This window comes from Streptomyces spirodelae (assembly GCF_017676385.1).
Taxonomy (GTDB): Bacteria; Actinomycetota; Actinomycetes; order Streptomycetales; family Streptomycetaceae; genus Streptomyces; species Streptomyces spirodelae.
In genome coordinates this window covers 113781-169675 of record NZ_JAFFZN010000015.1, presented here as the reverse complement: position 1 = coordinate 169675, position 55895 = coordinate 113781, and the positions used below count along the sequence as shown (strand labels likewise).

The 55895-nt window shown below is 70.2% G+C and carries 52 protein-coding genes and 1 pseudogene (2 of these 53 cut by a window edge); 26 read left to right on the top strand and 27 right to left on the bottom strand.

Annotated elements, in window-relative coordinates; all coding sequences use genetic code 11:
* Nucleotides 1-486, bottom strand: partial view of an ABC transporter ATP-binding protein gene (locus JW592_RS17900; protein ID WP_209266151.1) — the 5' portion only. Its footprint begins 507 nt before the window's first position; 486 of the gene's 993 nt are visible here — the first part of the coding sequence; its start codon is at nt 484-486; the stop codon falls past the left edge of the window.
* Nucleotides 487-776: 290 nt separating this feature from the next.
* Here JW592_RS17900 and JW592_RS17895 point away from each other — a divergent pair, with 290 nt between their 5' ends.
* The 3 genes from JW592_RS17895 to JW592_RS17885 are packed head-to-tail and all read left to right on the top strand — an operon-like array spanning nt 777 to nt 4681.
* Nucleotides 777-1664, top strand: a complete 888-nt coding sequence (locus JW592_RS17895) for a M24 family metallopeptidase (RefSeq protein WP_229376269.1) — start codon at nt 777-779, stop codon at nt 1662-1664.
* Nucleotides 1661-3481, top strand: coding sequence for an SDR family oxidoreductase (locus JW592_RS17890; RefSeq protein WP_209266129.1), 1821 nt, complete (start codon nt 1661-1663; stop codon nt 3479-3481). The genes JW592_RS17895 and JW592_RS17890 overlap by 4 nt, the downstream gene beginning before the upstream one ends.
* Before the next feature lie 39 nt (nt 3482-3520).
* The gene (locus JW592_RS17885) at nt 3521-4681 is read left to right on the top strand and encodes a MerR family transcriptional regulator (RefSeq protein WP_209266128.1); all 1161 of its coding nucleotides are present in this window, start codon (nt 3521-3523) and stop codon (nt 4679-4681) included.
* A 32-nt stretch (nt 4682-4713) separates the two neighbouring features.
* Here JW592_RS17885 and JW592_RS17880 read toward each other — a convergent pair whose 3' ends face one another.
* Together JW592_RS17880 and JW592_RS17875 are read right to left on the bottom strand one after the other, a co-directional pair.
* A complete protein-coding gene (locus JW592_RS17880; RefSeq protein ID WP_209266127.1) occupies nt 4714-5607 on the bottom strand; it encodes an LLM class flavin-dependent oxidoreductase in 894 nt (297 codons plus the stop codon).
* A gap of 75 nt (nt 5608-5682) precedes the next feature.
* Nucleotides 5683-7584 (bottom strand): FtsX-like permease family protein, encoded by a 1902-nt coding sequence (locus tag JW592_RS17875; protein WP_209266126.1) that lies wholly within the window; start codon nt 7582-7584, stop codon nt 5683-5685.
* A gap of 242 nt (nt 7585-7826) precedes the next feature.
* On the opposite strand from JW592_RS17875, the gene JW592_RS17870 reads away from it, so the two are divergent.
* The gene (locus JW592_RS17870) at nt 7827-8345 is read left to right on the top strand and encodes a hypothetical protein (protein WP_229376267.1); all 519 of its coding nucleotides are present in this window, start codon (nt 7827-7829) and stop codon (nt 8343-8345) included.
* A gap of 52 nt (nt 8346-8397) precedes the next feature.
* Here the strand turns inward: JW592_RS17870 and JW592_RS17865 are convergent, their stop codons facing one another.
* From JW592_RS17865 to htpX, 9 genes are all read right to left on the bottom strand, one after another.
* Nucleotides 8398-9258 carry an amidohydrolase family protein gene (locus JW592_RS17865; RefSeq protein WP_307805446.1) on the bottom strand — a complete coding sequence of 287 codons (861 nt, stop codon included), beginning with the start codon at nt 9256-9258 and terminating at the stop codon, nt 8398-8400.
* Between the two features lie 173 nt (nt 9259-9431).
* Nucleotides 9432-9821 (bottom strand): hypothetical protein, encoded by a 390-nt coding sequence (locus JW592_RS17860; RefSeq protein WP_209266124.1) that lies wholly within the window; start codon nt 9819-9821, stop codon nt 9432-9434.
* A gap of 17 nt (nt 9822-9838) precedes the next feature.
* Complete coding sequence (locus JW592_RS17855; protein ID WP_209266123.1) at nt 9839-10888, bottom strand: hypothetical protein; 1050 nt, start codon at nt 10886-10888, stop codon at nt 9839-9841.
* Entirely contained in the window at nt 10881-12341 is a 1461-nt protein-coding gene (locus JW592_RS17850; protein ID WP_209266122.1) for a radical SAM protein, read from the bottom strand. The genes JW592_RS17855 and JW592_RS17850 overlap by 8 nt, the downstream gene beginning before the upstream one ends.
* Before the next feature lie 220 nt (nt 12342-12561).
* The gene (arsC, locus tag JW592_RS17845) at nt 12562-12915 is read right to left on the bottom strand and encodes an arsenate reductase (glutaredoxin) (protein WP_209266121.1); all 354 of its coding nucleotides are present in this window, start codon (nt 12913-12915) and stop codon (nt 12562-12564) included.
* A gap of 62 nt (nt 12916-12977) precedes the next feature.
* A complete protein-coding gene (locus JW592_RS17840) occupies nt 12978-13967 on the bottom strand; it encodes an NAD-dependent epimerase/dehydratase family protein (RefSeq protein ID WP_209266120.1) in 990 nt (329 codons plus the stop codon).
* A 163-nt stretch (nt 13968-14130) separates the two neighbouring features.
* Nucleotides 14131-14757, bottom strand: coding sequence for a hypothetical protein (locus tag JW592_RS17835; protein ID WP_209266119.1), 627 nt, complete (start codon nt 14755-14757; stop codon nt 14131-14133).
* Between the two features lie 185 nt (nt 14758-14942).
* Entirely contained in the window at nt 14943-15530 is a 588-nt protein-coding gene (gene pspAB, locus JW592_RS17830) for a PspA-associated protein PspAB (RefSeq protein ID WP_209266118.1), read from the bottom strand.
* Between the two features lie 75 nt (nt 15531-15605).
* Complete coding sequence (gene htpX, locus JW592_RS17825) at nt 15606-16511, bottom strand: zinc metalloprotease HtpX (RefSeq protein WP_209266117.1); 906 nt, start codon at nt 16509-16511, stop codon at nt 15606-15608.
* 457 nt (nt 16512-16968) lie between these two features.
* On the opposite strand from htpX, the gene JW592_RS17820 reads away from it, so the two are divergent.
* Entirely contained in the window at nt 16969-17775 is an 807-nt protein-coding gene (locus JW592_RS17820; protein ID WP_209266116.1) for a Cof-type HAD-IIB family hydrolase, read from the top strand.
* Here JW592_RS17820 and JW592_RS17815 read toward each other — a convergent pair.
* Nucleotides 17756-18655 carry a LysR family transcriptional regulator gene (locus JW592_RS17815; protein WP_209266115.1) on the bottom strand — a complete coding sequence of 300 codons (900 nt, stop codon included), beginning with the start codon at nt 18653-18655 and terminating at the stop codon, nt 17756-17758. The two genes, JW592_RS17820 and JW592_RS17815, sit on opposite strands and share 20 nt — an antisense overlap.
* A 170-nt stretch (nt 18656-18825) precedes the next feature.
* Here JW592_RS17815 and JW592_RS17810 point away from each other — a divergent pair, with 170 nt between their 5' ends.
* Both JW592_RS17810 and JW592_RS17805 read left to right on the top strand, forming a co-directional pair.
* Nucleotides 18826-19743 (top strand): EamA family transporter, encoded by a 918-nt coding sequence (locus JW592_RS17810; RefSeq protein WP_229376265.1) that lies wholly within the window; start codon nt 18826-18828, stop codon nt 19741-19743.
* A gap of 8 nt (nt 19744-19751) precedes the next feature.
* A complete protein-coding gene (locus tag JW592_RS17805; RefSeq protein ID WP_209266113.1) occupies nt 19752-20135 on the top strand; it encodes a VOC family protein in 384 nt (127 codons plus the stop codon).
* Nucleotides 20136-20139: 4 nt separating this feature from the next.
* On the opposite strand, the gene cydD is transcribed toward JW592_RS17805, so the two are convergent.
* The 4 genes from cydD to hisC form a co-directional block, all read right to left on the bottom strand.
* Entirely contained in the window at nt 20140-23712 is a 3573-nt protein-coding gene (gene cydD / locus JW592_RS17800; protein ID WP_209266112.1) for a thiol reductant ABC exporter subunit CydD, read from the bottom strand.
* A 15-nt stretch (nt 23713-23727) separates the two neighbouring features.
* Nucleotides 23728-24735, bottom strand: coding sequence for a cytochrome d ubiquinol oxidase subunit II (gene cydB, locus JW592_RS17795; RefSeq protein WP_209266111.1), 1008 nt, complete (start codon nt 24733-24735; stop codon nt 23728-23730).
* Between the two features lie 63 nt (nt 24736-24798).
* Nucleotides 24799-26337, bottom strand: a complete 1539-nt coding sequence (locus tag JW592_RS17790; protein ID WP_209266110.1) for a cytochrome ubiquinol oxidase subunit I — start codon at nt 26335-26337, stop codon at nt 24799-24801.
* A gap of 163 nt (nt 26338-26500) precedes the next feature.
* The gene (gene hisC, locus JW592_RS17785; RefSeq protein ID WP_209266109.1) at nt 26501-27607 is read right to left on the bottom strand and encodes a histidinol-phosphate transaminase; all 1107 of its coding nucleotides are present in this window, start codon (nt 27605-27607) and stop codon (nt 26501-26503) included.
* Between the two features lie 434 nt (nt 27608-28041).
* Here hisC and JW592_RS17780 point away from each other — a divergent pair, with 434 nt between their 5' ends.
* From JW592_RS17780 to JW592_RS17770, 3 genes are all read left to right on the top strand, one after another.
* Entirely contained in the window at nt 28042-29217 is a 1176-nt protein-coding gene (locus tag JW592_RS17780; protein WP_209266108.1) for a LacI family DNA-binding transcriptional regulator, read from the top strand.
* A 280-nt stretch (nt 29218-29497) separates the two neighbouring features.
* The gene (locus tag JW592_RS17775) at nt 29498-30754 is read left to right on the top strand and encodes a metallophosphoesterase family protein (protein ID WP_209266149.1); all 1257 of its coding nucleotides are present in this window, start codon (nt 29498-29500) and stop codon (nt 30752-30754) included.
* A gap of 259 nt (nt 30755-31013) precedes the next feature.
* On the top strand, nt 31014-31967 hold the full coding sequence (locus tag JW592_RS17770; RefSeq protein ID WP_209266107.1) for a hypothetical protein: 954 nt from the start codon (nt 31014-31016) through the stop codon (nt 31965-31967).
* 21 nt (nt 31968-31988) lie between these two features.
* Here JW592_RS17770 and JW592_RS17765 read toward each other — a convergent pair whose 3' ends face one another.
* The 4 genes from JW592_RS17765 to JW592_RS17750 form a co-directional block, all read right to left on the bottom strand.
* Complete coding sequence (locus tag JW592_RS17765) at nt 31989-33170, bottom strand: cystathionine gamma-lyase (protein WP_209266106.1); 1182 nt, start codon at nt 33168-33170, stop codon at nt 31989-31991.
* 80 nt (nt 33171-33250) lie between these two features.
* Nucleotides 33251-34171: a fructosamine kinase family protein gene (locus tag JW592_RS17760; RefSeq protein ID WP_209266105.1), complete on the bottom strand. Its 921-nt coding sequence runs from the start codon at nt 34169-34171 to the stop codon at nt 33251-33253.
* The gene (locus tag JW592_RS17755) at nt 34171-34665 is read right to left on the bottom strand and encodes a low molecular weight protein-tyrosine-phosphatase (RefSeq protein WP_209266104.1); all 495 of its coding nucleotides are present in this window, start codon (nt 34663-34665) and stop codon (nt 34171-34173) included. Before JW592_RS17755 ends, JW592_RS17760 begins: the two co-directional genes overlap by 1 nt.
* 5 nt (nt 34666-34670) lie before the next feature.
* Nucleotides 34671-35048 carry a phage holin family protein gene (locus tag JW592_RS17750; RefSeq protein ID WP_209266103.1) on the bottom strand — a complete coding sequence of 126 codons (378 nt, stop codon included), beginning with the start codon at nt 35046-35048 and terminating at the stop codon, nt 34671-34673.
* 48 nt (nt 35049-35096) lie between these two features.
* On the opposite strand from JW592_RS17750, the gene JW592_RS17745 reads away from it, so the two are divergent.
* Together JW592_RS17745 and JW592_RS17740 are read left to right on the top strand one after the other, a co-directional pair.
* Entirely contained in the window at nt 35097-35414 is a 318-nt protein-coding gene (locus tag JW592_RS17745) for a cupin domain-containing protein (protein WP_209266102.1), read from the top strand.
* Nucleotides 35415-35602: 188 nt separating this feature from the next.
* Complete coding sequence (locus JW592_RS17740) at nt 35603-35821, top strand: DUF5326 family protein (protein ID WP_209266101.1); 219 nt, start codon at nt 35603-35605, stop codon at nt 35819-35821.
* Between the two features lie 5 nt (nt 35822-35826).
* On the opposite strand, the gene JW592_RS17735 is transcribed toward JW592_RS17740, so the two are convergent.
* Nucleotides 35827-37302: a YibE/F family protein gene (locus JW592_RS17735; protein ID WP_209266100.1), complete on the bottom strand. Its 1476-nt coding sequence runs from the start codon at nt 37300-37302 to the stop codon at nt 35827-35829.
* Nucleotides 37303-37501: 199 nt separating this feature from the next.
* On the opposite strand from JW592_RS17735, the gene thiC reads away from it, so the two are divergent.
* The 5 genes and pseudogenes from thiC (at nt 37502) to cutA (ending at nt 40815) form a co-directional block, all read left to right on the top strand.
* Nucleotides 37502-39292 (top strand): phosphomethylpyrimidine synthase ThiC, encoded by a 1791-nt coding sequence (gene thiC / locus JW592_RS17730; RefSeq protein WP_209266099.1) that lies wholly within the window; start codon nt 37502-37504, stop codon nt 39290-39292.
* Between the two features lie 174 nt (nt 39293-39466).
* A pseudogene (locus JW592_RS32800) lies at nt 39467-39601 on the top strand (glyoxalase superfamily protein); the annotation flags it as partial.
* 35 nt (nt 39602-39636) lie between these two features.
* Entirely contained in the window at nt 39637-39969 is a 333-nt protein-coding gene (locus tag JW592_RS17725; RefSeq protein ID WP_209266098.1) for a C2 family cysteine protease, read from the top strand.
* 53 nt (nt 39970-40022) lie between these two features.
* Nucleotides 40023-40307 (top strand): DUF6406 domain-containing protein, encoded by a 285-nt coding sequence (locus JW592_RS17720; protein WP_209266097.1) that lies wholly within the window; start codon nt 40023-40025, stop codon nt 40305-40307.
* Between the two features lie 175 nt (nt 40308-40482).
* Nucleotides 40483-40815 carry a divalent-cation tolerance protein CutA gene (cutA, locus tag JW592_RS17715; RefSeq protein ID WP_209266096.1) on the top strand — a complete coding sequence of 111 codons (333 nt, stop codon included), beginning with the start codon at nt 40483-40485 and terminating at the stop codon, nt 40813-40815.
* Nucleotides 40816-40819: 4 nt separating this feature from the next.
* On the opposite strand, the gene JW592_RS17710 is transcribed toward cutA, so the two are convergent.
* Entirely contained in the window at nt 40820-42157 is a 1338-nt protein-coding gene (locus tag JW592_RS17710) for an NsdA family TPR-like regulatory protein (RefSeq protein ID WP_209266095.1), read from the bottom strand.
* A 725-nt stretch (nt 42158-42882) separates the two neighbouring features.
* On the opposite strand from JW592_RS17710, the gene JW592_RS33225 reads away from it, so the two are divergent.
* The 3 genes from JW592_RS33225 to JW592_RS17700 all read left to right on the top strand — a co-directional run bounded on the left by JW592_RS33225 (nt 42883) and on the right by JW592_RS17700 (nt 45959).
* Complete coding sequence (locus JW592_RS33225; protein ID WP_267878036.1) at nt 42883-43011, top strand: hypothetical protein; 129 nt, start codon at nt 42883-42885, stop codon at nt 43009-43011.
* 253 nt (nt 43012-43264) lie between these two features.
* Nucleotides 43265-43555, top strand: coding sequence for a hypothetical protein (locus JW592_RS17705; protein WP_209266148.1), 291 nt, complete (start codon nt 43265-43267; stop codon nt 43553-43555).
* A gap of 1111 nt (nt 43556-44666) precedes the next feature.
* Complete coding sequence (locus JW592_RS17700) at nt 44667-45959, top strand: AlbA family DNA-binding domain-containing protein (protein ID WP_209266094.1); 1293 nt, start codon at nt 44667-44669, stop codon at nt 45957-45959.
* A 358-nt stretch (nt 45960-46317) separates the two neighbouring features.
* Here the strand turns inward: JW592_RS17700 and JW592_RS17695 are convergent, their stop codons facing one another.
* Nucleotides 46318-47082 carry a GntR family transcriptional regulator gene (locus JW592_RS17695; RefSeq protein ID WP_209266093.1) on the bottom strand — a complete coding sequence of 255 codons (765 nt, stop codon included), beginning with the start codon at nt 47080-47082 and terminating at the stop codon, nt 46318-46320.
* 172 nt (nt 47083-47254) lie between these two features.
* Here JW592_RS17695 and JW592_RS17690 point away from each other — a divergent pair, with 172 nt between their 5' ends.
* The 4 genes from JW592_RS17690 (at nt 47255) to JW592_RS17675 (ending at nt 50804) form a co-directional block, all read left to right on the top strand.
* A complete protein-coding gene (locus JW592_RS17690; RefSeq protein WP_209266092.1) occupies nt 47255-47617 on the top strand; it encodes an SCO3933 family regulatory protein in 363 nt (120 codons plus the stop codon).
* Complete coding sequence (locus JW592_RS17685; RefSeq protein WP_209266091.1) at nt 47617-48933, top strand: FtsK/SpoIIIE domain-containing protein; 1317 nt, start codon at nt 47617-47619, stop codon at nt 48931-48933. The genes JW592_RS17690 and JW592_RS17685 overlap by 1 nt, the downstream gene beginning before the upstream one ends.
* Complete coding sequence (locus tag JW592_RS17680) at nt 48926-49123, top strand: hypothetical protein (RefSeq protein WP_209266090.1); 198 nt, start codon at nt 48926-48928, stop codon at nt 49121-49123. Before JW592_RS17685 ends, JW592_RS17680 begins: the two co-directional genes overlap by 8 nt.
* Nucleotides 49124-49364: 241 nt before the next feature.
* Nucleotides 49365-50804, top strand: a complete 1440-nt coding sequence (locus JW592_RS17675; RefSeq protein WP_372446531.1) for a replication initiator — start codon at nt 49365-49367, stop codon at nt 50802-50804.
* 147 nt (nt 50805-50951) lie between these two features.
* Here the strand turns inward: JW592_RS17675 and JW592_RS17670 are convergent, their stop codons facing one another.
* Nucleotides 50952-52508: a recombinase family protein gene (locus JW592_RS17670; RefSeq protein ID WP_209266089.1), complete on the bottom strand. Its 1557-nt coding sequence runs from the start codon at nt 52506-52508 to the stop codon at nt 50952-50954.
* A 35-nt stretch (nt 52509-52543) separates the two neighbouring features.
* Here JW592_RS17670 and JW592_RS17665 point away from each other — a divergent pair, with 35 nt between their 5' ends.
* Both JW592_RS17665 and JW592_RS17660 read left to right on the top strand, forming a co-directional pair.
* Entirely contained in the window at nt 52544-52717 is a 174-nt protein-coding gene (locus JW592_RS17665; protein WP_209266155.1) for a hypothetical protein, read from the top strand.
* 271 nt (nt 52718-52988) lie between these two features.
* On the top strand, nt 52989-53492 hold the full coding sequence (locus tag JW592_RS17660) for an NUDIX domain-containing protein (RefSeq protein ID WP_209266088.1): 504 nt from the start codon (nt 52989-52991) through the stop codon (nt 53490-53492).
* Nucleotides 53493-53514: 22 nt separating this feature from the next.
* Here the strand turns inward: JW592_RS17660 and JW592_RS17655 are convergent, their stop codons facing one another.
* Both JW592_RS17655 and JW592_RS17650 read right to left on the bottom strand, forming a co-directional pair.
* Nucleotides 53515-55191, bottom strand: a complete 1677-nt coding sequence (locus tag JW592_RS17655; RefSeq protein ID WP_229376263.1) for a pyridoxamine 5'-phosphate oxidase family protein — start codon at nt 55189-55191, stop codon at nt 53515-53517.
* Between the two features lie 66 nt (nt 55192-55257).
* Nucleotides 55258-55895, bottom strand: partial view of a globin domain-containing protein gene (locus tag JW592_RS17650; protein ID WP_209266087.1) — the end only. It continues 769 nt past the right edge of the window; the window shows 638 of its 1407 coding nt (coding positions 770-1407); its start codon lies off the right edge, out of view; the stop codon is at nt 55258-55260.

The following is a 55895-nucleotide window of genomic DNA, read 5'->3' as shown; positions in this document are numbered from 1 at the left end:
GAGCCCGTTGGTGGGCTCGTCCAGGAGGACCAGCCGGGGGTCGTGCACGAGGGCCTGGGCGAGCTTGACGCGCTGCTTCATGCCCGTCGAGTAGCCGCCCATCGGCCGGTAGCGCTCCTCGTAGAGGCCGACGTGGCGCAGGGTGTCGGCAGTACGCTCGCGAGCCGCTGTGGCGGGCAGTCCCGACATGCGCGCCATGTGGACGACGAACTCGGTCGCGGACACGTCCGGTGGCAGACAGTCGTGCTCGGGCATGTACCCCACCCGCTCCCGGATCGCGCCGCCCTGGGTGGCCACATCCATGCCGAGCACGCTGGCGGTGCCCTCGGAGGCCGGGGAGAGCCCGAGCAGGATCTTGATGAGGGTGGATTTTCCGGCTCCGTTGGCGCCCACCAGGCCGGTGACCCCCGGCTCGATGCCGACGGTCAGCCGGTCCAGTGCGGTCACCCGGGGGAACCGCTTGCTGAGGCTTTCGATCGCGATCACAGTCACACCTCGACGCTATGAGCCGCTCGTCGCGTCCGCGTCAGACGCGGCGCCGGTTTCCGGGGCGGGCGCATACCTCTCAAGAGCGTGGGCCCGTCCCTCTCAAGTCGTAGCGCCCCGTAGGGGAAGGGGGGGTCGGCCGTGATCCGGAGTTGTCCACAGGCTCTGCGGACCCCTTGACCCAGCCACGGGTCGATGTCACATTCGTCGATGTCAAGTTGCTCACGCACCGGAGCCGCTTGGCGACGGAGCGCCGGAGGACCGGCGATCACCTACGGACGGAGGCCGGGATGCGTGCGGCGACGATCGGATACTCCTCCGCTGACCTGCGAGGGTTCAGGGAGGTCCAGCAACTGGCCTACGCCTGCGCCGAGTCGGTCGCCGCCCGGCTGAAGCCGGGGGTGACCGAGCGGGAAGCCGCCCGGATGCAGCGCGAGTGGCTGCGCGAACGCGGCGTGCGGGACTGGTTCCATCTGCCCTTCGCCTGGTTCGGGGACCGCACGGCGTTCACCGGGTTCAAGGTCCCGCTCCAGTTCTTCCCCACCAACCGGAAGCTGGAGCCGGGGATGCCCTTCATCCTCGACATGGCGCCGATCCGGGGCGGCTACACCTCCGACATCGGCTACTCCGGCTGCCTGGGCCTCAACCCGGTGCACGAAAGGCTGCTGGCCGACCTGCGGCAACACCGCGACCTGATCCTCACCGGAGTACGGGAGCGGCGCTCGCTCCGGGAGATCTACGAGGACGTTGAGCGGCTGATGACCGCACAGGGGTATACGAACCGGCACCGCGCCTACCCCTTCGGTGTCATCGCGCACAAGGTCGACCGCGTCCCGGACCGCCGCTGGTCGCCGCGGGTCCTCGGCTTCGGCACCAACGCCCTGCGCGGTCTGGCGCGGGACGCGCTGCACGGCCACCGGGACGGCTGGTCCCCGCTGTGGAGCCCGTACCGCTTCTCGGACCATCCGCCGCAGCCGGGGTTGTGGGCGGTGCAGCCGCACCTCGGATTCCGCGGTACGGGCGCGAAGTTCGAGGAGATCCTGGTGGTCACCGACTCCCGGGATTTTCAGGAGAGCGCGTTCTGGCTGGACGACGATCTGCCATGGGGGTCCCCCCGCGCGAGCGCATTCGAGCGTGGGGGAGTGCGGCGCCGGCAGGAGGAGGCACAGGCGGTATGAGTGGAAAGGCGAACGACGCGAACGGCGCCGCCCAGGGTGGGCGCCCGGCGGAGCCCGGCCTGCCGACCTGCGCGCGGGAGCGCCGGGTGGCCACCGGAGGAATCGAGCTGTGCGTCGCCGAGCTGGGCGATACCGCCCGGCCGACGGTTGTGCTGCTGCACGGCTATCCGGACAGCAAGGAGGTCTGGTCCGAGGTGGCGCACCGCCTCAAGGACCGCTTCCACGTGGTGCTGTACGACGTGCGGGGCTGCGGCAGGTCCTCGGCGCCCAGGCCGCTGCGCGGCGGCTTCACCCTGGAGAAGCTCACCGACGACTTCCTGGCAGTCGTGGATGCGGTCAGCCCCACCGAGCCGGTGCACGTGGTCGGGCACGACTGGGGTTCCGTACAGGGCTGGGAGTTCGCCACGGTGCGCCGTACGGAGGGCAGGATCGCCTCCTTCACCTCGGTCTCCGGGCCCTCGCTCGACCACTTCGGCCACTGGATCAGGAAGCGGATGTCCCGGCCCACTCCGCGCCGGGTCGCGCAACTGCTCGGCCAGGGCGCCAAGTCCTGGTACGTGTACGCGCTGCACACCCCGTTGCTGCCCGAGCTGGCGTGGCGCGGGCCGCTGGGCAAGCGCTGGCCACGGCTGCTGGAGCTGGCCGAGAAGGCGCCGGGCGGCGGCTACCCCACCTCGTCCCTGGCCGATGACGCGGCGCACGGGGCCTGGCTCTACCGGGACAATGTCCGCGCCAGACTGCGCCGCCCCCGCACCGACTGCTATGCCCATGTCCCGGTCCAGCTCATCACACCCACCCAGGACGCGTTCCTGAGTGAGCGGCTCTACGACGAGCTGGAGCAGTGGGCACCCCGCCTCACCCGGCGCACCCTCCCGGCCAAGCACTGGGTGCCGCGTACCAGGCCGGACCGGCTCGCGGACTGGATCACCGAGTTCGTCGACGGTACCGAGCCGGGGATGCCAGCCAGGGAACCCGTGGCCACCGGCAGGTACGCGGAACGGTTCGCGGGTCAACTGGTGCTGGTGACCGGCGCGGGCAGCGGTATCGGCAGGGCGACGGCCTTCTCGTTCGCCGAGGCGGGGGCCCGGGTGATCGCGGTGGACCGGGACCCGCAGAGCGCCGCCCGGACCGCGGACCTGGCGCGCCTGGTGGGTGCTCCGCAGGCGTGGGCGGAGACGGTGGATGTCGCGGACGAGCAGGCGATGGAGAAGCTGGCCGAGAAAGTGGCCACCGCGTACGGCACGGTGGATGTGCTGGTCAACAACGCGGGCATCGGCATGGCGGGCTCCTTCCTGGAGACGACCACCGAGGAGTGGCGCCGGACACTGGACGTCAATCTGTGGGGGGTCATCCACGGCTGCCGGCTCTTCGGCCGGCAGATGGCCGAGCGCGGCCAGGGCGGACACATCGTCAACACCGCTTCGGCCGCCGCCTATCAGCCCTCCCGCGCCCTGCCCGCGTACAGCACCTCCAAGGCGGCCGTACTGATGCTCAGCGAGTGCCTGCGTGCCGAGCTGGCGGGCCGGGGCATCGGTGTGACGGCGGTCTGCCCCGGCTTCGTCAACACCAACATCACCGGTACGGCACGGTTCGCCGGGGCGGACGAGGCGGAGCAGGAGCGGATCAGGCGCCGCACGTCCCGGCTCTACGGGATACGCAACTATCCGCCGGAGAAGGTGGCGGAGGCCGTCCTGCGGGCCGTCGTGCGCAACCAGGCCGTGGTGCCGGTGACGCCCGAGGCCCGTGGAGCCCGGCTGCTGTCCCGTCTCGCCCCGCGAGCCCTGCGCGGCATCGCCCGCGTCCGGCCGCCCTTGTAGCCCTTGTCGAACGCAGCCGTGTCGAAGGAGACCACGACCATGCCACCCTCACCCCGGACCAAGGACCCGGCGCGGGCCTCGACGTCCGAGTCCGGGCACCGCACTCCGGAGTACCGCATCGAAGACCTCGCACACCGCAGCGGGGCGACGGTACGCACCATCCGCGCGTACCAGGACAAGGGCCTGCTGCCGAAGCCGGAGCGGCGGGGGCGGGCCAATGTGTACGACGACTCGCATCTGGCACGGCTGCGGCAGATCGCCGACCTGCTGGAGCGGGGCTACACCCTGGCATCGATAAAGGAGCTGCTCCAGGCATGGGACGAGGGCCGGGGCCTGGGGGGAGTGCTGGGCCTGGTCGCGGAGGTCGACGGGCCGTGGACGGACGAGGAGTCGGGCCGTGTCTCGCGGGCCGAGCTGGATGAGCTGTTCGGCGGCGCGCACGACGCGGCGGCCGTCTCCGAGGCGATGGCCCTGGGGGTGCTGGAGCCGCTGCCGGGGAGGGAGGACGAGTTCCTGGTGCCGAGCCCGCAGGAGCTGTCGGTGGCCGTGGAGCTGCACAGGGCGGGGGTGCCGCTGCCGGCCATCACCGAGCAACTGCGGGAGCTGCGCGGCCAGGTGGAGCACATAGCCGCCCGTTTCCTGGACTTCACCAACGAGCACGTCTTCGTCCGCTATCTGGGCACCCACCTCTCCGAGGGTGACGCCTCCGAGGCAGCTGACCTGGTGCGCAGGCTCCGCCCGCTGGCGCAGCAGACGGTGGAGGCCGAACTGGCGAGAGCGATGCAGAAGTTGGCCGCCCGCTCCCTGCGCGACCACTTGCGCTCGGCGGCAGCCGCCCCCTTGGCCAGTGCTGCCGCGATCGGCAGGACCGCGAACTCCACCGCGCCAGGCGGCACCGCCCGGGACGGCACCGCTCCAGATGGCGCCGCTCCAGATGGCGCCGCTCCAGATGGCGCCGCTCCGGACGGCACCACGCGGGACGGCACCACTCGGGACGGCACCACGCGGGACGGCACCGCTCCGGACGGTACCGCTGCTGGCCGCGCGGGCCGGAGCGAGCAGGTGCGGTTGCCCGCTGAAACGGTCGAGTCGGTTCGCGAGTTGGTCGGCGAGGCCCGTGTGCCGGGCTTCATCGCGGCGGCGGCGGAACGGGAGGTGCGGGCACGGGCGATGGACCGGATGACGGCGCGAGGGGGGTGAGGCGAGCCGTCCACCCGGGCCGCACACCGCGGCTACCCGAGCTGGGCGGGTGCCTCCGTGGCGATGCGCTCGAAGACCGACTGGTCCGCCTCGAAGCGGGTGCCGGGGAGGGGCCAGTGGAGGACGAGCTCGTCGAAGCCGAGAGTGGCGAGGCGGCCGGCGAAGTCGACGAAGGCGTCCAGAGACTCCAGCGGGCGGTCGGGGGTGAAGCCGGTCAGCAGCGTACGGCCGAGGGAGTGCGGGTCGCGGCCGGCCTCGGCGCATGCCTTCTCCAGGGCCTCGGTCTGGCGGGCGAGCGCGGCCAGCGAGTCGGCGGGGGTGCCGGTCTCGTTGGCGGCCGGGTCGCCGGTCGTCAGCCACGACTGCCCGTGGCGGGCGGCCAGCCGCAGCCCGCGCGGGCCGGTCGCGGCGACGGTGAAGGGCAGCCGGGGCCGCTGTACACAGCCGGGGAGGGCGCGCGCCTCGTGGGCGGCGTAGTAGGTGCCCTCGGCCGTCACCTCGTCCTCGGTGAGGAGCCGGTCGAGCAGCGGTACGAACTCGGCGAAGCGGTCGGCGCGCTCCCGGCGGGTCCACGGGTGCTGCCCCAGGGCGGTCGCGTCGAAGCCGGACCCTCCGGCGCCGATCCCCAGGGTGACGCGGCCGCCGCTGATGTCGTCGAGGGTGATCAGTTCCTTGGCGAGCGGAACGGGGTGGCGGAAGTTGGGGGAGGTGACCATCGTGCCGAGCCGCAGCCGGGAGGTGGCGGCAGCGGCGGCGGTGAGGGTGGGTACGGCACCGAACCAGGGACCGTCACGGAACGGCACCCGCCACGAGAGGTGGTCATAGGTGTACGCGGTGTGGAAGTCCAGCTCCTCGGCCCGGCGCCACATCTCCCGCCCGCCCTCGGACCAGCGGCGGACAGGAAGGATCACGGTGCTCAAACGCATACCCCGAGCTTAAGCGCCCGGTCGGCCGGACCCCGACCGTACGAGGGCTGCCGCGATACCTCATTCGACCACCCTTCAACGACACCTTGCGAACTGGGTGTGGATGCCGGACAAGGGGCGAGCCGTCATCGTCGTCGGCACGGCAACCGCCAGAGCGGCCCCGGCGAGCACGCCGAGGGTCCAGGGCATATCGAGGCCCGGTATCGGGCCGGCTCCGAGGGCGAGGGAGAGCGGAATCAGGCAGACCACAGCGCTGGCGGCCGCAAGGGCCACGCCGATCCCCGTCGCGCCCACCGCCTCGTACAGGAGGCAGCGCAGCAGCTGGAGGCGTCCCAGACCCAGCGCCCGCAGGTGTGCTCGCTGGCTGCGGCGGTCGCGCTGGGCGAGCGAGCAGGTGTTGGCGGCCGACAGCAGCGCGTAACCGGCGACGACGGCCACGATCAGCCGGGCGGCGAGGTCGTCGGCGGGGTCACGGGGTGCGGAGTCGGCCAGGTATGCGGCGCGGGAGGCGATCCGCCGGCCTGGCTCTCGAGGCCAGGACCGGAGCGGGCCCGTGAGCAGGACGCGGTCGGCGTACGGAGCCGGGGTGTGGCGCAGAGCGGTCGACCGGGGGATCACCAGCTGGGGGAAGGCCAGGTCGCGTTCGTAGACGGCGACCAGGGTGAGCGACCGGTGCGATCCGTCGGCCAGCGTGAGCCGTACCCGCTGGCCGACGCGCCAGCGGTGGCTGTCCGCCTGTATTGCACCCGCCGCGAAGGTGCCGTCACGCAGGGCCGAGAGCCGTCCTGCGCGCACGCCGAGGTCCAGGACCCTGACCAGCGCGGGCCCGTCGCCGCCCCAGGCGTCGGTCGTGGTGGGTCCGCTGCCGTAGAAGGCCGGAGGGGTGGTGACCTTGGTCGCCAGCAGCGGGGTGGCTGTGCCTCCGGGGACCGGGCGGGGCGTGGCGGGCAGGCGGCTGCCCGGTTCGGCGGTGAGCACTCCGTCGGCACGCAGCCCCTTCTCGTTCTGCCGTTCGACCGCACGTCCCACCGTGGCACCTGCGCCGAGCAGCGAGCCGGTGATGCCGACCGCCAGCAGCACGGGCACCGCCATCGCCGTCGTACGGGCGGGAGCGGCCCGCAAGCCTGCCGCCGCGATACGTCCCAGCCGCCGGTCCACGAGCCGGAGGACCAAGCAGACCGGGCCGACCAGCGGCGGTACCAGCCATGGGGCGAGGACAGCGAGAGTCGGCAGCACCACCAGCGCCAGGCCGGGCGCCACAGCGGCCCGCACCGTCGCGGGCAGCTCCATGAACGCCATGACGCAAACCAGGGGTCCGCACAGTGCCACGGCCATGATGCCGCCCGTCACCAGCCGCGCCCGGCCGCGGGACGACTCCATGGTCAGCTCCCCGTCCTTGAGCAGCGCCCCCGGGCTGACCCGACCGGCGGCCAGCACGCTCGCCGTGGCCGCCAGCACACCGACAGCGCCCAGGCCGACGCACACGGCGACCGCTGCCCAGCAGGCCGTGCCGAGCGACGGAAGGGGAGCAGCCGCAGGAAACAACTGGCGTCGGACCAGCAGCGCTCTCCCGGCGTGCGCCAGCGGGACCATGCCGACGGCCGCGCCCAGGGCGGCCGAGACGACGGCGAGAGCGGCCACGTCGAGTGCGACCATGCCGCGCAGCCGACCTGCGGTGACTCCGAGCGCACGCAGTACGGCGAACTGGTCGAGGCGCTGCCTGGTCCAGAGCGAGACGGTCGAGCCGATGACCACGACCGCGCACATCAGAAGCATGGACAGCAGCAGCGACAGCAGGTTGCGGGTGTCCTGCGCGGTCCGGGCCGCCACGGAGTTCTCCGCGTAATCGGGCAGGCCGACCCCGATGAACAGCAGGAGGCACGCTCCCACCCCGGCCGCAGTCGCCGCACATGCCAGCGCCGTGGCGGCCACCCTGCCGGGGTAGGTACGCACTTCGGAGACGAAGAGGCGGCGCATGCAAAGCCTTTCGAGAGACGGCTTTCGGGAGGCATCCCCCGGACAAGGGCAACTCTCCGTGTGCCGCCCGCCGTTGCCCATCAGTGATCACCCTGAGAGGGCCCGGGGCCACCCCCGAGAGCACTGCACAGGGATCACTACCGGTGAACAACCACCCACACTCGGTGCGCGTCGGCGCGCCCTGCCTGTCCCGCACCGCATGGAGCAGGAGGCTCGCTTCGCGGGAGTGCCGTGGAGCGGGCATGCTCGGTGGTATGGACCGGTTCCGTCATCCGCATCGGCTGCCGCCGCAGATCCACAGCACCGAGTCGGCCGTCTCCGTACTGACCGCGCTGGCGGAGCGGCGGGGACTGCCGGTGTCGGTTGAGCACGCCATCGGCGCGGACGAGTCGTCGCGGCGGACGGCGGCAGGGGCCTTCGCCGTCACGGACGAGGACGGCTCGCTTCCGCACGAGGCGCTGCTGGAGATCCCCGCGACCCAGGGGCCCGACGGGGCGCCGTTCACGCCCCGGATCACGGTTCAGCTCTTCGAGGAGGGCGACGCGCACATCACGCTCGACGGGGTGATCTTCCACGATCTGCCGCGCGAGGCGACACCGGCCTTCCTGGAGGCCGTCTTCGACAAGCGCGCCCATCTGCGGCGCACCTGGTATCCGCCGTTCTGCCGACTGGTGGTGACGTTGGACGACGACCTGTCGTACAAGGAGGTCGTCCCCGTGGCCTACGGCCTCTCACCCTGGCTGAACTCCCTGGCTTCCTGACGAAGGCGGGCCCCCGGATCCGGCTCACACCGATCCGGGTCCCCGCACCGGCTCATCCCAGGCCGAAGAGCCGGGCCGCGTTGTCGTGGCAGACGGCACGCAGCCACTCCGGTCCCAGGCCCGTCCGCGCCTCCATCGACTCCAGCGCATCGGCGTAGCTGTACGGGATGTTGGGGAAGTCGGTGCCCAGCAGTACGCGGTCGCCGAGGTCGGCCAGCCGGGGCAGGGCTTCGCGGGGGAAGGGTGCGATCTCCTCCACGAAGTGGGTGAAGGCCATCGTCGTGTCCAGCATGACCTCCGTATGGCGTTCGGCCAGCGCGAGGAAGTCGGTGTACTCCGGCAGGCCCAGGTGGGCGACGACCAGCCGCAGCCCGGGGTGCCGGTCGAGTACGGCACCGATGGGGCCGGGCCCGGTGTACGCGCCGGGAACCGGGCCGGAGCCGCAGTGGGTGACGACCGGTACGCGCGCCTCGGCGAGCTGGCCCCATACCTCGTCCAGCTGCGGGTCGCGCGGGTCGAAGCCGCCGACCTGGACGTGGCATTTGAAGACGCGGGCGCCCTGGTCGAGTGCGCGGCGTACGTCGTCGGCGGCGCTCGGCTCGGCGTAGAACGTGGCGGTGTGCAGGCAGTCGGGCGTACGGGCGGCGAAGTCGGCCGCCCAGTCGTTGAGGGAGCGGGCCATGCCCGCCTTGTGCGGGTAGAGCATCGCGGTGAACGCGCGTACCCCGAAGCTCCGCAGCACTTCCAGGCGGCGTTGCTCGTCGGCGCGGTAGGCGATCGGCCACTCCCGCCCGACCAGCGGCCCGGCCGCGTCGAAGTACGCCCACACCTTGGCCAGCAGCCGGTCGGGCATGAAGTGCGTGTGGACGTCGACGAGGGCGGAGACACCTATGCGTGCGCGGAACGCGGCCACCCGCGCGTATTCGTCAGAGCCCGCCTCCGTACTCGTGTCCGGATCCGACTCCGTACTCGTACCCGACTCCCTACTCGTCCCCGCACCCGTGCTCGTCCCCGCACCCGTTTCCGTACCGGCTCCCATGTCCTGCCCACCCTTCGTCCCGCGTCCATGCGTACGACCGGAAGAGCTCAGCCTTCCGCTGCTGTCCGCCGCAGCCTCCTGCGGTAGCCCACGTACATCGACAGCAGGACCACGGCCAGCGCGACAAGTATCCCGACCAGGGCCCAGACAATGCGGTGCAGCGGGCCGGTCGTCGTGTACGCCCAGCCGTCACCCGCGAAGATCGAGTCGCCCACGGACACCTCGGAGCCGGTGATCTCGCCCTCGCCGGTGCGGCCGTCGGAGAACGCCCACCGTCCGTCGCAGTGGGAGGCCGGCAGCGCCATACCGCCGCCCTCCACGCACCGGCTCACACCGCGCACGGTGGCGGACTCGCCCGTCAGCAGCTTCTCGGCGTTCTTGGCGAGCATCACCACGAGGACCGCCAGGAACGCGGCGGGCGCCGACAGCGCCGCCACCCATGACCCCCACGACCTCAGCGTGCGCAGGCGGGCCGCCCCTCCGTTGCTCCGCTGTGCGGCGTGCTCCAGGCGGGGGCCCGCCGCAGATGGAGGGCGTGGCCGGTGGTCAGCGCCCGCGCCGCGCGGTCAGCCGTGACGCCGGTCAGCCTCGTCCCGCGCAGCAGCGCCCGCAGGGTGAGCACTTGCGCGGCCATGAGGGCGATCACCGGGTTATGGGAGGTGAGGTAGGGCTCGCAGCCGGGGTCGTCCAGCTCGTCGGGGTCCAGGCGTCGGCCGCCGCGCAGTTCCCCGGTGAGTTCTTCGATCCGCGTACGGAGAGGAGGGGCCGCCTCGTCTGCCGCCCACCGCAGATAGGGGAGTTCGCGCAGGCCCATGGCGACCAGCACGGTCTCGGCCATCCGCCGGACGACGGGGTCGGCGTTGAGCAGTTCGTGTGCCTGGCAGACCGGAATGCAGGTGCAGACCTTGTTGCAGGTGCAGATGGTGCCCCCGCTCCCGCTGCTTCCGCTTGTCGTGCCTCCGTAGGTGGTGCCGCCGGTCGTTGTGCTCCCGCTCGACGTGCTCCCGCTCGACGTGCTGCCGCTGGACGTGCCCCCGTAGGTGGTGCCGCCGGTCGTCGTGCTGCCGCCGGTGCTGTAGGTCGGGGTGTCCGTCGGAGTGGGGTCGTAGGACGGCGGGTCCGTCGGCGGGTCGCTCCACGGGCTCGGGGAGTCCGACTCGGTGGGAGAGGGGGAGTAGGGGTCCGAACCGCTCGGCGAGGGCGACGACGGGGAGTTCGAGCCGTCGTCACTGCACCCGCTGAGCAGCAGTGCCGCCGCGACCGACGACGCGAGGCCCGCGCCGAGGAAGCCGCGCCGACCGGACTCCGCTGCCCACGGCGGCTTGGTGATGGGCAGCACCTCGACGGGCCCTGTGGAGCCGTCGGCGTTCACCCGCTGGATCTCGTAGTGCGGAGCGGGTGGGGTCTCCGCCTTCCGGTCCTGCTTTCCGTCCCGCTTTCCGCCCTGCTTTCCCCCCTTGCCGGGCCGCCTCGGCTCCGGCCAGGGCAGCATCACGTCATTCATTCCGGCCTCCGTGCACGGTGCAGGGCTCGCCGTCGTGGCCGTCGCGCCACAGGAGGCCGCCCGATCCGGCGATGCGGGTGAGGAGCTGGTCCTTCACCAGTTCCCTGGTGATGTGACAGCGCTGCGAGCCCACGAACTCGCCGCGCCCGTTCGCGGAGAGGGACTTGTGGTAGCAGTCGCCCGCGCAGTTCCACTTGGCGAAGCAGCCGTCGCAGAAGGAGCGGTGCTCGACGCCCAGTTCGCGCAGCCGGCCGAGCGCGTCCATGTCGAATGTGTAGCCGTTCGGCCCCGACAAGCCGTAGAAGAAGACGTCCGCGAACTCGTTGTCCTCGGAGAACGCCTCGAAGCAGGCGGAGACGTTGCCCGAAGGGGTGAGGCAGAAGTTGTCCTGGGTGATCCCGCAGAAGTGGTTGGTGAGGGTGCCGACCCGGGCAGCGCTGTAGACGAGCTCGTGGCCGAACCGCGCGGCGCGTGCCTGCGCTTCGCGGTACGCGGCGATGAAGTCCTCCGTCTCGGCGTCGGGCTTCCCCTCGTGCCGCCCGAGCTGGTAGGCGGGCTCCACCTGTACGCGCTGCGGTGTGAACCGGGAGAGGATGAACTCGATGGAGTCGGGCAGCAGGGGTATCTGCTCGGCGGTGACGGTCAGCCGCACCGCGTAGGGGTAGTCCGCGTCCGTGAAACGTCGCATCGTGTGCATGACGCGGTCGCTCGACCCCGTGCCCCGTACCGTCGGCCGGTGCTTGTCGTGCGCCTCGGGCAGTCCGTCGAACGACAGGCTCATACCGCCGTTGAGGTTGGCGATCATCCAGTCGATCTGCCGGTCGGTGAACACGCCGTTGCCCGCTGACGCCGCGATGACGTCGAGGCCGTCGGCCCGGTCGTGGGCGTAGGCCAGCGACTCGGTCATCAGGTTCCAGTGGACGCTGGGCTCGCCGCCGCCGTGGTAGTTCACGCCCACGAAGGGCGCCCGCAGGCGCTTGGCGTTGTCGATGACGAAGTCGATGCCCTGTTTGGCGACTTCCATGGACATATAGGTGGCGGGCGCGTCACCGGCGGAGGCGTAGCAGTAGGTGCAGCGCAGATTGCAGGCGGTCGTCAGGAAGAGCGTGACCTCGGTCGGCGCCGGGTTGCCCTTCCGACGGGTGACGGGTGAGGGAGGCGTCCGCAACAGTCCGGCCTCGCGCGCGAACGCGGCCACGCTGTCGGTACCTTCCCCGGCCCTGCCGATCTGGCTCCCGCCCCGGTCCGCCTCGGCATCGTCAGGCCCGCCACCGTCAGGCCGGCCACCGTCGGGCCCGCCGCCGTCAGGCCCGCCGCCCTCGCCTGCCAGTACGCCGGGGAGCGCCGCCACCAGGCCCTTCGTCGCGGCGAAGGCGACGCCGTGCAGCGGTGCGTACACCAGATACGCCTCATCCTCGAGAGGAATGGCGAAGACCTCCGGAGTTCCGTCCAAGAATCACTCCAGTCGCTCGATGTCGAGCCTGCTGTGCGCTCTACGCCCCAGCATCGGGTCGCGGCGCAGCGCATCATCCCGAAGTTGTGGGATGTCCACAACAGGACTGACATCGTCCGCTACGCTCCGCGCCCAGTCACACCTGACAGGTGTCAGGAGTGTCCGGCCCCCTCGGGAAGCGGGCGGGTGAACGGACCCGGACAGCACCGGGCCAGCCGGCTCACACCACCTCTTCGGCGAGCTCCACCGGGCGGGCCAGCCGGGTGCCCTTCTCCGTCACGACGAACGGGCGCTGGATCAGCACAGGGTGCTCGGTCATCGCCGCGATCAGCTCGTCGTCGGTCACGTCCGGCCGGTCGAGACCCAGCTCCTGGTAAACGGCCTCCTTCGTACGGACGGCGTCGCGGACGCCGATCCCCGCGTCGGTGATCAGCTGCCGCAGGGTGGCCGCGTCCGGCGGGGTCTTGAGGTACTCCACGATCTCGATGTCGTAGTCCGCGTCCTCCAGGAGCCCCAGGACCTTCCTGGACGTACCGCAGCGGGTGTTGTGGTAGATCGTCGCCGTCTTCGCCATGCGCTCATGCTAAGCGGCGGCGGCCGCCTTCAGCCGGTCGTCAGCCGGTCATCAGCCGGTCATCAGCCGAGCGCCGCGAGCAGTTCGCGCTCGCGCCCGGCGCTGAGGCCGGCCCGTCGTGGCCGGTCGAGGCCCTGCTCGCGCTCCCAGCGCAGGGTGTCGGCCAGCAGTTCCTCCCGGGCCCGGTGGCGGAGCCCCGCGGCGCTCGCGGCGGAGCCGTCACGGGCGAGGAAGCCCTCCCAGCCCGGCTCCATCAGCCACATCGGCAGCGACTCGGGGCCCATGAACTGGGCCACGCCGTTGCTGAGCAGCCACTGCGAACCGGCGGTGACCACCGGGCCCGTGTGTCCGCCGATGGTGCGGGACAGCTCGATCCACTCGGCGAAGGGGACGATCGGCCCGACGGCGTTGCAGGTGCCGGTGGTTCCGTTCTCGGCTGCGTCCAACAGCCAGGCGGCGAGGTCCCGTACGTCGACGATCTGCGTCGGCATGGCCGGGGTGTCGGGGACGAGCATCGGGGCGTGCGGAGCGCGGGCCGCGCGGGCGACCCAGTAGCCGGAGCGTCCGCTGCCGTCGCCCGGACCGCCGATGAGCCCGGCGCGGGCGATCAGCAGGCGGTCGCCGACGGCAGCCGATGCCGCCTGCTCGCAGGCGACCTTTCCCTCGCCGTACAGCGAATCGTCGACCTCGTCGCGGTCGGTCGGGGGGAGGAGGGGCGCGGTCTCGTCCACGTCGCGCACACCGTGGGAGGCGTAGGCGCTGACGGAGGAGACGTAGGTCCAGTGCGCGGCCCGCGCGCCCAGCGCGTCGAGGGCGCCGCGTACGAAGCCCGGCTGCCGGGCCACGTCGAGGACCGCGTCCCAGTCGCGGTCGAGCAGCGACGCGTACGCTTCCGCACCGCGCCGCCGGTCGGCGGAGACCAGCCGCGCGCCCTCCGCGACGGCTCCGCTCTCTCCCCGCGCCAGGCACGTGACACGGTGCCCGCGTTCAACCGCCTGTCGCGACAACTCCCGGCCCAGCCACGCTGTCCCGCCCAGTACCAAGGTCTCCATCCAGCCACCCAACCACCGCCCGACCGTCCCCGCACCGCAGTTCGCCCACAGCACAGGGACGCTCACCGGGGCGCGGAGGGCCTGGGCGCAGGGGCCGCAGGGCCGCAGGGCCGCAGGTGGCGATTCCCCGCGCCCCTCACGGGGCGCGGGGCGGTGGGGCTGGTCAGTTCTTGACCGGCCACTCCAGCGGGTCCTTGTAGAAGCCCTGGCTCAGTTCCACGGCGGCGGCCTTCTGGCCCTCCGGGATGAGGAAGGCGGTGCAGATCTTCTCCGAGTCACCCGGGTTCAGCTGCTTGCTGGTGTCGGGCGCGGGGCAGTTGGGCCACTTGGCCGCGCCCATGAGCACGATCAGTGCCCTGGTGCGCTTGCCCTTGTCCGTCTTGACGATCAGGTCGTCGTCCATGTCGCCGAGCTCCATGGCCTTGCCGCTCTTGTGGTTGAGCGTCGACCAGACGTACACCGGGATCTGCGGGCCGTCGTCCTTGTCCTTCTTGAGGCCGGAGTTGTCCATGTCGGCCTTTGTGCCGGTCTGCACCTTCGTGGGGGTGACCGTGTACTTGGCGCCCTTGGACTTCTGCTGGTCGCTGGTCTGCACCGGGCTCGCCTCGCCCAGGGCGAAGGACTTCTTGCCGCCCTTGGAGTCCGACCCGGAGTCCGACCCGGAGTCGGACGAGTGCGAGTCGGAGCCGCGGTTCTTCTTCCCGGAGCCGCTGTCGTTGCAGCCGGTCAGTGCCAGCGCCACCACCACGGCTCCAGCCACCGCCGGAACAGCACGAGTCCACGTACGCATGTCTTCCTCACTCTCCCCGTTGAAGCTCCCCGCGTCCGGCCCGGGCAACTCGCCCAGCCTGCCGGATCACTGCTTTGGCGGCTGATCCTGCCAGAGCGGAACCCGGCCTTCATCGGCAGGGGTTGCCAACCGGGGTTGCCAGCCGGACTCCCGGGCCCGGAGCGCCCGGACACCCGGCTCACGGCTCACAGGCCCGGGGCGCCCCAGACGGGGAACCAGCGGCTGAGGTCCTCCTCCACCGGGAGGTCGCCGGCCAACAGGCCGCGCACCTGGAGCTCCAGGCCGTTGTCCCGCTTCTCGCCGCCGCCGGGCAGCGGGGCGAAGGGATAGAACGTACCGCGCTTGTAGAGGTAGATCAGCGCCAGCGAGGAGCTCGAGCCGTCCTGCCGGAAGGAGACCAGCGAGCAGAGCAGCTGCGGCCCGAACCCGCCCTCGGCGAGCAGCGTGTTGACGGCGTGCAGGTCGTTGACGAGCGCCGCCATGTCGTCGGCCGGATGGCGGGCCGTGAGCCATGTGTAGCCGTAGGAGTCCTGCTCGAACTCGACGGGGATGCCGCCTCGCGCGGTGTCCGCGTCCAGCAGCTCCCGTACGTCCTGCCGGAGCCGGGTGAAGGCGCCGCCCTCGACGGTGGCGAAGCAGACCGCACCGACACCTGTCGGTGTGAAGGCGGTGCCCGCCTGGAGGGTCAGCGCGGCGGCGGGCAGCGCGAAGAGCTGGTCGAGATCGGGCCGCTTGGGCTTGCTGCGGCCGAGGAGCACGTCCAGAAAGCCCACGGGCCGTCTCCCTTCACTTCAAGGCACGCGGTTGACGCGGGTCGGCGGTCACGGGTCGCGGGTCACGAGTCACGGTCACTGGCCGAGCTGCGCTGATATCCGGCTGAGCTGCTCCAGCCGCTTCTCCAGCTTGGGGTGCGAGGAGAAGAGCGAGGCGAGGCTCTCGCCCGAGAAGGCGGGCACGAAGAAGAAGGCGTTGTACGGCTCGGCCTTGCGCAGGTCCCTGGTGGGGATGCGGGCCATATCGCCGCTGATCTTGGTGAGGGCCGAGGCGAGGGAGGAGGGGCGGCCGGTCAGCAGGGCGCCGGCGCGGTCGGCCGAGAGCTCGCGGTAGCGGGACAGCAGCCGGGTGAGCAGGAAGCTGAGTATGTACACCACCGCGCTGACCAGCGGGATCAGCAGCAGGAGCAGTCCGACGCCGTTGTTGTCGCGGCCCGCGCTGCGGCCGATGCCGCCCCAGAGGGCCACCCGGGTCATGATCCCCGCCAGTACACCGAGGAACGAGGCGATCGTCATGACGGCGACGTCACGGTGCGCGACGTGCGACAGCTCGTGCGAGAGCACCCCTTCGAGTTCCTCCCGCTCCAGGCGGCGCATCAGCCCGGTGGTCGCGCACACCAGCGCGTTCTTCTGGTTACGGCCCGTGGCGAACGCGTTGGGCACATCGCTGTCGGCGATGGCCACTCGCGGCTTGGGCATATCGGCGAGGGCGCACAGCCGGTCGACCGCGCCGTGCAGCTCCGGTGCCTGCTGCGGGGTGACTTCGCGGGCGCCCATGCTGAAGGCGGCGATCTTGTCGCTGAACCAGAACTGGGCGATGAACAGCCCGCCCGCGATGACCAGCACGATGGGCCAGGCGTTGCCGAGCACCGCCACCAGGACGCCGACGAGGACGACGTAGAGCAGGCCGATCAGGAACATGGTGGTGACCATCCGTGTGGTCAGCCCACGGTCTGCGACGTAGCGCGAGTGACGAGCCATGACGGCCGCTCCTTCCCGAGGCGCGGAAGCTGTGGCGCTGGGGACGCCGGAAGCGCTGTAGCACTTATGGGGCGCTCTCTTCGATTGTGCCTGTTTGACGGGTGAGAGGACGATAAGAGCGCTCTGCCCGCTATCGACCCTCTTCGGGCCCGGTCCCGCGCCCCTCCTGCACCACTCCTGCACCCCTTCCGCACCGCTCCCGTGCCCCTCCCGTGCGCCCTCTGTGCGCTCGCGAGCCCCCTCACCTCAAGGCGCGCTCTCATCTCTCTCTCATATGTGCGGAGCTTCGCACGCATGTTCAGGCATATGCGGGAAGATAGTGCACGTGACTCACCCGACTCGCACGTCCGCAGACCTGGCCTCCCCGTCCCTGAGCAGCCGCCCTTCCCTGGGCAGCCGCCCCTCCCTGAGCAGCCGCCCCTCCCTGAGCAGCCGCCCGTCCCCCGGCAGGCGAACCATGCCCCGCCTGATCGCCACCGATCTGGACGGCACCCTGCTGCGGAACGACAAGACGGTCTCCGACCGCACCATCGCGGCCCTCGCCGCCGCGGAGGCCGCGGGGATCGACGTCTTCTTCGTCACCGGCCGCCCCGCCCGCTGGATGGACGTCGTCAGTGAGCACGTACACGGCCATGGCCTCGCCATCTGCGCCAACGGCGCCGCCGTCGTCGACCTGCACGCCGGCCGTCGGGTGATCCGCGTCCGTGAGCTGGCACGGCCGGACGCGCTCGCCGTGACCCGGGCCTTGCGCGCCTCGGCGCCCGGTGTCAGCTTCGCCGTCGAACGCACCGGGGGCATCCACTACGAGCCCGGCTACCCCTCGTTTCCGCAGGACCCCGGCGCCTCGTACGCGCCCGTGGAGGAACTGCTGGCCGATGGCCCCGAGGGCCACCACGCCGAGCCCGTCGTCAAGCTCCTCGCGCACCACCCGACGGAGGACCCCGACGCGTTCCTCGCCCTCGGCCGCAAGGCCGCCGGCTCCCACGCGGAGTTCACCCGCTCCAGCCCCAGCGCCCTGCTGGAGATCTCGGGCCGCGGCGTCAGCAAGGCCAGCACCCTCGCCCTCGCCTGCGAGGAGCGCGGCATCGCCCCTGACGAGGTCGTCGCCTTCGGCGACATGCCCAACGACCTGGCCATGCTGACCTGGGCAGGCACCTCCTACGCCATGGCCAACGCCCACCCGGAAGTGCTCCTCAGCACCACCCACACCACGGGCTCCAACGAGGACGACGGCGTGGCCACCGTCATCGAGAGCTTCCTGTGACCGCCTGACTCCCCCCGTAGAGGTCGGTCAGCAGGGCGGCCGCGGCGTGGGTGGCGGGGTGGGGGTCGTGGGGCTGCCAGATGAGGTGGACGGGGACGGGGGCGGCGTCGCGCAGGGGGCGGTAGGTGATGCCGACGCGGCGGTACTGGTTGGTGGTGGCCTCGGGCGTGATGCCCACGCAGCGGCCGCCGGCGATGGCGGCGAGCCAGTCGTCGACGTCGCGGATGTACTCGCTGGCGGGCCGGACCTCCTTGGGCCACAGGTCGAGGGTGGTGGTGCCGGTGCGCCGGTCCACCACGACCGTCCGCTCCCGCACCTCGTCGAGGCGGACGCTGCGGCGCCTGGCCCAGGGGTCGTCGGAGGCCAGGGCGACATAGCGGCGCTCGTGGCCGAGGAGTGCGTGGGCGTAGCGCTGCCGGTCGAAGGGGGTACGGACGATGGCCAGGTCGCACACCCCCTCGGCCAGGCCGCCGGTGGGGCTGTTGTGCCGGATCAGGTGCAGCTCCACATCGGGGTGCCGCTCCGCCCAGCGGCGCTGGAACTCGGTGGTGTGGCGGCCCAGCGAGGCCCAGGCGTGGCCGAGGCGGAGCCGGGTGTGGCCGGTGGTGGCCGCGCGGACGAGGTTGTCGGCCTCCGCGAGGAGCTGCCGGGCGCGGACCAGGACCTCCACGCCCGCGGTGGTGGGGGAGACGGTCCGGCTGGTGCGGTACAGCAGGCGCACACCGAGCAGTTGCTCCAGCGACCGGAGTGTGCGGCTGACGGACGCCTGGGAGACGCCGAGTTCGAGCGCCGCGTCGGTGAAACTGCCGGTGTCGACGATCGCCACCAGGCAGCGCAGCTGGCGCAGCTCCAGCTCCGGTTGACTATCCCGACCATCCATACGTCCAGCGTATCGATGGCGCCGGGTATGCATTTTGCGTATGCACCGGTGCGGTGGACAGTGCGGGCATGGCACCGTCCCCCGCACACTCTCACTCCACCGCAGCCGCACCCGCGGCCGCACCCGCGCCCGCACCCGCTCGCCGGAGCCGGTGGTCGGGCCTCGGGTTGATGCTGGCCAGCAGCGTGTCCAACCAGTCGGGCGCGGCCATCGCCTCGGTCGCCTTTCCGGCGATCGGCCCGGTGGGGGTCGTGGCGGTACGCCAGTGGGTGGCCGCCGTGCTGCTGCTGGCCGCAGGCCGCCCACGGCTCAGGTCGTTCACCGCGGCGCAGTGGCGGCCGGTGCTCGGACTCGCCGTGGTGTTCGCGGCCATGAATCTGTCGCTGTACTCGGCGATCGACCGGATCGGGCTCGGCCTCGCGGTGACGCTGGAGTTCCTGGGCCCGTTGACCGTGGCGCTGGCCGGGTCGCGGCGCCGCCTGCACCTGGGGTGCGCGGTGGCCGCGGCCGCGGCGGTCGTCGTCCTGGTACGGCCCGAGCCGAGCACCGACTACCTCGGCATCGCCCTCGCCCTGCTCGCGGCGGTCTGCTGGGGCTGCTACATCCTGCTCAACCGCACGGTGGGCGAGCGGCTGCCCGGCGCACAGGGCTCGGCGGCGGCCGCGCTGGTCTCCGGGGCGCTGTACCTGCCGATCGGTGTCGCCGTCCTGGTGCACCACCGGCCCACACCGACCGCCGCGGCCTGCGCGCTGGCCGCCGGGGTGCTGTCCTCGGCCGTGCCGTTCCTGTCCGACCTGCTGGCGCTGCGCCGCGTCCCGGCCCACTTCTTCGGGGTCTTCATGAGCGTGAACCCGGTGGCTGCGGCGCTGATCGGGCTGCTCGCACTGGACCAGCACCTCCCGGCCGTCTCCTGGCTGGCCGTCCTCGTCATCGTCGCCGCCAACACCATCGCCGTCAGCACCGAGGCCCACCCCCGCGGGCACCGCCCGCGGACAGTGGAGAAGCAGGTGGGACAGCGCGGGGGCGAACACCTCGGGGGCGAACAGTTGGAGAAACGCGGTGGACCGGCCGGGCACCGTGGCCGATAGTTCACCGCATGTCTTCCGTTGTGCGCCACCTCACTTTCGACTGTCACGACCCCTACCGCCTCGGCCAGTTCTGGGCGGCCGTGCTGGACGGGGCCCTCTCCGACGACGATTACCCGGGTGATCCGGAGGCACTGGTCGAGGCCCCGGGCTCGGCCCTGCTGTTCATCCACGTCCCCGAGGCCAAGAGCATCAAGAACCGGGTCCACATGGACCTCCAGCCGCAGGACCGTACCCGGGACGAGGAAGTGGAACGGGTGCTGGCGCTGGGCGCCACCCTCGTCGCGGATCACCGGACGGCGGACGGGAGGGGGTGGGTCACGCTCGCCGACCCGGAGGGGAACGAGTTCTGCGTCGAGCGCAGCGCGGCGGAGAGGGGCCCGGCCGCCGGGTAGCGCCTCAGCCGACAGCCAGCGGCGCGGCCCCCGCTGCACCCACGGCACCTACCGCCCCCGCGGCACCCGCCGCCTCGCGTTCGCGGGCGAGCATGGCGGCGAAGGGGCCGTCGGCATGGGCAAGTTGGGCGTAGGTGCCGCGTTCGACCGGACGGCCGGCGTCCAGGACGACGATGTCGTCCACGGCTTCGAGGCCCTGGAGGCGGTGGGTGATCAGTACCGTCGTACGGCCCTCGGTGGCGGTCAGCAGGTCGGCGGTCAGCGCGTCCGCCGTTGGCAGGTCCAGGTGTTCGGCGGGCTCGTCCAGGACGAGGACGGGAAAGTCCGCGAGGAGGGCGCGGGCCAGCGCGAGGCGTTGCCGCTGGCCGCCGGAGAGCTGGGCGCCGTGCTCGCCGACCATGGTGTCCAGGCCGTCCGGGAGCGTGGCCACCCAGTCGTCCAGGCGGGCGGCGGCGAGCGCCGTGCGCAGTTGGGGCCCGGTCGCGGACGGCCTGGCCAGCCGCAGGTTCTCCCGCAGCGAGCTGTCGAACAGGTGGGCGTCCTGGGCGCAGAGGCCGACCTGCCGCCGGACGGTGTCGGTCGCCGCGTCGAACGCGGAGACGGCGGGGGCCGCGCCGAAGGTGTAGGTGCCCGCCACCGGGTCCACGAAGCGGAGCAGCGCGCCCGCGAGGGTCGTCTTGCCGGAGCCCGAGGCGCCCACGACGGCGACTCGGCGGCCCGGCGTCAGGTCCAGGTCGAAGCCGGCGAGAGCAGGGGGCGCCGCGGCCGGGGCGTCCGGATAGCGGACGGTCAGCTCGCGGACGCGGAGGGGGAACGGGTCGGCGGGGAGTGGATCGGGGTGCTCCGGTTCCTCGACCGGCGCGGGCGCGTCCAGCACCTCGTACACCCGCTCGGCCGAGCGCCGCACCCGCTGCCGGAACTGCACGGCCTGCGGAAGCGGCGTCACCACCTCGAATGCGGCCAGTGGGGTGAGGACGACCGTGGCCAGCAGGAGACCGTCGAGGGCGCCGTCCGTGGTGGCGCGCGCGCCCGCCCACGCCGCTGCCGTCACCGTCAGACCGGCCGCCAGGGTGCTCAGCCCGGACGCCAGCGCCGTGCGGGAAGCCGAGCGCGCCGCGATCCTGGTCAGCTCCGTGTCCGCCGCCGTCGCCTCTGCGCGGCGGGCCGCGAGCGCGCCGGTGACCGGGAGCTCCCCGGAGGCGGTGCCGGTGAGCAGGTCCACCGTACGGACCGCCAGCCGGGCCCGCGCGGGGGCCAGCCGGCGCTCCGTACGGCGGGAGAGCGCCGCCGTGAGCACGGGCACCGCGATGCCCGCAACCGCCAGGCCGACCGCGAGGGCGGCACCGGCGGCGGGCAGCAGCCATGCGGTGAAGGCGACCGCAGCCACGCCGACCGTTCCGGCAACGGTCGCCGGGAGCAGCCAGCGCAGGAAGTAGTCCTGGAGCGCGTCCACATCGGCGACCAGGCGGGTGAGCAGATCGCCGCGGGCCTTGTCCTTCAGACCCGCAGGAGCCAGGCGCTCCAGGCGCCGGTAGACGGTGACGCGGAGTTCCGCGAGGACACGGAGGGCCGCGTCGTGCGAGACGAGGCGCTCCGCGTAGCGGAAGACGGCGCGTCCGATACCGAACGCGCGGGTCGCGGTGACCGCGACCATGAGGTAGAGGATCGGGGGCTGCTGGGCGGCGCGCGATATCAGCCAGCCGGAGGTTGCCATCAGGCCCACCGCACTGGCCAGCGCGAGGGCGCCCAGGGCGAGGGCGAGCGCGAATTTGCGGCGCGAGCTGTGGGCGGTGTCCCGTACGCGGGTGAGGGGGCTCCGTGCGGGGGCGGCGTCCACGGTGAGTGAGGACTGAGCGTCGGTTGGCGTCCGCGGGCCGCCTCGGCCCTCCCCCGGCCTCCGGCCGGAGGGACCTCCACTGCCGCCCCTCGCGGCAGACTGCCCCAAGGCTGCTGAGACAGCCGGCCCCGGTACATGGGTCAGCTCCCTCACCCGGTCCGCCGCTGCCAGCAGTGCGGGCCTGTGGGTCACCACAATGACCGTCTTGCCCCTGGTCAAGCGGCGGACGGCGGCCAGCACGGTGGCCTCGGTCGCCCCGTCCAGCGCGGCCGTCGGCTCGTCCAGCAGCACCAGGGGGCGGTCGGCGAGGAAGGCGCGGGCCAGAGCGACGCGGCGGCGCTGTCCCGCGGAGAGACCAGCGCCCGACTCCCCCAGTTCCTGCGCCGGGTCGAGATCCGGCGCCCCGGCGTCGGCGAGCGCCCGCGCGACGGCTGCCTCATCGGCGTCGGCCCGTGCCAGCCGGACGTTCTCCGCGATCGTCCCCGCGAAGAGGTACGGGTGCTGGGGCACCCAGGCGATCTGCCGGTGCCAGGCGGCGAGGTCCAGCTCGTCGAGCGGGACCCCTCCCACCAGCACCCGCCCCTCCGTCACCGGGGTGAAGCCCAGCAGGACGGACAGCAGCGTGGACTTGCCGCCGCCGGAGGGTCCGGTGAGGGCGACCGTCTCACCGGGGCGCAGGGTCAGATCCGTCGGCGGCAGGGAGTAGCCGGACCGTCCCGGGTGCCGAACGGCCACGCCCTTGAGCGTCACGGTGGCGTTCCGTGCGTCCACCCGGGCCGAGCCGTGCGCCGGCAGGGGCCGCTCCAGCACGTCGAAGACCGACTCGGCAGCGGCCAGCCCTTCGGCGGCGGCGTGGTAGTGGGTGCCCACCTGCCGCAGCGGCAGATACGCCTCGGGAGCGAGGATCAGCACCATCAGCCCGGTGTGCAGGTCCAGCTCTCCGTGCACCAGGCGGGTTCCGATGCTGACCGCGACGATGGCCACGGAGATGGTGGCCAGCAGCTCCAGCGCGAACGACGAGAGGAAGGCCAGCCGCAGGGTGCGCAGGGTGGCGCGGCGGTAGTCGGCCGTGATGGCGCGGATGTTGTCGGCCTGGGCCTTGGCGCGGCCGAAGACCTTGAGCGTCGGCAGTCCGGCGACGACGTCGAGGAAGTGGCCGGACAGCCGGGCCAGCAGCTTCCACTGCCGGTCCATCCGGGACTGGGTCGCCCAGCCGATGAGCGCCATGAACACCGGGATCAGCGGCAGGGTGACGACGATGATGGCTGCCGATACCCAGTCGGCGGTGACGATACGGGCCAGCACGGCGACGGGCACCACGACGGCGAGGCCGAGCTGGGGCAGATAGCGGGCGAAGTAGTCGTCGAGCGCGTCGACGCCCCGGGTGGCGAGGGTGGTCAGCTCGCCGGTGCGCTGGGTGGTGAGGAAGCCGGGGCCCAGCGTGGTGGCCCGCTCCAGCAGCCGCCGCCGCAGCTGGGACTTGACGGCGGCGCCCGACCGGTGTGCGGCCAGTTCGGTCAGCCAGGAGACCAGGCCCCTGGCGAGGGAGACGGCGGCGAGCAGGAGCAGCGCGCCCTGCTCGAACCGGCCGTGCCGGTAGGCGCCGACGACCACGTCCGTGAGCAGCACCGCCTGGGCGACGACGAGTCCGGCTCCGGCCAGCCCGAGGGCCACCACGGCGACGAGGAAGACGCGGGTGGCACGGGCGTGGTGCGCAAGCCGCGGGTCGACAGGTTTCATCGGACCGCCCCGGACTCAGTGCCCGCCCGAGGGGGCGAGGTGCTGGGTGCCGATGCGCTTGCGGAAGACCCAGTACGTCCAGCCCTGGTAGAGCAGGACGACGGGGGTGGCGACGGCCGCGCACCAGGTCATGATCTTCAGCGTGTAGGGGGTGGAGGCCGCGTTGGTGACGGTCAGGCTCCACTCCTCGTTCAGCGTCGAGGGCATGACGTCGGGGAAGAGGGAGAGGAAGAGCATCGCCACGGCCGCCACGATCGCCAGTCCGGAGAAGGTGAACGACCAGCCCTCGCGGCCCGCGAGGTTGGTGCCGAGCGCTGCGGCGAGTGCCACGGCGGCCACCACGACCGCCACCAGCGAGGCGCCGTCGCCCCGGTCGGCCTGTGTCCACAGCAGGAAGCCCAGCGCGAGCACGGCCGCGCCCGCACCGGTCCTCGTCGCCAGCCGCCGCGCCCGGGTGCGGATGTCGCCGACGGTCTTGAGCGCGGTGAAGACGGCCCCGTGGAAGGTGAACAGACCCAGCGTGACCAGCCCGCCCAGCAGCGCGTAGGGGTTGAGCAGATCGGTCAGGTTGCCGACGTACTCCATGTCCGCGTCGATCCGCACGCCGCGCACGATGTTGGCGAAGGCCACACCCCACAGGAACGCGGTGAGCAGCGACGTGAAGAAGATCGCGTGCTCCCAGTTGCGCTGCCAGTGCTCCTCCTGGCGCTTGGCGCGGTACTCGAAGGCGACGCCGCGCACGATCAGGCACAGGAGGATGACCAGCAGCGGCAGGTAGAACCCGGAGAAGAGGGTGGCGTACCACTCGGGGAACGCGGCGAAGGTGGCGCCGCCCGCGCTGAGCAGCCACACCTCGTTGCCGTCCCAGACTGGCCCGATGGTGTTGATCAGCACCCGCCGCTCGGCCCGGTCGCGGGCGAGCAGCTTGGTGAGGATGCCGACGCCGAAGTCGAAGCCCTCGAGGAAGAAGTAGCCGATCCACAGGACGGCGATGACGACGAACCAGACGTCATGAAGTTGCATTGCTCAGCGCCCCTGTCTGTCAGTACGGGTCAGCTCGGGTCGGCACGGGTCGGTACGGGTCAGTCAGTACGAGAAGGCCATCGGCCGGTCTTCGGCGTCGGCGTCGGTGCCCGTGGGGTCGCCGCCGATCCGGGTGGGCGGGTTGAGATCGGCCTCGGTCAGCTCGGGCGGGCCGGCCTTGACGTACTTGACCAGGAGCTTCACCTCGATCACCGCGAGCAGCGCGTAGAGCGAGGTGAAGGCGATCAGCGAGGTGAGGACCTCGCCCTGGGAGACGCTGGGCGAGACGGCGGCCGAGGTGGGCAGCACGCCGTAGACGACCCAGGGCTGACGGCCGGTCTCGGTGAAGATCCAGCCCCAGGCGTTGGCTATCAGCGGGAAGCCGAGGGTGAGCACGGACAGCCGCCAGTACCAGGTGCCCAGCCGGGGGTTCAGCTCGCGGTTCCTGGTGAGGGCCAGCCGGGGCACCTCGTCCTCGCCGGTGCGCAGCCGTTCGGCCAGCCAGAACCTGCGCCGGGTGAGGTAGAGGCCGACGGCGCCGAGCGTGAGCGAGGCCATCCCGAAGCCGATCATCCAGCGGAAGGACCAGTAGGCGACGGGGATGTTGGGCCGGTAGTCGTCCAGGCCCGTGCTGTCCTTGAACTTCTCCTTCAGGTGCGCGTTGGTGTCGTTGATGCCGGGGACGGCCTCGTGGAAGTTGTCGTGTGCGAGGAAGGAGAGCAGGCCGGGGATCTCGATGGCGACCTTGTTGTGGCCCTTCTCGACGTCGCCGTAGGCGAATACGGAGAAGGGGGCGGGTGCCTGGGTGTCCCACAGCGCCTCGGCCGAGGCCATCTTCATCGGCTGCTGCTCGTACATGATCTTGCCGAGCCGGTCGCCGCTGACGGCGGTGAGCAGTCCGGCGGCCACCAGGGTGACCAGCCCGAGCCGCAGCGAGCTGCGCATCACGGCGATGTGCTTCTTGCGCAGCAGGTGGTAGGCGGAGATGCCGACCATGAACGCGGCGCCGGTGAGGAAGGCGGCGGTCATGGTGTGGAAGAACTGCGCCAGCGCGGTGTTCTGGAACAGGATGCCGAAGAAATCGGTCATCTCCGCGCGGCCCGTCTCCTCGTTGAGGCGGTAGCCGACCGGGTGCTGCATCCAGGAGTTCGCGGCCAGGATGAAGTACGCGGAGGCGATGGTGCCGAGGGCGACCAGCCAGATCGTCGCCAGGTGCAGCTTCTTCGGCAGCTTGTCGCGGCCGAAGATCCACAACCCGATGAACGTCGACTCCATGAAGAAGGCGATCAGCGCCTCGAAGGCGAGCGGTGCGCCGAATATGTCGCCGACGAAGCGGGAGTAGGCCGACCAGTTCATCCCGAACTGGAACTCCTGCACGATGCCGGTGACCACGCCCATGGCGATGTTGATCAGGAAGAGCTTGCCCCAGAAGCGGGTCGCCTTGAGGTACTTCTCCTTGCCGGTGCGCACCCACGCCGTCTGGAGCACGGCGGTCAGGGTGGCCAGCGAGATCGTGAGGGGGACGAAGAGGAAGTGGTAGACGGTCGTGATGCCGAACTGCCAGCGCGCCAGTGTCTCCGGCGCCAACGCAAGATCCGTCACGTCGCTTACTCCTTCACACACCAGCGCGAGACTTCGTGAATGCGTTCACATTCACAAGACCTAGCGTACGACGCCGCCATTTCGGACATGCGAGCGGGGGTCCCTTCAAGCCGAGGGCGGGCGCCCACACGGTCCGGCACGCCCGCCCTCGGCTCCCACCTGCCTACAGCTCTTTTCTGAAGGCGGCCGCCACCTGCAGAAAGATGTCGTTGGCTGCGGTCTCCCCCACGGTGACCCGCACCCCCTCGCCCGGGAACGGGCGGACCGTCACCCCGGCGGCCTCGGCCTGCTCCGCGAACGCGGCCGTACGCTCCCCCAGCCGCAGCCAGACGAAGTTGGCCTGCGACTCCGGCACGGTCCAGCCCTGTCCGCGCAGCTCCGCGAGGGTGCGTGTGCGCTCTTTCACAAGCGCCTCCACCCGCTCCAGCAGCGCATCCTCGCTGCGCAGCGAGGCGATGGCGGCCTCCTGTGCGAGTTGGCTCACACCGAAGGGCACCGCCGTCTTCCGGAGCGCGGCGGCCACCGGCTCATGGGCAACGGCAAAACCCACCCGCAGCCCGGCCAGGCCGTACGCCTTGGAGAAGGTCCGCAGCACACATACGTTCGGCCGGTCCCGGTAGAGCTCGAGACCGTCGACCACCCGCTCGTCCCGGACGAACTCGCGGTACGCCTCGTCCAGCACCACCAGCACCTCACGGGGCACCCGGTCCAGGAACCGCTCCAGCTCGGCGCCGGGGATGGCGGCGCCCGTCGGATTGTTGGGGTTGCAGACGAAGATGAGGCGGGTGCGCTCGGTGATCGCGTCCGCCATCGCGTCCAGATCGTGCGCTTCGTACTCCGCACCCCCGGCCAGCGGGACCCGCACCGAGGCGGCACCGGAGATCTGGGTGATGATCGGGTATGCCTCGAAGGAGCGCCAGGCGTAGATCACCTCGTCGCCGGGGCCCGCCGTCGCCTGGAGGAGCTGCTGGGCCACGCCGACCGAACCGGTGCCGGTCGCCAGATGCGGGACAGGCACCCCGAACCGCTCGGCCAGCTCCGCGTACAGCCCCGTGCAGGCCATGTCGGGGTAGCGGTTGAAGGACTCCGCCGCCGACGTCACCGACTCCAGCACTCCGGGCAGCGGAGGGTAGGGGTTCTCGTTCGAGGACAGCTTGTAGGAGACGGGGCCCGAGGCGGCTGCCGGACGCCCCGGCTTGTAGCTGGGAATGCCCTCCAGCGCCTCCCGCAGCCGGGGCCCGTCCGCCCGCCGCTCGCTCGTGTCACTCACCGCTGCTCCTCCTCCGTCGTCGCCTCGGGACCGCGCACCGGTCTCACACTGGCTCCTGCGCGCCAATGCTCTTCACCTTATGAGGATTCACCCGTGCGGCGTAGCTCCCGCGCCACCCTGACAGTCCGGAGCTCCCTCCGTGCGCGCCCCCTGGCGCGCTCCCGTGCGCGCGCCTGCGTGCGCCGTTCCGCTCCGCGCGCTGGTGGCGGGCGCTGTGGCGCGCATCGCTCGTGAAGGTGAGTTGCGCCCTGTCCGACACCTCGCCCGGGCACTGCCGCAGACCGCAGCCGCGACCGGGGACGCGCCAGGCAGACCCGCTCCGAGCTGGGGTTTCCATGGTCGTCGGCGCAAGCGGTTCGTGCAGAACCGTGCCTGCACACAGCGCTCGAACAGCCCCCTCGCTCGTCATGCTCCGGGCCTACGATCGGCTCGCCATGACAGCAGCAGAGAAGCATCAGGCGGCTCGGACATCTACTTCCGTCCCCCCGCCCGTGGCCGGAAGGTGCCCCCCGCCCCGCGGTGGAGCCCGGCTGAACGGGCGGGCGGGCATCAGAGATGTCGCCGCCGCAGCCGGTGTCTCCATCACGACTGTCTCCGACGCCCTCAACGGAAAGGGCCGTCTCCCGGACGCGACGCGCAGCCACGTCCGGGAGGTCGCCGAGCGGCTGGGCTACCGCCCCTCGGCCGCAGCCCGGACGCTGCGCACGGGAAAATCGGGGCTGATCGGCCTCACAGTGACGACGTACGGCGAAGAACCGTTCACCTTCACGGAGTTCGCCTACTTCGCCGAGATGGCCGCGGCCGCCACCTCGGCCGCGCTGGCCCGCGGCTATGCGCTGGTCATCCTCCCTGCGCCGGCCCGGAGCGGGCCCGCGGGCGGCGGTGGCCCCGACGTGTGGTCCAATGTGGCGCTCGACGGCACCGTCGTCGTCGACCCCTCGGCGCAGGACCCGATCGTCAGCGAACTCCTCCGCTCCGGACTGCCCGTCGTCTCCGACGGCCGCCCCAGCGACTCGCTGCCGGTGGCCGCCTGGGTGGACAACGACCACGAAGCGGCCGTCCGCGGCATCCTCGACCACCTCGCCGAGTCCGGTGCCCGCCGTATCGGGCTGCTGACCGGCACCAGCACCGACACCTACACCCGACTGTCGACCACCGCGTACCTGGACTGGTGCGAACGCGTGGGCCAGGAGCCGGTCTACGAGCGCTACCCGGCGCACGATCCGTGCGCGGGCGCCGTCGCCGCAGACCGGCTGCTGGCCAGACCCGACCGCCCGGACGCGGTGTACGGGCTCTTCGACCCCAACGGCACCGACCTGCTGGCCGCCGCACGCCGGTACGGGCTGCGGGTGCCGGAGGATCTGCTGCTGGTGTGCTGCAGCGAGTCCCCCGCCTACGCCACGACCGCTCCCCCCATCACGACGCTCTCGCTGAAACCCGGACGGATCGGCAACGCCGTCACCCAGTTGCTGATCGACGCCATCGAAGGGCTCGCCCCGGCCCGCCCGGTCCAGCGGGTGATGCCGACCGAGCTGATCGTGCGCACCTCGTCCCGGCGCGGCAGCGCGCGGACGACGGTGAGCGCTCCCCGCGCCCCCGCAAGCGAGTGAGTGGCGTGGCCCGCACGCCCCCGAGCACGGATTCCGTAGGGTACGACAGCGGAGAATTCAGGAGGAATTCCCTCCGGCTCGTGGCACCTCGTCAAATGCGCGACCCCAGGTGCGTCACAAGCCGCGACCTGCGTTCCTATGATTGGGGGCACTCCCGGCCGAAGGCCGGGTGAGGACGACACCGGGACCGGCTCCCGACCTGGGGCGGCACCCCGGCCGAAAGACCAGCGACTGGGGCCCCATGGAAGGGGGAGGTCCTGCGGTGCACGGCGGCGGCGCGATGGTGGAGGGGTCGATGACTCAGGGGGCCGGTCAGGGACCCGACGTATGGCACGGCGGGACGACGACGCACGGCGCGGGAACCGCCCCGGCGTTGTCAGCGGCGGCACAGGACGCCGCGACGGCGGCCGGGCCGCGCGCGGTGGCCGGGCCCTCCGACCCGCGCGCGGTCGCAGCGGCGGTGGCACCGGGGGGACCTGGCCCCGTCCGGGCCGATCCGCGCACCCCGCTCGGCGCACCCGTACGGGAAGCACACGCCCCGCAGGCGTCCGTACGGAACGAATCCGTGCCGAACGAGCCCGCGCCCGCCGGGCCGGCCGAGGATTACACGCCCACAGCGCGGGACCTGCCCGTGGTCGGGGCCATGGCCGCCGCCAAGAGCGACGGGCCCGAGCCGACGATGGTGGACGTGCCGGTGCCCGCGGGGACGGCCAACGAGGGTGAGGGGCCGCTCTACGTCGTCGGGGACGTGCACGGCTACCTCGACGAACTGCGCACCGCGCTGCGCCAGTTCGGGATCATCGACGCGGAAGGCCACTGGATCGCGGGCAACGCGCGGCTGTGGTTCCTGGGCGACTTCACCGACCGGGGGCCCGACGGCATCGGCGTCATCGAGCTGGTCATGCAGCTCTCCGCCGAGGCCGCGGCCGCGGGCGGCTACTGCAAGGCACTGATGGGCAACCACGAACTGCTGCTGCTGGGCGCCAAGCGGTTCGGGGACACACCGGTCAACTCCGGTGCGGGCACGGCCTCGTTCCAGGCGGCCTGGCTGCTCAACGGCGGCCAGCGCACGGACATGGAACGGCTGGCCGACCACCATGTGCAGTGGATGTCCCGGCTGGACGCCATCGCGCTGGCCGACAACCATCTGCTGGTGCACTCGGACGCCACCTGCTACCTGGACTACGGCGACACGATCGAGGACGTCAACGACGCGATCACCGAAGCCCTCCAGCGCAACGACGCCGAGGAGACCTGGGACCTGTTCCGCAAGTTCACCAAGCGCTTCGCCTTCCGTGAGGAGACCGCAGGGCCCGCCGCCGTCCGCGAGCTGCTGGACGCCTTCGGCGGCAAGCGGATCGTGCACGGGCACAGCCCGATCCCGTATCTGCTCGGCGAAGTCGACAGCGAGGACGGCGAGAGCGCGCCCGAGGTCACCGGTCCGCACGTGTACGCGGACGGGCTGGCCGTCGCCATGGACGGCGGCGTCACCATGGCCGGAAAGCTCCTCATCGCGCGGCTCCCGCTGGTGCAGTGACCCCGCGCCGGGGGGCGTGGGGTCCCCAAGGGCGGGCGCGCGGCGTGCGGTTCCACACCGCTTCTGATTCGCGCGCGGATAACAGGGCAGGTGTTCTTCCAGAGGTGATCGGCTGGGGGGCATCGCTGTAGCGGGTCAATTCTGGAAACTCTCTGTCACGCGGCGCCGGAACAGCTCTACCATCGGCTTGCCGAAACGAGTTGTCCGCTGACCTGCCCCGCCCTCGACCGGCCGCCTGGGCCCTACGGAGCATCGGGGGATGCACATGAACAGCGCTCCGCACCTGCTGCGCGAAGACCGGCCCGAGTTCGAGCGGGTCCTCGACGAGGCACTGCGAACCGCCCACCGCCGCCCCGGCCTGGCGGCGGTCGGGCAACGGCTGAACGCCGAGCAGTTGCGCACGATGGCGCTCAGCGCCGCGACCGCGATAGCCGCCTGCGCCGAGGCCGAGTACCAGCAGTTCGTACGGCTGCGGGAAGAGCTGCGCCGCCCGGAGAACGCGCCTTCCGTCTCCGGCTCCCCGGGCCGGGGCGGCTCCGCGCACGAGAACGGCGCCGCCGAGGTGCGCGGCCCCGGCCAGGGCGGCGGCAGCAGCGTGAGCGAAAAGCTGGTCGGCGCGATGGGCGGCGAGTCCCTCGCGGAGGCGTCCGGCGCCGGGCTGGCGGCGATGGTCTCGGTGCTGGCCCCCTTGCTGGCCGCCACGGCCGCCGTCATCTTCCTGCTGCTGGGGTACGCGCTGCGGCTGCTCTCCCCCGAGCCCGCCGTCGCGGGGCCGATCCGCAGCGCCGGCTGGGTGTTCGCGGCGTTCGCGGCGGCCGGAATCCTGGTGGCCATGGCGGGGCTGCTGCTGATGGCGCTGCGCAACGGCGCCAGTTCGATCCGAGATCCCGGCGGGGAGCGGCAGGGCGCCGATCCGGGCGGCAGCAGCCTCGCCGAGGAGGTGGCGCTGGCCCGCGCCGCCTGGCGCGAGGCGCTGCTGGAGCGGGGGGTGGTGCCGTTCCTGCGGGAGGCGCTGGCTGATCCGAACGGCCCTGAGCAGGCCCCGACGGCATACGTACCGCAGTCGCCCGGCAGTCGGCTGGGCTACTCGCACCCGGGGTTCTCCAGCCGCCCCTCGTCCGAGACGGCGGAGGAGACGCCCTCCCGCCCCCGGTTCTCCAGCCCCGACTACTCCAGCCCGGAGTACGGCGGCCCCGAGACCCCCACGGCCTGACGCCGAAGAGGTCCTGACGCCTCAGCCCGCCGCCTCGTCCAGGGCGCGGCGGACGTCCCTCACCAGGTCCCTGCTGTCCTCCACACCCACCGACAGCCGGATGAAACCGTCCGGCACCGCGTCGCCGCCCCAGCGGCCCCGGCGTTCGGCCGTCGAGCGGACCCCGCCGAAGCTGGTCGCGTCGCTCACCAGCCTCAGCCGGGCCAGGAACCGGTTGGCGTACGCCTCGTCGGGGAGGGTGAAGGAGACGACGCAGCCGTAGCGGCTCATCTGCCGGGCCGCCAGCGGATGTGCGGGGTCGTCGGACAGCCCCGGGTGGCGCACGTCGCTCACCTCGGGGCGCGCGGTCAGCGCCTCGGCGACCGCGAGCGCGTTGCCCGCCTGGCGCTGGGTGCGCACATCCAGCGTCGCCAGCGAACGATGCGCGAGCCAAGCCTCCATGGGCCCCGGAATCGCACCGACTGTTTTGCGCCAGCCGCGTACCGCCGCCGCGACCTGTGCGTCGCGGGTGGCGACATAGCCGAGCAGCACATCGCCGTGCCCGGTCAGCGCCTTGGTGCCGCTGGCCACCGAGATGTCGGCGCCCAGCAGGAGGGGGCGCTGCCCGAGCGGGGTGGCCAGGGTGTTGTCCACCGCCACCAGCGCGCCCCGCTCGTGCGCCGCGTCGGCCAGCTTGCGGATGTCGCACACGTCCAGCCCCGGGTTGGAGGGCGTCTCCAGCCACAGCAGGCTCGCCCCGTCCAGTTCGGCGAGTTGCGCGTCCCCGCCGGTGGGGGCGGTGCGCACCTGGACACCGAAACCTTCCAGCCGTTCGTGGAGGGCGGCCAGCAGGTTGTAGCCGTCCGAGGGGAGCACCACCGTCTGCCCGGGCCTGACCTGCGAGAGCAGTACGGCGGAGATCGCCCCCATCCCGGAGGAGAAGGCGACCGCCTCGGCGTCTGGGTCGCCCGGCGCCTCCAGGTCGGCGATCGCCTGCTCCAGCCGGGTCCAGGTGGGGTTGGCGTCCCGCCCGTACGCGTACGGCGCTCCCTCCACCTCGCCGGGCAGATGGTAGTGCGCGGCGAAGACGGGGCCGGGCAGCGGCGGCTCGTACGGCTCCTCGGCAGGCAGTCCGGCTCGCACCACCCGGGTGCCGTCGGCGTCGTTGGCCGGCCCGTAGTCGAGCCGTGGCCCGGTGAGCGGCGGATCGTCCGGTGCGGTCATGCATACCTCCTTGCCGGGTCCTCAGGGAACATGCGAGCGCCGCAACCACAACGTTCGCCCTCGTGCGAGAGCGCCCCGCCTCACGCGAGAGCGCCCCGCGCGGCGGCGCCGCTCTGGGCACCGTAACCGCCGCCGAAGAGCACGGCGTGTACCAGCAGGTGCTGGAGTTGGTGCAGCGGCAGCCGCGACTGCCGCCCCGGCAGCGGCCGTACCTCTTCGTACGCGGCGAGGATGCGCGGCAGTTCGGGGCAGCCGAACAGCTGGAGCATCGCCAGATCGGTCTCGGGGTGGCCGCCTTGTGCGGCCGGGTCGATCAGCACGGCCCCGCCGTCCGCCGCCCAGTGCACATTGCCCGACCACAGGTCGCCGTGGATGACGGCGGGCGGCTGCGGGGGTCCGGCCACGGCCTGGTCGTCGAGCCGGTCGCACAGGCGCTCGACGTCCCGTGCGTCCCGCGGCCCGATATGGGCGCTGTCCACGGCGGCGCGCAGCAGCGGCAGCAGCCGGTGCTCGGCGTGGAAGCGTGGCCAGGCCCCCGGTTCGGTCACCGGTTCGGGCGGTGACGTCAGCGGCAACGGGCCCAGATAGCAGGGCTCGCCGGGGGTTCCCCAGGACGGCGCCGGGGACTCGTGGAGCGCGGCCAGCTGCCGCCCGAACCGCTCGGCCGCCGACCGGTCGGGCGCCCCCGGCTCCATCCACTCCAGCACGAGAACGTCCCGCTCGACGGCGTACACCCTGGGCACACGCACGGCGCCGGTGGCGCGCAGCCGCGCGAGCCCGGCGGCCTCGGCGGCGAAGAAGTCGGCGGGCGCGGCGTCCAGCGACTTGGCGAAGACGGTCTCGAACGGTCCTCCGTCCTGCTCGCCGCCGAGGCCGCCGGAGACCCGGTAGGCGTCACAGATCGAGCCACCACCGACCGGAGCGGCAGACGCGACGGCGTACCCCAGCAGCCGGGCGACGCGCTGTTCCAGGCTCCGGCTCCCGGGCGGCGCCGGGCCCATCAGCCCGCCTCCCGGGCCTCGAGCGCCGCGTCGACCTCCGACAGCAGCCCGGGGGCGGCGGCCTCCACCATCGCCAGGCACTCGGCGAAGCCGCGCGAGCCGCCGAAATAGGGGTCGGGCACGCTCAGCCGGTCCGGGTCGGCGTCGGGGTCGTAGGAGCGCAGCAGCCGCACCTTCGCGGCCTCGGCGGTGCTGCGCGCCATGGACCGCAGCTCGGCGGCGTGGCCCTCGTCGAGCGCGACGACGAGATCGTGCTGTTCGAACCAGTCCGGCTCGAACAGCCGCGCGGTGTGGTGGAGCGGGTAGCCGGCGGTGCCCAGTACGGCTGCCGTCCGGGGATCGGCGTCCTCGCCCAGGTGCCAGCTGCCGGTGCCCGCGCTGCTGACCTCCACCAGCCCGTCCAGGCCCGCCTCCCGCACCTGCGCCCGGAAGACGGCCTCGGCCATGGGCGAGCGGCAGATGTTGCCCGTACAGACGAAACACACCCGGTACATGGCCGTCAGTCCCGGTCCCGGTCGAGCACCAGGTGCAGGGCCCAGGCGACGATGGAGATGATCAGGCCGCCGAGGAACGCCGTACCGAACCCGTCCACGTGGAAGCTGACATCCAGTTTGTCGGCGACCCACGAGGTCAGCATCAGCATCAGGGCGTTGATGACCAGCGTGAACAGCCCGAGCGTGAGCACCAGCAGCGGCAGCGAGAGCAGCTTCACGATCGGCTTGACCACCACGTTGACGACGCCGAAGATCAGGGCGACGACAAGCAGCGTGAGCGCCTTCTCGCCCTCCGAACCACCGGTCAGCTCGATATCGCTGAGCAGCCAGGTCGCCACGGCGAGGGCTGCCGCGTTGGCCAGCGTCTTGATGAGGAAGTTCATACACCGATCGTTGCAGAACAGCAGCCGGGTCAGGGAGAGGGGACAGCGGTGAAGGCATTCCGCCTGGAGGAACTGGAGGCGGAGCGCGCTGTGAACGACGGCGCGTATCTGCGGTTCCTGCACGAGCGCAACATGTCGGCCGGCCTCTACGCGCTGGACGCGGGCGCCGTCGACCGGCAGCAGCCGCACGCCCAGGACGAGGTGTACTTCGTCGTCAGCGGACGCGGATCGATCACCGTGGGCGACGAGACGACCCATGTGGCGCGGGGCAGCGTCGTCTACGTCCCGGCCGGGGTGGCGCACAAGTTCCACCACATCTCCGAGGACCTGCGCGTCCTGGTGGTCTTCTCGCCCCCGGAGGGGTGAGGAGCGCCCCCGCCCTCGGCCCCCGACCCTCCGGCCCCCCGCGACTGCTCCTCACTTCAGGGTCCCCTCAGGGTCGGATTCAGGGGAGGGTTGGGGCTGTGACCACCCCGTCGCCTTGCGGCCCGCCCTAGCATCGAGGGCAGAGGGCACAGGGCCTTCGAGAACTCTCAGAGACGGAGCACACAGTCATGGACGCGAAAGGCACCCTCTCCGGCCTGCCGTGGTGGGTCACATGGATCGTCATACCGGTGATCGCCCTTGTGGTCTTCGGCGGCCTGATCGCCAGCGTGGTCGGCTTCCTCATCGGCCTGCTGTTCAAGGTGCTGATCTTTGTCGCCCTGGTCGGCGGAGTCGTCTACCTCGTCCGCCGCTTCAAGGCCGGCGCCGCCGGCCGCAGTGACTGGTGAGTCCCTCACTTCGGTTTGCGGCGGCGGCCGCGGCCACCGCTGACCGCGGGGCGACGAGCCGCCGCCGGGACACCCGGCGAGGGAGCCGGAATGCTCGGCCGCGCACCCGATGAGCGGCCGCCCCGGTCGGCGGAGACGACCAGCGCGGCCAGCAGGGTGGTCACCGGCACCGAGGCCACCAGGCCGATGGAGCCGACGAGCGTACGGACGATCTCCTCGGCGACCACCTCGCTCGTGGCGACCATCGTCACATCGCTGCGGGCTATGGAGAACAGCAGCAGCAGCGGCAGCGCGGCCCCCGCGTAGGCCAGCACCAGCGTGTTGACGACGGACGCGATGTGGTCGCGCCCGATCCGCATGGCGGAGCGGTAGATCCGGAGCCAGCTCGCCCCCGGATCGGCCTCCCTGAGCTCCCAGACGGCCGAGGTCTGGGTGACCGTCACATCGTCCAGCACGCCCAGCGAGCCGATCAGCACCCCGGCCAGCAGCAGCCCTCTGATCTCGATGCCGGGGTAGAGCCCGTGCACCAGGCTGGTCTGGTCGTCGGTGTTGCCCGTCAGCCGGGCCCAGCCGATGAACAGCGAGCCCAGCAGCCCGATCAGCAGCAGCGACACCAGCGTGCCCAGCACCGCGACCGAGGTCCTGGCCGACAGACCGTGGCACAGATACAGCGTGGTCAGCATGATGGCGCTGCCTCCGACCACCGCGACCACCAGCGGGTTGGAGCCCTGCAGTATGGCCGGGAGGATGAACAGCGTCAGCACGGCGAAGCTGATGACGAGGCCGGCCAGCGCCAGCACCCCGCGCAGCCGCCCGACCGCCACCACAACCAGCGCGAAGATGCCGGCGAGCAGCAGCATCGGCACATCACGGTCGGCGTCCACGACGCTGTACTGGAGATTGCGCGGCGCCTTCTCCGCGTAGCCGACGACGACGCCCTGACCGACGGAGTAGGTGCGGGTGGCATCGGGCGGCACCACCTCGGTGAAGGTGTGGCCCTTGTCCTTGCCCTCGGTGACCTCGATCTTCGCCTTGTGACACGGGCCGTGTGAGCCCCCCTGCCGGGTCCCGCCCGGGGTCTGCGCTGCGCCGCCCGAGGAGGCGGGCGGCTGCTGGACATTGACCTTGTCGCAGTCGACCTCGGCCAGCCCGACGACCTTCGCGGCGAATGTCGGCCGGTCGAAACCGACCCCCGAGTGGTCGTGCTTGTGGTCCGGCGCGCCTCCCGGCCACAGCACCACCAGGCCCGTCAGCACCGCGGCCGCGAACGGCACGAGCACGGCCGCGATGACCTTCCTCAGATGGCGGGAGACGGGCGCGGCAGGCCCGTGCGCGTGGGCGTGCGAGTGGCCGTGGGCGTGGGCGTGCGAGTGGCCTTCGGCATGCGAGTGGCCGTCGGCGTGCGGGTTTCCGCCACCGGCGGCGTGGCCGGTGGCGGGCCCGCCAGGGGGCGCGGTGTCGGCGGAGTCGGAATGGGTCACCGCCCGATCATCGCAAGAACGGCCATGCGGGGTGTTCAGTCCGGGCGGTGTGCCGTTAGCGTAGAGATGCCTTTGCACATCGCGGGAGCTCCGAGCACGGGGCTGAGAGGGCGCTGACCTCCGTGGAAGGAACCACGGAAACGGCTGCGCCGACCGCCGAACCTGTTACCGGGTAATGCCGGCGTAGGGAGTGGGTCTCATGACCACGCAGGATGCACACGCGCGCGCCGAGAACGCGATCGGCTCGCACAAGGGATATCTGCAAGGGCCGCGCCCCGACATCCGGGTGCCGGTCCGCCGCGTGCATCTCACCAACGGCACGGATGTGACGCTCTACGACACCTCCGGGCCGTACACCGACCCCAACATCGACACCGACGTGCGCCGCGGTCTGGCGCCGCTGCGCGAGAACTGGATCATCCAGAGGGGAGACACCGAGGAGTACGCGGGCCGGGAGCTGCGACCCGAGGACGACGGCATCAAGCACACCAGCCCGCGCGGGGGGCTGGTCCGGAGCGGAGCGACTGATCTGGCAGGTCTGGACGCCGTCTTCCCCGGCCGCCCCCGCCAGCCGCGCCGGGGCCGCGGCTGCAGCGCCGTCACCCAGCTCGCGTACGCGAAGCGGGGCGAGATCACCCCGGAGATGGAGTACGTCGCCCTCCGCGAGAACCTCGCACCCGAGTTCGTCCGGGACGAGATCGCCGCGGGCCGCGCCGTACTGCCCGCCAATGTGAACCACCCCGAGACCGAGCCGATGATCATCGGGAAGAACTTCCTGGTGAAGGTGAACGCCAACATCGGCAACTCGGCCGTCACCTCCTCCATCGAGGAGGAGGTCGAGAAGATGACGTGGGCGACCCGCTGGGGCGCCGACACCGTCATGGACCTCTCGACGGGGCGCAACATCCACACCACCCGCGAGTGGGTGCTGCGCAACTCCCCCGTCCCCATCGGCACGGTGCCGCTGTACCAGGCGCTGGAGAAGGTGGACGGCAAGGCCGAGGAGCTGTCCTGGGAGGTGTACAAGGACACCGTCATCGAGCAGTGCGAGCAGGGCGTCGACTACATGACCGTGCACGCGGGCGTCCTCCTCCGCTACGTCCCGCTCACCGCCCGCCGCAAGACCGGAATCGTCTCGCGCGGCGGCTCGATCATGGCCGCGTGGTGCCTGGCGCACCACAGGGAGAGCTTCCTGTACGAGCACTTCAGCGAGCTGTGCGAGATCCTGCGCGCGTACGACGTGACGTTCTCGCTCGGCGACGGGCTGCGCCCCGGCTCGATCGCGGACGCCAACGACACCGCGCAGATGGCCGAGTTGGATACCCTCGGGGAACTCAACCGGATCGCCAAGGCACACGATGTGCAGACCATGATCGAAGGCCCGGGCCATGTGCCCATGCACAAGATCAAGGAGAACATCGACCGCCAGCAGGAGGTCTGCGACGAGGCCCCGTTCTACACCCTGGGCCCGCTGACCACCGACATCGCACCTGCCTACGACCACATCACCAGCGGTATCGGCGCGGCGATGATCGGCTGGTGGGGCACGGCGATGCTCTGCTACGTCACCCCGAAGGAACATCTGGGTCTCCCGGACAAGGACGACGTCAAGACCGGCGTGATCACCTACAAGATCGCGGCCCACGCGGCGGATGTGGCCAAGGGCCACCCCGGAGCCCAGGACTGGGACGACGCACTCTCGGACGCCCGCTTCGAGTTCCGCTGGGAGGACCAGTTCAACCTGGCCCTCGACCCGGACACAGCCCGCTCCTTCCACGACGAGACGCTGCCGGCCGAGCCTGCCAAGACCGCACACTTCTGCTCCATGTGCGGGCCGAAATTTTGTTCGATGAAGATTAGCAGAAGCATCACAGAGCAGTTCGGCGGTGAGGAAGGTGCGTCCCCCGAGGAAATCGAGGCGGGGATGCTGGAGAAGTCGAGGGAGTTCGCGGCAGCGGGCAACCGCGTCTACCTGCCCATCGCGGACTGATCCAGTCGCGTCACCAGTCAAGCGGCCTCGGGACCCGGGGCCGCTTTGCCTGGTGAAGTTGATCATCTCCCCTGGCCTACGGCAGGCTTCCGGATGCTCTGGAACAGCTTCCGACGACCGAACTAGTGCCGCATCAGGCAACGTTCGCCCTGGGCGGTCTGCGACGATGACTCCATGGACGAAGAAGTCATGCCCATTCTTCGTGTCGAGGACACTGCGGCGGTCGTTTGGTACGAGCGGCTGGGCTTCGCCAAGCAGTGGGAACATCGCTTTGAGCCGGGACTTCCCGCGTTCGTCGAGGTCGCCCGGTCAACCGGGAAACCAGCCGGTGGGACCAGCCCGAGATGCTCACCCAGCTCACGGGTGAGGACAGCGCGGTTTACCCACTCCCGCAAGGCGAAGGTGCCAGCCCCGCGTTGGAGGGCCACCTGCAGAAGCAACTCGCGGACAAGAAGCCGATCGTGGCTGGAACGCGCCCGCTCGACGAGGCGGCGGGCGAAAAGGCACTACCTCACAAACTGATGGCGGGGCACGCGTACGAGGTGGTCGGGGCGCAGGACGGAATGGTCCATTTGAGGAACCCCTGGAACATGCGGCAACCGGAGGCGGTGAAGCCTGAGGAGTTCATCGACTACTTCAGTTACAAGGGGTTCGGTTTCTACGCCACGCTCACGTAGGTCGAACGAGGATGTATGCAGGCGTATGCGGGGCATGAGGGGAATGAACTGATATGACACGGGACAAGCTGGTGATCCGCTCCGGGCAGGTCACGACGATCGGAGCCGGGCGGATCGGCGGAGTGAGCAGCGTCCCGCCCAGGGACTCTGGAGAGGCCCAGGTGCTGCTGACCATTCTCGACGTGGACGGCACCGAGCGGGACGAGGGACTCCAACTGAACGACACCTTCGCAGTGAACGGTGTGACCTGGCGCCTCGCAGACATCACGTACTTCACTGCTGGCAAGTGGGCGGCTGTGGCCGTTCCAGCGGACATGGCCACCCCTGCGGTCGAGTGAGAGGAATGCACCGTCCCGGGTCCTCCGGACGCATGACGTTCCTGCTTCTTGGAGAGGCAGCCGAGTCCTGAAGGTCGCCGTAGGGCGGGGCGGTGACGGGGACGCCGTCGATCAACGGCTACGAGCCGTGGTCGGCAGGGCGAACGTTGCCTGATGCGGCACTAGGCTCGCGGGCATGACTGATTTCCTTCAGGTGGCGACGGCGACGGAGACCCGCGAGCAGGCTACGACGCTTGCGGGGTCGGTGGTGACTGCCCAGCTTGCGGCCGGTGCGCAGATCGTCGGTCCGGTGGTCTCCGTCTTCTGGCATCTGGGCGAGTTCGGCACGGGGGAAGAGTGGCAACTGCTGTTCAAGACCCGTGCTGACCGTTACGCCGATCTCGAGGCGCACCTCTTGGAGCATCACCCGTGGAAGAACCCGGAGGTGTCGGCCGTGCCGATCGTGGCGGGTTCGGATGCCTATCTGCGGTGGGTGGAGCGGACCACCGACCCGAACCCTGCGGACTGACCTCTCACGCTCTGGCCTTCTCCAGCACTTCGGCGACGTCCGGAAGCTCGCGGTGAACGCTGAGCTGCTGGAGGATCGGGGCGAGGCGCTGCCGTGGGCGGACGGATGCCACTCCGGCCGAGAGCTCCAGTACGCGGCTGGTGATGGCCGTGGCCTGCTCGATCTCTCCAGCAGCGAGGTAGGAGTCCGCGAGCCACGACAGGTAGAGGCTCTTGTCCCGCGCGTGGGCGTCGTCGTACCGGGTGAGCACGTCTTCGAGGACGGGGACGGCGCGCAGTGGCCGGCGCAGCTCGGTCCAGCATCGGCCGGTCATGATCTGGAGTTCGTTGCGGTCGACCCATGATGACCAGTCGGGCTGTGGGCTTCCGTCGTCCTGGCTGAGGGCGCCTTCAGCGATACTCAGGGCGCGTTCCGTCTCGCTCGCGTTCCCGGCGACGGCGTAAGCCCACGCGAGGCGTTCATGCAGCAGTGCCCGCACCCCGGGCAGGGCGTCGGGGCCTGCGGTCCGGCATGCCTGCACGGCGGTCTTCACTCCGGCAGAGCGGTCCGTGTTGATCTTCTGGTAGGCGAGAAACGCGAGGGCGTTGCCTGCCAAGGCGGCGTCTTTCGCCTCGGTAGCGGCTTGGTGGCTGTCCTCGTAGAGACTGCGGGCGTCGGTGTGGTTGCCCGCGTCGAATGCGGCCCATCCGGCTTGCTGAGCCTGCTCGGAGAGCACTGACAGAAGCGCGCGCCCGGTCTCCTCCGTATAGCTGCCCTCTCGCAGCATCGTCTTGGTTGCTTGGTACTCGCCCAGGTAGACGCGGTAGGTGTCTCCACCGCCGAGGACGTCATCGAGGCGCCGCAGTCGTGCCGTGCGGTGGCGCAACTGGTCCGGCACGTCTCGGCCGATGTGTCGGCCTGCCTTGATCTGGGTCAGTTCGGGCAGGCCGAGTACCAGACCTGCTCCGGCCGAGCTTTTGAAGAATTCCCTGCGCAGCACTGATTCGCTTCCCTCTCGCGTGGCGGGCGTGGAGCGTGCTGAGGCGGTAGGGGCGTGACCGGATGCGGTTGCAGCTTCCCAGCCACGGGGCGCGAGGCCGAGTAGGTCTCCGGGGATGCGTAAGGCGTCGGCGATTGCCGCGATCTTGTCGAATGACGTGATGCGGCCCTGGCCACGGGCGAGGGTGCCGACGCGTTCGGGCTTGATGTCACATTCGGCGGCGATCTTGGAGTAGCTGATCTTGGCCAGTCGGCGGGCAAGGGAGAAGACCGCGCCGAAGTCGTGAGCCACGATCGCGGCGCGCATCTCGGGGTGGCTGAGGAGTTCTCGCGGTAGTGCGGTCGGCGGTTGGTAACCAGTCATCGTGTGCCCCGTTGCGCCTGCTGGTGACAGTGTGTCGCGAAGCCTGACCGTCAGCCTACCCATCATGGGGATAGCCACGGGCGGGAAGCCATCGCCCTTCTCTCTCAGCACAGTTGGCACGCAAGAGACCCCCGCGACCGATGCGAACGGTCCGGGGGCGTGGTCAACGCTGTGTAGGAGCGTCAACGTGGCAAACCTTATCCCTCAATTCGTGCGATGGCTGTTGCAACTCCTGTTGCCCGGTGCGGGTCGTCATCGCACAGTCGAGACAGCATCCCCCGCGATTCCTGGCGACACCCCGACCCTGATGCTTCCGCGCGTGCATCGGGTCTTCGATCGGTCTTCGCTGCGTGGCGAAGATGTCGGCCTGGTCCGACCCTATGTCGTGGCACACGAGAAGCGGGAAGCACAGCAGCGGGAGCGGCTTCGGCGTGGGGTGCTGGCGTACACGCGGTACGACATGGCGGTGATGAGGTGAGCAGCCACCGGCATGAGGACGTGCCGCACCGGTTCAAGGTGGCTGGCGATGTGCGCTTGGTCGATGACCGGTTCCACATCCCGGTTCAGGTCTTTCGGGGTGACGCTCACGTATCGACCGAGTCGGCTGTGCTGTCGGTGGATGATGCCGCCTTGCTGGAAGCACAGTTGACGCGGCTCCTGTGCGAGAGAGCGGGCCTGGCACCACAGGGACGAAAAGGCGCTCTGAGTCCTTGGAGGCCGTACTGATGGCAGAGGCGGAAGGAGAGCAGCAAAGCCGCGGCCACGGGCAGAAAGACCAGACGGCGAAGCGAAAAGAGTTGGAGGCGGCCGTGCGCAAGCTCAACAAGTGGTCGTCGGGTGGTGGCGGGCGTTGAAACCGCTGTCGCCCTGAGACGGCCCGACGCCCGCGTCCCTCGTTCCCGTCGATGGACGGGGAGTCGGGCCACGCGGAACAACCGCATACGCAATACCGGACCACCCCTCGCCTGGACAGCATCCGGGGTGGTCCGGCTGGGGATCGATCACGAACCCCGGTGCCGATGGTACCGGGGTCGTCGTCGTGCTCTCGTTCGGCACGGCCCACACGGTCAACGTCAGACGGCGTGCGGAGAAGGGGACTTGAGACGGATGTGCGGCCCTGGGGACGGCAGGTTCGACGGTGAGGCGGCCAGTCTGGACGAAGAATTGTGGGTGCGCGGAGTGGACTACGTGGGTGGATGGCGGGACGCGAAGGACACGGGGGAAGAGCTGTTGCACGCGCTGAGTGCCGCAGGGCTCGACACCGATGATCTGCGGGCGCGGGCTGATGCGACTGCGGACGGCTCGGGCGTGGTCCAGCTGGCGGTCCCGGTGGAAGCTGCTCGGGAGTTGGCCATGCTCGTGCGGGTCGCGTCTGCCCGACTGCGGGAAGCAGGCTGAGGTCCCTACACCGGGGGCAGAGGGAGGCACAGGCGGCACGTTCTCAAGCGCGTACGGATCTCTACCACGACGATGCCCGCATCCGCGCTTGAGGATGTGCCGCTCGGGCGGGGTCAAGGGGCGCGCTGTAGCGCCCCTTGTACCACGCCGCGCAAGCAGTTCCCTGACGTCGGCTGCTGCTCGTGGTCACCTCCGCCGACGACCGGGTGCGGACCCCAGCTCGGGCTGGGACCGAGAGCCGGCGCCGCTGAAATGCCTCGTGGGCGCCCTGGGGACGAAAGACCGGCGATCAGTGAGGCTCCTCATGCGCTCATGCCGCCTGTCAGCCCTGGGGCGGCTGCCGCCCGGACGGGACCGGCCGAAGGCCGCACGCCCGGCCGGAGCGGCTGAGCCGTCCCCCAGGGCGCACTCGGAGCGCTCGCTGAGGAGCACCCAATGGGCAGGTCGGCCATTACTCGGAGGCGACACCCGCCTTAGGAGAGAGGCGGGATGATCGTGTCGCTGACCTGGAGCTTCGATACCTGGTCAGGCTGCCGAGAACTCGGCCGTGAGACACCGCCGTTGACCGTGGCTGACCCCAGCATCTGGCACGGCAGTGGCACGAACCTCAGCCGACGACAGTCAGCCACGATGGTGGGTGCGCCGATCGACCACGCACGCGTATGCCTCGATGCACCCCACCGGCCTCAGCCACGCTACCGGGGTGTGTCGTCGACCAGAGCAAGCGGCCACGGCGGGTCCGTGACGACTGCCGGAGCTCTCAGCTTGGGAAGCTGCGGTCATTAACGGCCGGTTTGGGCGCTGACCTGTACAGATGGCTGCATCGTGGCTTCGTTGGGCTGCGCTGCTTTCCCCGTGATTCCCCGCTGTTCCCTGCTCGATCTGGTGCGGTTGTGGTGCAGCAGCCAAACAACTCGTGTGCAAGTGCTAACCGGAAGGCTGCCAACTCGGGCCCAGCGCGTCCTGCCAGCCCTTGAACTCGTATGCGCCGTCCGCAGCATGGTCCGCCGAGCTTGTGGGTGAGCGTAGGCGAGGCTCGGCGCACGGGGAAAGAGAGTGCTGTGAGTGCAAGTTCAGTGCGGCCACCTCAATGACCGACCATACTGGCAGCATGGCGCTCAACATCGACCAGACCAGCCCTTTCCGCTCCCCTCTGCAATTGAGAGCTCTCGTGGAAGCCGTCAAAGATGCAGGTGAGCACGACGAAAACGATTGGATCGAATGGAAGTCAAATTATGATTTGAGCGAGAAGAAGTCGAAGGCTCTGCTGGCGCGTCATATTCTAGCCATGGCGAATCGTTCTGTAGAGAGAAGTCGTCAGGCAGCTGGTGGCTTCGGTTACATCCTGGTGGGAGTCGAGCCCGGTAACCTAGCGGGGGTGGAAACGATTGACCTGGCTGACCTGGAGTCCGGGATTCGCCCGTACCTCGGCCCATTGGGGCCTGAATGGATTCCAAGCTACGCAACCATCGAGGGACGGGAGGTTCTAGTAATCGCCGTCGACCCCCCGAAGCAGGGAGACCGGATCCACACCCTGGAGAAGGAATTTGATAGATACTACGCTGGCATGATCTTCGTCCGCAGGACTGCTCAGACCGCCCTTGCAGGACCGGGGGAGGTGCTCAGTCTGACGCAGAGGGCGCAGACAGCAGAAGAGCGTCAGTCACTAACTCTTTCAGTCCAGGATGAGCCTGTCTCGGTTCCGTCTTGGCCCTGGCTTGACGAGATACTTAAGAATATGCTTGAGGAGGAAAGGCGGGAGGTTGAGGCCAATAGCAAGCGAAAGCCTTCAATGCACCCACGGTTTGCCTCAGGTGGCACGGACTCACGTACAGATGAAGAATACGCCGACGAAGTGCGTGAGTATCTCGAAGAATATAATTCCTATCTCTTCGAATTTGCCGTGCAAGCATATGTGCGCAGAGGGCATGGCGCCCTGCGTTTGCGGCTTCATAACTCGCAAGAGCGAAGCTATCAGCAAGTGAGAGTCGAGGTGGATTTGCCGCAAGGTATCTCTGCATGCTTGGCTGACGATTACTCCGGGGATGACATCGAGCCTCCAATCAGGCCGATCCCTCTTGGCGAGAAGAATTTTTTCTCAAGCGGCATAAACTATGCCCACTTCAACAACATCGTGCCAGCCGGTTCGACTCTCGATCTCCATGCACGTGTTGAGGGAAGAAAAATCCTCTGTGATGTATCAAGTCTTCGAGCGGAAGAAGTTCTGCCGCTTCCTGTGTTCCATCTCATGGCGTCGCCGGATCTCGGAAGTGCGTCGATTCCCATGCCATGGTCTATCACTGCCGTAAACGCTGTGGGTCGCACCAAGGGTGCGGTAAACCTCGAACTAGGTCATACGATTGAGAGGAATGCCGAGGCGCTCGGTCAGGGAGAGAAAGATTGAGAGGTCGGTGGAACGGCTTTGGGGTGGTGCTGCTTTGGCGCGAGTGATCATGGCCCCGTAAGCTTGCGGCGCGTCGGGCAGTCTGTGGACCTGCCCGGTGAAGCACGACGTTGGGGCCATGATCTTCGAGGCTCGCGCCAAAGTGGCTCCGTAAAGCCGTGGAGCCGACCGTCCCAGCCACGACGTATCCCTTCTCTGGCATCGGGCGGCTGATTGCTGTGAGCGCGGCACGGGCGCCGGCCGGGCTGGAGCGGGGCGGAGACAGGAGCGCAGGCCCGGTCGGCGGCCGGGCCGCGCGCGGTGAGCGGAGCGAGCCGCCTTGAGGAAGTAAAGACAGGTTTCGACACCCCGCGACGTCTCAGTCGCGTACGGCGCGCAGTTGGCGGGTGCTCTCGGTTGTGATGCGGTAGGCGGCTTGTGCGCGGTCGCCGTTGACACGGAATTCTTCGCGCAGCAGAGCGGCGTTCTTGCGGCCGTACGTGGTGCGGGTGGTGTGCAGAACGGGTGTGGCGTCGGGGAGTTGGAGTGTGGTGCGCTCATCAGGGAGGGGCATGCGGGCTCGGGCGGTCTCTGTCCATCGGAGCTTGTGCCCGGCCTCGGCCAGGAGGGCGTAGATCTTCTCCGGTGGTGTGTCCGGTGCCTGTTCCAGCTCGGTGCCCTCTGCGGTGCGGAACGGAATGAGTGTGCGGTGTGCGATGCGGACACCGGTGTCCGGGTCAACCCATAGGCGGTCCACACCGAACGCGGCTTCCTCGGGCTCTTGTTCCTCGCCGAATGCGACTGAAGTGCGGTAGATGCTCGGCTCTTCGTGGAGCTGCCAACCCTCCGTGCCGATTGCGTACGCACCCTCGGCGTCTCGACTGACGGCACGATCCATCGTGAAGGCGGATGTGGGCGCGCTGCGAACGAAGCTGCCCTTGCCGTGGATGACCTCGATCAGCCCCTCGGCGCGCAGGGCAGCGATGGCGTTGCGCACAGTGGGCCGCGACACGTTGTAGCGGTCGATCAGATGGGCCTCGGAAGGCAGTGGCGCGCCTGGTTCGAACTCGCCGGCCAGGATGGCGTCACGGATCGCGGCTGCGACCTGGCGGTAGAGCGCTCCGGGGCGCTGGATCTCTCCCATAACGGCCTTCCTGATCGGTGGCGCACTCGTTGGTCATGCACTTAATCGGATGTGTCACGTCACTCGTCAGCATAAGTGGTTGCGCTTGGGCGTCAAGGCATGCATAGTCGTCACTCGTCAGTACGAGTGACGTCCGCCGAGACGTTCGAGTGGCCAAGGAGGCCCCCAACTCATGCAGTCCATACCTGTGGACACATCCCGGCTTGGCGTACTGCGGTGCGCTGTCGAGCCGGAGACGAAGTACAGCAACTACGAGAACCGTGAGGTCAAGAAGGACCGGGACGGCAACACCGTGTACACCGTCGGCGTGATGGTGCGGCAGGAAGGCCGCCGAGTCTCGGTGATCGAGATCGCCGTACCTGGTGAACCGAAAGGCATTGTGGAGGGCGTCGAGGTCCGGGTTACCGGGCTGGAGGCGTTCGCCTGGTCGATGGGAGACAGGCACGGCGTCAGCTTTCGGGCCTCGGCGATCACGCCTGTGGCGACGCCTGCACCGGCGTCCGGTCCTGCGGCTGGCAAGGGCGGTGGTGCTTGATGGACCGGCTCGGTCTGCTTGTGCTCGCTTTAGCAGTTCTGTTCTGGCTGCTGGTCGGCAGTGATCGCCTGCGGGCCAAGCGGCCGGACTGGCACTGGTACGTGACCGGGTACCCGCGTGCGGCGCTGCGGGTCCTGCTCACCTGGCGCAAGGTTGCTCACCTCAATGACCTCACGGTCTCCCACAAACCCAACCGGCGTTTGCTGGGTGACCTGGCGGTCAAGGGCGATCCCCTGCGTACCCACACACCGCGCTGCGCCTTCCCTCGTCCCACACCCAACGGTCTGTCGCTGCGCGTGCGGCTGTATGCGGGGCAGACTCCGGCGCCGTTCCTGGCGGCGGCTGACGCGTTGGTGCACGCCTGGAAGGTGCACGCTGTGCGGGTCGTCTCGCCCGAACGCGGGATCGTCCTGATCACGGCGACGGCCAGTGACCCGCTGGCGGGTCCGAACCGCACCACGAGGGAGGTCTCCGGTTCGCTGCTCTCGGCTGTGGTCGGCGCGCTGGAGACCGGTCACGCCTGGCTGATGGACTTCCGGCGCGTACCGCACTGGTTGATCGTCGGCGGCACACAGTCGGGCAAGTCGACGCTGATCGCCCGGCTGATCAGCGAGCTCGCTCCGCAACCTGTCGCCCTGGTCGGCGTCGACTGCAAAGGCGGCATGGAACTGGGCCTGTTCCAACGGCGACTCTCAGCCCTGGCCACCTGCCGTACGGAAGCCATCGCCGTGCTCGGAGCCCTGGTCGTCGACATGCAAGACCGGATGCGTCTCTGCCGCGTGGCCGGAGCCCGGTCCATCTGGGACCTGCCGGAGAAGGAACGGCCGGTACCCGTCGTCGTGGTCGTGGACGAACTCGCTGAGCTGTATCTGACCAACGGCAGCAGGGAACAGCGGGCAGAGGCTGAGCAGTGCTCGACCTACCTCCTGCGGCTGGCCCAACTCGGGGCGGCGCTCGGCATGCACCTGGTGGTGGCCGGCCAGCGCGTCGGCTCGGATCTGGGTCCGGGCGTGACGGCCCTGCGGGCCCAGTTGGGCGGCCGTATCTGCCACCGCGTCAACGACCCCGGCACGGCAGAAATGGCCCTGGGCGACCTCAATAAGGACGCCGTGACAGTCGCACAGTCCATCGGCGAAACCGAACAGGGCGTTGCCGTCACCACCGGCGAGCTGGGCGGGTGGATGCGCGGGCGCTCCCACATGACCACACCCTCTGAAGCCCAAGCGACGGCATCTGAATACGGGGGGCTGGCGCCTCGCCTGCCCGGGGTCGTCCGCGCTCTGGAAGACCTGGAAGGAGGCGACGCCCGTGAGTGAGAACGCTGCTCTTCCGCTGGTGCTGCTCTTCGGGCTCGCCACCGTACTTCTCGTGCGCTCCCGTCATGTGCGGTGGTGGGAAGCGGTGCTCATCGGCCTGTTCGGCATGTACCTCGGTCAGACACCGGTCATCTTCACCGCAGACGGCCTCGTGAGCTGGCTGTTCTCCGGCTTTTCCCACAACAGCTAGACCCCTCAGGGAGGCCCAGCAGGTGACCATGCATCGCGTCCGCTGTCCCATCTGCAAGGGAGAGCGCTACCGCAGAACCCGCACCGGACACATGCGGCGCTGCCGCTGTTGCCGGGGCACCGGAACCATCCGCTGACCCACACCACCAACCAGCGAATCAAGGAGTGATCGCCATGGACGACACCCACCCAACCGCAACCGTCCGTGCCGCTGCGGCGGCCCACCCTGGGAGGTCCCCACCATCACCGCCGAGATCACCTCGGCTGACAGGCGCGCCGTACTCGACCGCGCGGCGCGCCTGCGTCAGCTCTCCGAAGTCGACCGCGACGTCATACGACTCGCCCAAGATCCGCAGTTCCCGCGCTGGCTCGAACAGGTCACCGCTACCGGCGGCTGCGCTCACCCCGTGCACCTCTCCGGCTCAACAAGCGCGTACGACGCAGCAACCGGTGAACTTCTGCACCACTACGACACATCCGCGGAACCCGGCGAACGCCTCTCCGTCCGCTGCCGCAACCGCCGCGCATCGGTCTGCGCGCCCTGCTCCCGACTCCACGCCGGGGACACCTTCCACCTCGTCCGCGCCGGTCTCAACGGAGGCAAGGGCGTACCGGACGCCGTCCGGGAACATCCTCGCCTGTTCATCACCCTTACCGCTCCCAGCTTCGGGCCTGTCCACCGTGCCACCGACGGTGAACGCTGCCGACCGCGCCGCACGTCCCACACCTGCGAACACGGACGCTCAAAGAGCTGCGGAGCCGTACACAGGTCCGGTGACCCGCTGATCGGCCACCCCCTGTGCACCGGCTGCTACGACTACCCGGCACATGTCCTCTGGCACGCACACGCCGGACGCCTGTGGAAGGCATTCACGGACAACCTCTACAACCACCTGGCCACGCGTACAGGCCACACTCGGGCGGGCCTGCGTCGTGCGGTGCGCGTCTCCTACGCAAAGGTTGCCGAATACCAACAGCGAGCCGCTGTCCACGTACATGCCGTCGTACGCCTCGACGGGCCCGACGGACCCAACACCGTGCCGCCCCTCTGGCTCGACGCTCACACGCTCGCATCAGCAGTCCACACTGCAGCGTCGGCCGTGCGACTGCGCACGCCGTACACACCTGCCCTCGGCGAATACAACCTGCGCTGGGGCAACCAGCTCGACGTCCGGACGCTGAGAGCCTTCAACGACCCCAGCGCGCTGAGCGATAACGCCGTTGCCGCCTACGTAGCCAAGTACGTCACCAAGGGAGCCGCCGAGACATCTGCGGGGCTCGATCACAGAGTCAACGGGACGGAAGAGATCACGTCCGCGCTCGTATCCCGGCACGTGCGCCTTCTGATGGCGACCTGTTGGCGTCTCGGTGTACTGCCGGAACTGGAGCCGCTACGGCTGCGGTCCTGGGCACACACCATCGGCTACCGGGGCCACATCCTCACCAAGTCGCGCAGCTACTCAACGACGTACGCCCTCCTTCGTGAGGAGCGAGCGCAGCACGAACGGGAACCAGACGCGCCGGGCGATACAGACGTGATCACTGAACGCCACTGGCGTTACGTCGGCTCCGGCCATACCCCCGGCGCAGCGCTCATAGCGGCAGGGGTCGCATCGGACCTTGCCCGGAACCGTGAAGAAGCGTGCGAAGTCTCCACGTCGGCCGGCGGTGGCAGGAGATGACCAACACCCCAGCGGGGCAGACCGAGCGAGAGGATGAGGCGGCCGAAGAGGCGGCGGTGACGGAGTGGATCGAGCGTCATATACGCCAGTCACCGCCGCTCTCGGACGATCAGTTGCGGACCATGAGTGTGATCTTGGGTGTGCGGCTCACCCGGCGGAACGCCAAACGGGCTTGAGCAATTCGGGGTCGAAGGCTTTGTTCCCCTTGCCGCCGGGGAGCGCGACGATCGCGTGTACAGCCTTCTTGATCAGCTCCCGCCGCTGGGTCAGCGTCTTGGACTCCCATGACGCGGCGATGTCCTCTCTTGCGGCCTCGGCTGCCGCCTTCTTCGCCAGGTAGTCGGCTTGGTCCGCGCGGAGTTCCTTGACCCGGGCTTCGAGAGCGGGGAGGTTCCTGAAGAACGTCTCATCGTCGATCTCTCCCTCGTGCCATCGGCCTTCCAGCGCCTTACGACTCTGAACAGCGCGGTCCAAGTCGTCGCCCTTGTCCCACTCCGGCACCTCCTGGGCGGCGGCTTCGGCCTCCTGCTTGAGTTTGGCGATCACCAGCCGCTCTATGGCCTTGTCGGTCTTGTCGCCGCGCTTGTAGGTCTTGTTACAGCCGCCGTCAACGGTCTTCTTGCACATGTAGGCGTGCTCGTACTTCACCCAGCCGTTCGCCTTGATCCCGATCATCTTGTTGTTGCACACGGTCCCGTCTTCGAACACGTGGCCGCAGCGGAGAATGCCGGTGAGCAGGTACTTGTGGACCAGGCCGCCGCGAGGAAGGCCCGTTCCCCGTCCCCGCTCCCTGATTGTGGCGGTGACGGCGTACCACTCCTTCGGCGTGATGATCGCTTCCCACTCGCCCACGATCGGCTGATCATCCCCGTCTCGGACGAGTTCCCCTCTGACCTCGCGGTAGCCGCACAGGCGCGCGTTCAAGAGCACCTGCTTGACGGTCTGGTACTGGAAGAGGTTGCCGCGGCTCGTGATGAACCCGGCCTCCTTCCACTGCCGCGTGATCTCGGAAATGGAGGCTCCGGCGATGACGTCGTGTACGGCCTTCCGGATCGCCTCGGCTTCCTTGGGGCGGAGAGTGACCCGGTCGTCGTCCCACCCGAAGGGGCGCCACGCGGCCACGGACTTGCCCCGGATGGCGCGGCTGCGGTGACTGTTCCGGGTGCGTCGCTGCTTCTTGCGCGTCTCGCTGAGGGACATGGCGACACCCACCAGTCCTTTGATCTCGAACCCCTCGGCGTACAGGTCCTGCACTCCGTTGGAGTCGTGGTAGACCCGGTCCTCGTGCGCCGTGAACGCCTTCAGGTAGCGCTCCCAGTCGCTGGGGCGCCGGTAGAGGCGGTCATCGTTCACGGCCATCACACCGTGGATCGGGTACCCCTCGGGGGTGGTACCGGCTTTCAGGTCATTGATCAGTTGCTCGAAGTCGTCACGGATGACGCTCTCTTTGCTGGCGCTCTTGTCGTTGTCCGTGTACCGGTAGACCACCAGCCATCCCAACTTGGCGGCGTCGCCGGCCATGTCGCGGTGCTGGTCCTCGATGCCGTGCGCGTCCTTCACCCGGCCGTCGAAAGAGATGCGGGCGTAGCAGACCACACATTTCAGCGACGGGTCCGCAGCAAGCCTTGCGCGGACCTCCTCGACCGAGGGCAGCCCTTCGGGGACCCCTCGCAACCTGCTGACGACCTCTTCACGCTTCTCCATCGGGTGCCTCCCCCTGTCCCGTGGCCCTGCCGGGCATGACCACGGTAGCGGATGTGCCGCATCTAGTGATGCTCTTCTCGATGAAGATCTCCCAAGAGATCCGCGAGCAGCACGGGGCCACGATGGAGGAGGTCGAGGCCGGAATGGCGGAGAAGTCCCGCGAGTTCGCCGAGGCGGGCAACAGGGTGTATCTGCCGATGGCGCAGTGAGTCCGATGGCGCGGTGGGCGCGTGGGTCCGCCGCGCCACTGCCGTGATGCGTGAAGGGCGGTTCGTGGCTCCCCCCTCCTGCCACGAACCGCCCGGCTCGGCGCGCTGCCCGGCTCTACGCGCGAAGCTGCGCAGACGACAAGAGTAGTTGACTCAACGTCAGTGTCCAATCACTTATCGGTATGGACTTATCGGGAGATTTAATGGCCCGCAACGCACGGTGACGAAAGCGGAGGGTTTGGCCCGGGGCGATGTGGGCCAGACCTCCTGCATGTTCGTCGAACGTCCCGTGGTCAAGCGGACTGCCCGCGCCGTCCTTCTCGCGCCCGGCGCCGCCCCCGGCGAGCCCGCCGAGATGATCCTCATCAAGCGCACCAAGCCCGGTCAGGAGCCGTACTGGATCACACCGGGGGGCGGAGTCGAACCCGATGTGGACCACACCGTGGTCGAGGCACTGCACCGCGAAGTGGCCGAGGAGCTGGGTGCCGAGATCACCGATGTGGTGCCCGCTTTCGTGGACACGGTGAGTGATCCCGAGGAGACGCCGGGCGGGGTGAAGGTTCAGCACTTCTTCGTGTGCCGGCTCGTCTCCCTCGACCCCCGCCTACGGCACGGACCCGAAGTCGAGGAGCCGCAGGGGGAGTACGAGATCGTACGGCTGCCCTTCACACCGGAGGGCGTCACCTCGGTCGAGGTCGTACCGCCCTCGCTGCGGGCCTACCTCGCCGCCAACATCGAGGGCGTCCAGGCCCTGCTCGCCCCTGACCTGGGGTGAGTTGCCCCGAGCTACGTGAGGGCTAGCCGAACCAGCCCTGAAAGGACGCGGCTTCGCGGTCCTGGTCGGATTCCGCGCCGCGGCCCCGTCGCTGCGCCTCGGCCAGCGCCCGTTCCGCCTCCAGCCGCCACGCGGAGATGTCGCGGGCGTGCTCGCCGCCCTCCACTTTCCCGGCGCGGGCCGACATCGCGGCGGAGACCGCCGAGGAGACCGTGGATACGGGGGACGGTGTCTCGGCCGCATGCCGCCGCTGCCGAGGCAACGGCACGGAGCCGGACCCCGGCCCGGCGCCGCCATCGGCGTCAGGACCGCTGCCGGGGGCGGTTGCCGGGTCCGGGGTGTTCCCGGACCCGGCTGTACGTTCCCGCTCCGGAGCGGGTCCGGCAGCCATAGTGGACGGGGCAGGCACCGACTCCTCGTCGTGCGCATTCGTGGGAGTGGACACGGGGGCGGGTGGGGCGGCAGGGGCAGGTGGCACGGCGGGCGCCGGTGGGGACACCGGGAACGGGGGGACCGGCGGGGTGGCGTCGTCGGGGGAGGCCACCGGTGCGGGTGACGCGGCGTCGCCGGCCGCAGCGGGCGGTGCGGGTGCGGTGGGTGGTGCGGGCGCGGGTGCGGTGGGCGGGGTGTCTGGGGCGTTCGGGATCGACGGGAGCCCGGGCGGCAGCGGTGGCGCCGCCAGTGTGAGCGTCTCCTCGGCCGGTACGCCCTCCGCCTCCTGCGGACCGCTCATCTCCGTCGGAGCGTTCACCTCCGTCGGAGCGTTCACCTCCGTCGGAGCGTTCACCTCTGCCGGGTCGCTCGCCTCTATCGGAGCGTTCACATCCGGCAAACCGCTCGCCTCTGCCGGAGCATTCGTCTCTGCCGGAACATGCACGTCTCCCAACGCGTGCACGTCTCCCAACGCGTGCGCGCCCCGCGCACTGCTGCCCGACCGGCCGCCCGCGGCGGTACGCGGGCTTCCGTTCGAGGCGGCCGGCTCCGAGACGGTCGGCTCCGAGACGGCCGCCGCTTCGCGGCGGGCCTCGCGGGCGTCGCGGGCCGCGCCGAAGAAGTCGCCGCCCTTGCGCTTGTAGTCGTCGGTGCCCCATTCGCGCGCCGGTCGGCGCGGCGCCTTCTGGAGGTGGGGGATGTGCTTGGCGCAGTGGATGTACGCCTCCTCCACATCGACCCTCACCCACAGCACGGCCCGCCGTCCGGGCACCGGGTCCTGCGGAAGGTCGGGGACCCAGGGGCGCAGTTCGGCGTCGTCCAGCACCTCGGCCCGGCCGTTGATGTGCAGTCCGATCCTGGCGCGGAGGAAGTCGATGAGGAGGAGCCCGACATGGGGGTTCTCCTGGATGTTTCCGAGGCTGGCGTGCACCCCGTTGCCGCGGTACTCGGGGAAGACCAGCGTGCGCTCGTCCAGGACCCGTAGGAACCCCGGAGGGCCGGCGCGGAAGCTGTTGTCGCACTCGCCGTGGCGGTCGGCGGTGGCGAGGAAGAACATCTCCTGCTGGTGGGTGAACTCCCGCATCCGCTCGTTCAGATGGTCGAGCACCTGGTCCTGGTAGAACCGCTGGGCACGGCCGTCGGAGCCGATCCGCTGCTGGAGCGCGCGCTCCCCGTCGCTGCCGGGCGGCCGCCGTCCCGGAGGACCGTGGTCCGTGCCCGCTATGTGCCCCGCGGATCCGCCGCCGTATCCGTTCGCGTCACTCAACGCCGCCACTCGTCCCTTTCGTCAACCGGCCGGCCCTCGACAGCCACGATCCGCACACCCCACCACTCAAGCCCCCTGCCCGACCAGTTCGTCGAGGGAATCGTGCCGTATGCGGTGGGTCGGGATGCCGCAGCCGACCAACGTCTCGACCCCGGTCCTGATCATTCCGGGCGGCCCGGACAGATAGCCGTCGTAAGCGGACCAAGGGCCGTATCTGCGTACCGCGTCGGGGAGCTCGCCCGCAAGCGCCTCGGCGGCGGCGCGCGCCCGGCCAGCCGCGACGACGGGGCGTACCGACAGCCAGGGATGGCGTTCCTGGAGGCGCAGCATGGTGTCCAGGTCGTAGAGGTCGTGATCGGTGCGCGCACCGTAGAAGACCTCGACCGGGCGCGGCCTGCCCTGCCCCGCCACGTCCTCGACCAGCGCCTTGATGGGTGCGATTCCGGTGCCGCCACCCAGGCACAGCAGGCCGCTGTCGGCCCGGTGGTCGACGATCATCGAGCCGGCGGGCGGGCCGAGTCGCAGCACATCGCCGGGGCGGGCGCGCTGCACCAGCGCGCTGGAGACCCATCCGGCGGGCACCGATTTGACGTGGAAGGTCAGCAGGCCGTCGGGGCGGGGTGCCGAGGCGAACGAGTAGTGCCGCCACACCCGCGGCCACCAGGGCGTCTCCAGGCTGGTGTACTGCCCGGCCCGGAACGGGT

Excerpts from the sequence above, each read along its gene's own strand:
- JW592_RS17780 (WP_209266108.1), top strand. The coding sequence starts at position 28,042 with ATGACAGCAGCAGAGAAGCATCAGGCGGCTCGGACATCTACTTCCGTC.
- cydD (WP_209266112.1), bottom strand. The coding sequence starts at position 23,712 with ATGAAACCTGTCGACCCGCGGCTTGCGCACCACGCCCGTGCCACCCGC.
- JW592_RS17665 (WP_209266155.1), top strand. The coding sequence starts at position 52,544 with ATGACCACGGTAGCGGATGTGCCGCATCTAGTGATGCTCTTCTCGATG.
- JW592_RS17685 (WP_209266091.1), top strand. The coding sequence starts at position 47,617 with ATGGACCGGCTCGGTCTGCTTGTGCTCGCTTTAGCAGTTCTGTTCTGG.
- JW592_RS17840 (WP_209266120.1), bottom strand. The coding sequence starts at position 13,967 with ATGGAGACCTTGGTACTGGGCGGGACAGCGTGGCTGGGCCGGGAGTTG.
- JW592_RS17820 (WP_209266116.1), top strand. The coding sequence starts at position 16,969 with ATGCCCCGCCTGATCGCCACCGATCTGGACGGCACCCTGCTGCGGAAC.
- JW592_RS17805 (WP_209266113.1), top strand. The coding sequence starts at position 19,752 with ATGTCTTCCGTTGTGCGCCACCTCACTTTCGACTGTCACGACCCCTAC.
- JW592_RS17835 (WP_209266119.1), bottom strand. The coding sequence starts at position 14,757 with ATGCGTACGTGGACTCGTGCTGTTCCGGCGGTGGCTGGAGCCGTGGTG.
- JW592_RS17875 (WP_209266126.1), bottom strand. The coding sequence starts at position 7,584 with ATGCGCCGCCTCTTCGTCTCCGAAGTGCGTACCTACCCCGGCAGGGTG.
- JW592_RS17750 (WP_209266103.1), bottom strand. The coding sequence starts at position 35,048 with ATGAACTTCCTCATCAAGACGCTGGCCAACGCGGCAGCCCTCGCCGTG.
- JW592_RS17855 (WP_209266123.1), bottom strand. The coding sequence starts at position 10,888 with ATGAATGACGTGATGCTGCCCTGGCCGGAGCCGAGGCGGCCCGGCAAG.
- thiC (WP_209266099.1), top strand. The coding sequence starts at position 37,502 with ATGACCACGCAGGATGCACACGCGCGCGCCGAGAACGCGATCGGCTCG.
- JW592_RS17765 (WP_209266106.1), bottom strand. The coding sequence starts at position 33,170 with ATGACCGCACCGGACGATCCGCCGCTCACCGGGCCACGGCTCGACTAC.
- JW592_RS17760 (WP_209266105.1), bottom strand. The coding sequence starts at position 34,171 with ATGGGCCCGGCGCCGCCCGGGAGCCGGAGCCTGGAACAGCGCGTCGCC.
- htpX (WP_209266117.1), bottom strand. The coding sequence starts at position 16,511 with ATGGCTCGTCACTCGCGCTACGTCGCAGACCGTGGGCTGACCACACGG.
- JW592_RS17740 (WP_209266101.1), top strand. The coding sequence starts at position 35,603 with ATGGACGCGAAAGGCACCCTCTCCGGCCTGCCGTGGTGGGTCACATGG.
- JW592_RS17755 (WP_209266104.1), bottom strand. The coding sequence starts at position 34,665 with ATGTACCGGGTGTGTTTCGTCTGTACGGGCAACATCTGCCGCTCGCCC.
- JW592_RS17690 (WP_209266092.1), top strand. The coding sequence starts at position 47,255 with ATGCAGTCCATACCTGTGGACACATCCCGGCTTGGCGTACTGCGGTGC.
- JW592_RS17705 (WP_209266148.1), top strand. The coding sequence starts at position 43,265 with ATGTGCGGCCCTGGGGACGGCAGGTTCGACGGTGAGGCGGCCAGTCTG.
- JW592_RS17890 (WP_209266129.1), top strand. The coding sequence starts at position 1,661 with ATGAGTGGAAAGGCGAACGACGCGAACGGCGCCGCCCAGGGTGGGCGC.
- JW592_RS17725 (WP_209266098.1), top strand. The coding sequence starts at position 39,637 with ATGCTCACCCAGCTCACGGGTGAGGACAGCGCGGTTTACCCACTCCCG.
- JW592_RS17870 (WP_229376267.1), top strand. The coding sequence starts at position 7,827 with ATGCTCGGTGGTATGGACCGGTTCCGTCATCCGCATCGGCTGCCGCCG.
- JW592_RS17880 (WP_209266127.1), bottom strand. The coding sequence starts at position 5,607 with ATGCGTTTGAGCACCGTGATCCTTCCTGTCCGCCGCTGGTCCGAGGGC.
- JW592_RS17810 (WP_229376265.1), top strand. The coding sequence starts at position 18,826 with ATGCTGGCCAGCAGCGTGTCCAACCAGTCGGGCGCGGCCATCGCCTCG.
- JW592_RS17815 (WP_209266115.1), bottom strand. The coding sequence starts at position 18,655 with ATGGATGGTCGGGATAGTCAACCGGAGCTGGAGCTGCGCCAGCTGCGC.
- JW592_RS17670 (WP_209266089.1), bottom strand. The coding sequence starts at position 52,508 with ATGGAGAAGCGTGAAGAGGTCGTCAGCAGGTTGCGAGGGGTCCCCGAA.
- JW592_RS17700 (WP_209266094.1), top strand. The coding sequence starts at position 44,667 with ATGGCGCTCAACATCGACCAGACCAGCCCTTTCCGCTCCCCTCTGCAA.
- cutA (WP_209266096.1), top strand. The coding sequence starts at position 40,483 with ATGACTGATTTCCTTCAGGTGGCGACGGCGACGGAGACCCGCGAGCAG.
- cydB (WP_209266111.1), bottom strand. The coding sequence starts at position 24,735 with ATGCAACTTCATGACGTCTGGTTCGTCGTCATCGCCGTCCTGTGGATC.
- JW592_RS17775 (WP_209266149.1), top strand. The coding sequence starts at position 29,498 with ATGGTGGAGGGGTCGATGACTCAGGGGGCCGGTCAGGGACCCGACGTA.
- JW592_RS17720 (WP_209266097.1), top strand. The coding sequence starts at position 40,023 with ATGACACGGGACAAGCTGGTGATCCGCTCCGGGCAGGTCACGACGATC.
- JW592_RS17660 (WP_209266088.1), top strand. The coding sequence starts at position 52,989 with ATGTTCGTCGAACGTCCCGTGGTCAAGCGGACTGCCCGCGCCGTCCTT.
- JW592_RS17885 (WP_209266128.1), top strand. The coding sequence starts at position 3,521 with ATGCCACCCTCACCCCGGACCAAGGACCCGGCGCGGGCCTCGACGTCC.
- JW592_RS17710 (WP_209266095.1), bottom strand. The coding sequence starts at position 42,157 with ATGACTGGTTACCAACCGCCGACCGCACTACCGCGAGAACTCCTCAGC.
- arsC (WP_209266121.1), bottom strand. The coding sequence starts at position 12,915 with ATGGCGAAGACGGCGACGATCTACCACAACACCCGCTGCGGTACGTCC.
- JW592_RS33225 (WP_267878036.1), top strand. The coding sequence starts at position 42,883 with ATGGCAGAGGCGGAAGGAGAGCAGCAAAGCCGCGGCCACGGGCAGAAA.
- JW592_RS17895 (WP_229376269.1), top strand. The coding sequence starts at position 777 with ATGCGTGCGGCGACGATCGGATACTCCTCCGCTGACCTGCGAGGGTTC.
- JW592_RS17695 (WP_209266093.1), bottom strand. The coding sequence starts at position 47,082 with ATGGGAGAGATCCAGCGCCCCGGAGCGCTCTACCGCCAGGTCGCAGCC.
- JW592_RS17770 (WP_209266107.1), top strand. The coding sequence starts at position 31,014 with ATGCACATGAACAGCGCTCCGCACCTGCTGCGCGAAGACCGGCCCGAG.